Below are 57671 nucleotides of genomic sequence, written 5' to 3' on the forward strand. Positions count from 1 at the left end.
CTTTTGAGCCTCTTTTTTGGAGATGCGGCTGATCTTCTTGGACCGCGCCTCGATGAGCTCGAAGTCCACCTTGCGCTCTTCCAGGTTTACCGCGGCCACCTGCACCAGCAGCTCATCCCCGAGCCGGAACACCTGGCGACTGTGCTCGCCCACTAACCGGTGCTGGGCCTGCTCGTAATAGTAGTAATCGCGCGGCAGGGCCGTAATGTGGATAAGCCCCTCCACATAGAGGTCCTTCAACTCCACGAAGAGCCCGAAGCCGGTGACACTGGTCACCACACCCTCGAACTGATCCCCCACGTGGTCCTGCAGAAACTCGCATTTCAGCCAGCTCACCACATCCCGGGTGGCCTCGTCCGCGCGGCGCTCCGTCAGGGAGCAATGCTCCCCCAGGTACAGCATGGCATCCATGTCATAGGGGTAGACGTGCTTCTGGGCAATCACCTTCGCGCCACTCACCCGCTTCACATTGCGGGACGATTTTTTCGAGCGAATCACACTGCGGATGGCCCGGTGGACCAGCAGATCGGGGTAGCGGCGAATGGGAGACGTGAAATGGGTATAGGCCTCGTAATTCAGGCCGAAGTGGCCTTCGTTATCTGGCTGGTACATGGCCCGCTTCATACTGCGCAGCATCACCGTCTGGATCAGCTGGGCGTCCGGCCGGCCTTCAATCATGGCCATCACTTCCTGGTAGTGCTCGGGCTTGGGCTTTTTCCCGCCCGGAAGGTAGAGGCCAAGTTCGCCGAGAAACTCGCGCAGGTTGGCGAGCTTCTCCTCCTCTGGCCCCATATGCACCCGGTACAGACCCACCAGATCATGCTTCTCCAGAAAGCGGGCCGCCGAAATGTTGGCGGCCAGCATGCACTCTTCAATAAGCTTGTGTGCGTCGTTGCGCTCGACCGGGACGATTTCCTGGATTTTGCGATTCTGGTCAAAAACGATGCGCGTTTCCACGGTCTCGAAGTCGATAGCGCCGCGGCGGTCCCGCTCACTGCGCATGGCGAGGTACAGCGCATGCAACTGATCCACGTGGCGGACCACCTGCTTGTATTGGGTGCGCAAGTGCCCAGGCCCGTCCTCATGACGCTCCTGGACCATCTGCCAGACCTTGTTGTAGGTCAGGCGCGCATGGGAGTAGATCACCGCTTCGTAAAACTTGTACCCGGTCAGCCGGCCTGAGCGGCTGACCGTCATTTCGCAGACGAGAACGAGCCGGTCAACTTCCGGATTCAGGGAGCACAGCCCGTTGGACAGCGCCTCCGGCAGCATGGGCACCACATGGTCGGGGAAGTAGACCGAGGTGCCGCGCTTGCGGGCCTCTCGGTCCAGGGGCGAGTCGGGCTCCACATAACTGGACACATCGGCAATGGCCACCCACAGGCGCCATCCGCCCAGCCGCTTGGTTTCGCAGTACACCGCGTCGTCGAAGTCCCGCGCGTCCTCGCCGTCGATGGTGACAAACGGCAGGTGGCGAAGGTCCACCCGGTGCTGCTTGTGCTCCTCCGGCACCTCTTCGCCGATGGCGTCAGTCTGAACGTGGACATCGCTGGGCCACACGTGGGGGATGCCATGGCTGCGAACGGCCACGTCGATCTCCATGCCCGGCGCCATATGATCCCCGAGGATCTGGCTGATCCGCCCCACCGGCGGATGCTTGCGGTCCGGCTGCTGGACGATCTCCGCCACCACATACTGCCCGTCTTCGGCTTCCACGGGCTCTTCCGGTGGCAGCAGAACATCGAGAGTGAGCCGGGGGTTGTCCGGACGCACGAACTTGATGCCGTTTTCCTTGTAGTACCGGCCCACCACCTCCGAGGTGTTGCGCGCCAGTACTTCCACAATCACGGCCTCGCGCTTGCCCTTGAAGCCCACGCCGGCCGGGCGGACCAGCACCTCGTCGCCGTCGAACACCTTCTGCATCTGGCGAAAGGTCAGGTAGAGGTCGTCTCCGCCGGTCTGGGGGATAAAGAAGCCGAAGCCGTCCTTATGGCCCTGCACGGTGCCACGCAGCAGGTTCATCTTGTCCACGGGACCGTAGGCCCGGCGCCGGTCGCGGTGCAACTGGCCGTCCCGGTCCATCGCAATCAGGCGGCGGCGCAAGGCCTCGACGGATTCCGGGTCGCTCAACTTCAGGCGTTCGCAAAGATCTTCGTGGGTGAGAGGACTGCCAGCCTCCTTCAGTTGCTCGAGGATGTATTCACGGCTGGGGATGGGGTTTTCGTAACGCTCCGCCTCGCGCTCGGCGTGGGGATCATGGGGGGACTGTTTGTTTTTTTTCAATTGCTGTTTCCTTATAGACATGGCAGCCACTATACCCTTGCAACTGTTTGACATAAACCAGCGAGGACACTAATATTCGCGTCCTCGCTTCGACCACCCCCAAACGGTGGTGGTTGCCTTGAATTCCCAGGTGGTGACATCGGGTAGACGATGTGCAGGATGCACAAGTGTCGCGGGAGACAGGACGTCGCAAGCGACCACGCGTAGCGTGCCGGTGGTGTGGCACGAGATTCCGCGGAGCTGAAAATCGCTCGAAATTCAACCATATGCCCAGGTGGTGAAATTGGTAGACACGCTAGCTTCAGGTGCTAGTGGCTTCACGGCCGTGGAGGTTCAAGTCCTCTCCTGGGCACCATATCCGAAACCCTTCCGAGATCTCCGATCCGGAAGGGTTTTTTCGTTTTAGCCGCGCCAAAAATTGCTCCTGATCCGGTAATGCCAACTTTCCGGCAGCCCGGAGAACGCAAGGAGCAGACCATCCGCCCCTCGTGGCGTCTCGCGACTGTCATGGTTCCGCTTGGCCCCACACAGTCCCGTCCGCTCAACTCGCGCGCGGCGCAAACATAATAATGCCCATTCCTATCAGCACCACGGCCACGCCCGCTACATCCCACGGGTGGGGCCGGACCCCGTCCACCACCCACAGCCATGCCAGGGCGACCGACACGTAAACGCCGCCGTAAGCGGCATAGACGCGGCCTGCCGCCGTGGGATGCAGGGAAAGCAGCCAGGCGAACAGGGCCAGACTGACGGCGGCCGGTATCAGCAGCCAGGGAGGGGCAGACTTCTTGAGCCACAGATAAGGCAAATAACAGCCGATGATTTCGGCGAGGGCGGTAACGACAAACAAACCGATGGTCGTGAAAACATTCATTGAGCTGGTCTCGAGCTAAAGGGATGACGCCAAGGTGGCGCAGACGGCTCGCCTGGTAAACGGTGGCAGTGGTTGGAGATCAACCACTGCCACCTGCCTACGCCTTGATCGGTCGCTCATCCCGGCGATGGACCCAATGGTACAGCACGGGCAAAACGACCAGCGTCAACAGCGTTGATGACATAATCCCGCCAATCACAACAGTGGCCAGCGGCCGCTGTACTTCGGCGCCCGTGCCGGTATTCAGTGCCATCGGTACAAAACCCAGGCTTGCCACCAGCGCGGTCATCAGTACGGGCCGCAGGCGAATCAGTGCACCGTCAACCACAGCTTGAACCAGGTCACCGGTTTCCTGCCACAGCTCACGAATGAACGTCACCATGACGAGGCCATTCAGCACGGCAACCCCCGATAACGCGATAAAGCCAACTCCGGCCGAAATGGACAGCGGCAGGCCTCGAAGCCAAAGGGCAAGTACGCCACCAGTCAAGGCCAGCGGCACCCCGGTAAAGATGATTAACGAGTCCTTCAGCGATCCGAAGGCCATGACCAGCAAGCCAACGATAATCAGCAGCGTCACCGGTACCACGATGGCCAGGCGCTGGCTTGCGGATTCCAACTGCTCGAACGTTCCGCCGTAATCCAACCAGTAGCCACTGGGTATATCCACCTGCTCGTTAATCCGTCGTTGAGCCTCATCGACAAAGCCGCCCAGATCCCGGTTGCGCACATTGGCGGTGACCACGATCCGACGCTTGCCGTTTTCCCGGCTGATCTGTGCGGGCGCTGGTTTGAGCTCCATTTCCGCCACTTCACTCAGAGGCACAAACTCTCCGCCCGGAAGGGGTATCGGCAGAAATGCCAGGCCGTCGATATCGGTCCGCAAGGTCTCCGGCAAACGGACTACCAGCTTGAATCGCCGGTCGCCTTCGTAAATCAAACCCGCCTCTTCGCCCCCGATGCCGGCCGCCACCAGGTCCTGTAGGTCGTCCACGTTCAACCCGTAGCGGGCCAGCGCCATGCGCTTGGGGACAATGGAGAGCATGGGAAGCCCGGTGACCTGCTCGACACGGGCGTCCGCCGAGCCGTCGATGCCCTCGAGCCCCCCCAGGATGTCGTTGGCGATCAACACCAATTGATCCAGGTCGTCGCCAAAGACTTTGATACCCAGGTCGGCGCGTACCCCGGAGATCAATTCGTTGAAGCGCATCTGAATGGGCTGGGTGAACTCGTAATTGTTACCGGGAAGGTGGGTAACTGCCGCTTCCATCTCCGCCACCAGATCGGCTTTGGGGCGATCCGGATCCGGCCATTCGCTGCGTGGTTTCAGGATGACGAAGTTGTCCGCCACGCTGGGTGGCATGGGGTCGGTGGCCACTTCCGGGGTGCCGATCTTGGCGTAAACCTTGTCGACCTCGGGAAACTGTTGCAAACGCTGTTCAAGAATCTCCTGCATATCGATGGCCTGCTCCAGGCCCGTTCCGGGAATACGCAACGCATGCAAGGCGATGTCGCCTTCATCCAGTTGCGGAATGAATTCCGAACCCAGAGTCGTCAACAGCCAGACGCAGAGGATAACCAGCAAGGACGCGCCGGATACCACGACCCAACGGAAGCGAAGCGCCACCTCCAGCACCGGTCGGTACAGCGATTTACTGGCCACGATGATGCGGCTTTCTTTTTCACTGATATTGCCACCCATGAACAAGGCAACGGCGGCTGGCACAAAGGTGAGCGACAGCACCATGGCCGACAACAGTGCCATCACCACGGTGGCCGCCATTGGATGGAACATTTTCCCTTCCACACCCGTGAGGGTGAATATGGGGATATACACCACGGTGATAATCGCGACCCCGAACAGACTGGGGCGAATGACTTCACCGGTTGCCTGATAGACCAGTGCCAGTCGCTCGCGCAGCTCAAGCCGTTTGCCGGTGACTTGCTGGGACTCGGACAAACGCCGGATGCAGTTCTCCACAATAATCACCGCACCATCGACAATCAGGCCAAAGTCCAGTGCACCAAGGCTCATCAGGTTGGCCGAAACCCCGGTGCGCACCATGCCTGTTAACGTGGCCAGCATGGATAAGGGAATCACGGCGGCGGTAATGAGCGCCGCGCGGATATTGCCGAGCAACAGAAATAACACCGCGATCACCAGCAGAGCACCTTCGAGCAGGTTCTTCTGCACGGTGGCGATGGTTTTGTCCACCAGGGAGGTTCTGTCGTAGACCGTCTCGACCTCGATGCCTCCAGGCAAGGACGCCTTGACCGCCTCCAGTTTTTCCGCCAGATCCCGGGCCACGACTCGCGGGTTTTCTCCAACCAGCATCATTGCCGTGCCCATGACTGTTTCGCGGCCGTCGCGGGTGGCCGCACCGGTGCGCAATTCCTTGCCGATTGCCACATCTGCCACATCCTTGACGGTGACGGGCGCGCTGTCAAAATGCCCCACCACGACATTTTCAATCTCTGTAATGGTGGCCAGCTGGCCCGGCGAGCGCACCAATAACTGTTGCCCGTTTCTTTCAATGTACCCAGCGCCACGATTGTTATTATTGCTGCGCAGAGCATTGGCTACGCCTTCCAGGGTAATGCCCATCTCCAGCAGGCGCTGCGGATCGGGGCGCACGTGATACTGCTTGTCGAAACCTCCGATGGTGTTGATTTCCACCACGCCGGGCACCTGTGCCAACTGGGGTTTGATAATCCAGTCCTGCACTTCGCGCAGGGCCATGGCGTCCCAGGGCTTACCACCTTCCTGGGTTGCCCCCGGCGATGCTTCGACGGTGTAGACAAAAATTTCACCGAGACCTGTGGCGATCGGTCCCATTTCCGGTTCCAGTCCCGGCGGCAGTGCACCTTTGATGGCGGACAAACGCTCATCAATCAGGTTACGCGCGTGGTAAATATCCGTCCCCTCTTCGAACACCACGGTAACCTGAGACAATCCGTAGCGTGACAGAGAGCGGGTATAGTCCAGCGCCGGCAGGCCGTACAGGGCGGTTTCCACCGGAAACGTGATCCGTTGTTCGGCCTCCAGGGGTGAATAGCCGGGGGCCTCGGTATTGATCTGCACCTGAACATTGGTGATATCCGGCACCGCATCAATCGGCAGTTGTTGGTAACTCCAGACTCCGATGCCGATCAAGGCCAGCATCAGGCTCATAACCAGGTAGCGCCTCTCAATGGAGAGGCGCACAATCGCATCAATCATGATGGCCTCCCCTTAGTGATCGTGTGATGCGCCGGATTTTTCGATATCGGCCTTGATCAGGTAGCTGTTTTCCACCACATAACGATCACCGGCATTCAGACCTCCCAACACTTCGGTATAGCTTCCGTCGCTGCGCCCCAGATCAAGCGGGCGTATCTCATAGGTATCTCCCACCTGGATAAACACCACAGTCCAGTCGCGAAAAGGCTGCAAGGCGCGGTTATCGACCGCAACCGGCACCTCAATTTTTTCCACGTCGATCTGCCCACTCACCAGATCGCCCGGGGACATATCGCCGTCCTCGTTGCTTAAAACGGCTCGGGCAAGAACAAACGGCGAACCTGAGGCGCTGGCAGTGATGTGGGTGATTTTACTTTCATGGGCGTGATTGTTGTGCTGGACATGGACGCTCTGGCCAGGCCGGACTTCTCCGCGTTGACTGGGGAATACCTTGAGTTCCGCCCAGAGTGTTTCATTGCTGATCAATGTGAACAGGGGAGAATTTGTGGCCGTTTCACCCACATTGACCGAGCGCTCCTGGATGGTGCCTGCAATAGGCGCGCGCAGCTCGTAGCTTTGCAGACTTTCGTTCGATTCGATAACGGCCAGTACATCCCCCTTCCTGACCCGGTCACCGATGTTCACCCGAACCGCCTTCACCACGCCGGGAAAACGGGCGCTGAGGTGCGCCTGCTGGTCGGGTGGAGTAACCAGGCGTCCATAAACGTGCAGGTGGCGCTCGATGCGGACGGGTCCCGCTACCTGTGTGGCGATTCCCACCTTCTTTGCCATCCCAGCGGAAATCTCGACACGGCCTTCATGAGATTCCCACTGCCATTGGTGGCTTTTTCCGTTCAGGCGCAGATCTACCGCCACGTCGAATGAATGAGGTTCGGTAACAGTGCCATCGCCGAGCCAGTAATCCCGTTGCTTGCTGAAGTCGAAGACATCCTGCTGGCCACCGAGTCGCGTCAGGGTTACCGTCAGCTCTGCGTTCTCAACAGGTTCGCCGTCTTGCGTAATCCAGGCGTGGTATTCGGGTGGCACGCCGCTCTCAAAAATCGCCAGCTCCAGTTCAACGTCACCGTCATGCAGCAACTTGCCACCGTTCGGGCCTTTGGCTTCTTCATGGGTTTTTTCGTTGTGAGCGTCGGCGCCGTGAGCACCTTCACCGGCCCCGAAGGCGTTCGGAGTTGAGGCCATCAACGGGATCAGCAGCACCAGCGACCATCGCTTTAGAAATCGTATTTTTTTAAGATTCATCTCAGTATCCTGAATTCAGTTTGCGCCGGGGTGACTCATTGGTTGGCGTCCCCGGCTTGCCCGTTCTCACTAGAGGTCGCCTCCAGACCAAGCGGCTCGGCGGTCAATTGTTCGATCAATGCCTGGTTCAACAAAGCGGTGGTGGCGGAATCGATGGCCGCCATGCGCGCGTCAAGCAGTTCTTTCTGCGCGGTCACCCAATCAACGTAGCTATAACGGCCACCCTCATAGGCCTGCCGGGTTTGCTCGAGTGCGTCCTTCAAGGCGGGGAGCACCTCCGCACGCATCTGTGATGTGGCGTCGACACTTTGCTGATAGGTCTGCCAGGCTTCAAATAAACGGGCGCGAATGGCCAGCAGAGTAGCCTCGCGCTGATACTGAACCATCTCTCGTCTGGCCAGTGCTGATTGCACCTCGCCACGATTGCGGGGTCGCGAGAACAAGGGGACGGAAACCCCGGCCGTGAGAGCGGAATCTCCTGTATCCTCATAACGGCGCAGACCCAGGCTCCACCGCACATTGCTGGTGGATTGGCTCCGGGCCAACGCTATTTCGGCATTCCGTACCCGCTCGTCGCTGGCGAAAACCTGAATAGCCGGCGAGGCGGTAACCTGCTCATACAAAACCTCGAAGCTGGAGGGTTCTTCGAAGTTGAACAGGTCGCCGTCTACCGGCCCGAAATCAACCCGGTCCGCCTTCCAGAGGGACGCCAGAGCGAATTTTCGGCTTTCCAGTTCGGCAGAGAGGGCATCCTGTTGCATCTGTGCCTGCTTGAGCACAGCCTCCGCCCGCAGCCGCTCCGCCTTTGGTGCAGCGCCCCTTTGTACCCGCTCACTCACCAGGTGAAAGCTTTGCTCTGCCAGTTGTACCGCATCCTTTGCGACCGCAAGTTTTTCCTGAAGCGACAGGGTTGCAACAAAGGTTTGGGTGACCAGACCCAGCAAATCCAGCGCTTTCGCCTCTCTTTCGGCTTGCGCCAGCGCGTACCGGGAGTCCGCCACTGCGATGCGGGAACGACGTTTACCACCCAGCTCAATCACCGACGAAAGGGACAAAGTGAATTCCGCACTATCGACGCCGGAGAACTGACCGCTGCCCGTCAGGTTCTCGGCTTCCAGACCGAGTCGGTAGGCGGGCCTCAATGCTGCCGTTTCACGAGTTCCATGGATGGCCTCAAAACGCCACTGAAAAACCCGGAGCTCTGGGTTCTCCGCCAGTGCACGTTGTGTGGCTTCGGTGAGTGTCAGGGGTTCTTGCGCGGCCTCGGCAGCAGGCAGAGGGCCCGATAAAAGAAGGACTATAGAAAAACTCACGAGGTACTGAAGCTGATGGCTTTGCCATTGCTTCGCAAAAATGTGAAACATAAAAATATCCTGCGAACATTGAACCGTTTGAAGGTCGCTGAGACTGGCAGGATTAGGCTATGGGCGGGCGGTTTATGGAATTGATACGGAGGGATTGGAACTGCGGCGTGGATAAGGCTGAGTAAGCAGGCGCGGCGTCAATAGAGGGAACGCTTTGGTTGGATAACGGCGAAAAATGGGTGCCGTGCCCGTGACAGTGACAGCAGTGGTCACAAGTATCCAGGACTGGATCGGACGCTGAATCAAAATCAAGCTTGCCTGCATCCTCGAACCCGTCAGCCACGAATTGTTCATGATGCACGGTGTTTTCTTCCGGCCCGTGGACAACGCCCGCAATCTCGAACGATACGAACACCAATTGCAGAACGGCCAACACGAGCATGAGGCGCGCTGCGAATTGTGTGCTGAGTTTGGTCGGACGCGTATTCATCAGTTTTGAGTGAACCTGGGCACCGGAATGGCGCACGGCGAAGCGAAAAGGTAAGAATCGTAAAGCCAACCGTCACGCGCGTGAGATTCATCCTACAGAACAGCGCTGCAAAAGCAAGTCCGGCAGGACCGCCGACCAGTCGCTTTCGCTTCCGATCGGGCCCATAGTCACTGATCAGTGACTATGGGGCATGAATCACAACCTATACCATTCATCTCATTTTGCAAGCTCACAGGTGAAGCAGAAGCAGACGGTAAAGAACCGACTGAGAAGTTCTTCCGCTCCCTCGCACCTCGCAAACCCGGGCTACCGATCACCGAATAAAACCTATTGGGGCATTCACATGAACCGCATTTACCGCATCGTATATAACCGCACCCTCGGGCTCTGGCAGACCACTTCGGAAGCGGCCCGCGCCCGTGGCAAGTCTGCCGGCGGCGCCTCTTGCGGCGCGCTCCGGGGCCGGACGCTGGCCGGGACAATCGCCCTGACCCTGACAGCAGGACCCTGGGCGGATGAGGTCGTCGAAGACGATGTCGGAGCTGCGCGATGCGCAGTTCGGGGTCCCTTACCGGTGGTAGCATGTTTACCGGGAGTCGTTGTCGAGGCGGATACCTGACTTCCCCGGTGCAAGTATTCCGTTGGGATCGAGGGCCTGTTTCAGGGTTTGGTGCACCGAGCGCTGGACCGAGCCGTAGGTCGCCGCCACCTGGTCCATGAACGCAGGGCTGGTGCGGTAGATGCCGTAACCCTGTTTCGCGAAGGTCTCGACCAGTTCAGCGAAGCACTTGTGGGCGGCCTCCATCTGTTGCGGGTTGGTGCGGTCGTAAAGAACGTCCAGGATGTGGTGCATGTCGCGCATCCCCACGATGAACTCGCCGTTGTAATCCAATCCGTACTTCGCCAGGATGCGCTTGGCCATGGACATCTGGTTCAGGGTTTCACTTCCCCGGGCCTGGGCGACCGGCGCAAACCACATTGACCCGCCGCCCCCGCGCCAGTTGTACAGTCCGAATTCCCGCATATCCATACCACCGCGCATCAATACCGCGCGGTACCCGAACACCGGGTGATCGCCCGCGTTCTCCTCGGTAATGAATGTTGCCTTGCCGGATTTTCCGAAGGCGTCGCTGATGATTTTCCAGTTCACATCCACCTGTTCCCGCGTACCGTAGAGCGCTCCGTACACGTTCCAGATACCCAGCCCGTGATCCTCGGCGAGTTGCTTTACGGCTTCATCGCTGATGGAGCCGTCATCGTCCACATAATCCGCCCGGCTGGCGACCAGAGGCGCTTCGTACAATGCATGGGCAATTACCACGGCGTTCGGGATGGTGCCGCTGATCCGCAAAGGCCGGATGGTTTCAACAATCTCTACTACATCCTCCTCGTCCTGGTACTGGATCAGGAAGGGTTTGTACACCGGGGGCGCAGGCTGGAGCCAGAAGCCGAACTTGGTAACAACCCCATAGTTGGACTGCGTAAAGATGCCATCCAGATAGGGGCCGTAACCCCATTTGAATACCTGCCAGGTGTTGGAGTTGGGCAGCCCTCCCATGCCCGTACGCAACACATCACCGTTCGCCAGCACCACTTCCATACCGCAGGCATTCATGAAGTGTTCGCCGTAAGGTGTGTAACCGACGCCGCGATCAAGGGTGTTGCCCGTGGGTCCGGCAATCGCCGAGGGCGCGGGAACCGACAGCCAGAGTCCCAGGTCGTTGGCCTCGATATGGTCGTACAGTTGCTGGTAGGTGACCCCGGGTTCCACCAGCGCGTAGCAAAGCTCCCCGTCCACTTCGAGAATGCGGTTCATGCGCCCCAGGTCCAATACCACCTGCCCCAGCTCGCCCGGCGCGGCTGATCCATAACCGAGGTTTTTACCGGTGGAAATGGTCCACACTGGAATACGATATTGATTACAAACTCGCAGGATGCCCTGGACTTCTTCCACTTTGGTGGCGAGCAATGCCGCTGATGGCAGGTGTTCTTCCCGAGGCACCGGCATCATGACTTTCGAATAGGGTGCGAGCCGGGCTGCACTTGTGAGCACCGAGTCCGCGGGCAGTATTTTCCTGAATTCAGCGACAGCCTTGGTGAACTCCTCTTCGGAAACACCCTTGGGCAATGCGATGAACGGCTCGGCCATCCGGCTTCTCCCTGTCAGGTTTCAAAGATGATTGAGCTGATCTGCCGCACTGGTGGCGGCTCCCTCCCCGATGCCTCTATTACTCGTCTCAGAAAAAAACGCTCCTTTGCGGCAGAGGCCGGTGTCGTTCGGGCCGCAGCGCCCATTAGTGCGTAGCCCAGAATATTCAGGCTGTTGGAGAACACCGGGCGGATTGGCCGAGGCCCATGAGCGACGCGGTACGAACGAGTCCGGCTCCCTTTGATTCCGGGCAAGAGATTCAGGGCCGACGACAAGGTGATATCGGCTCCGTGGAGTTCGAGGTCTCCGGATTGCCAGCAGGTATAACCCGGCACCGGCACCGGCGAACCGGGTAAGTACTGGACAAAACGTTCGCTGACAAGCAGCTCGGCGGCGGGATCGGAGTGTTCGGCCAGAATACGCGCCGGACTGCAACGGGATGTGGCGGCAAGCCACTGGTGTCGGTCCGCAGCGGCCCCGAGAACGTGCTCCCCGCGAGCCAGCATTCTCCCGCCGATACTGCGCAGGCATGCCTGGAATACCTCGACATCCGCGGGGCTCGAAACCAGGGTCCAGCGTTCGCCGGAAGACGCGCTGTGGCGTTTGCAGAAGGCGGCAAGCTCACCCAGGGAAGGCAGAGGCTGTAGTCGCAGCTGCGGAACAGCCGCTCGCGCGCCTTCAATGATCCCCCTGCCGCCGCCGGTATCCGCCAGCCACTGGGGGAGTAGCAATCCGTACTCCCCAGAACGTTGGTACTCACCCTGGGACCGGGCCAACACAACGGGCATGTGAGCCGCCAGCCCCAGGACGGCACTGCTCGCAGTCATGCCTTTTAGAAAGTTGCGACGATCCATTCCATGGGTCCCTGTATTTCAGGCGGTGTCTGTCAGGCGGTCGCTGGCCGCATCAACTTACTATCAGTTCTCGGCAATGTATTCGGTCAGTTCGGACAGAACCTGGTCGTTGATTTCCGCCGCCCGAAACGCCGGCATGGCGCGGTTGCCGTTGCGTACAAAAAACTCGACGACGGAGGGCTCCAGTTCACGCCCCAGCAAAGCGGGAGCGACCGCGGTTTCGTGGCAGTAACGGCAAACTTTTTCGTAGGCTTCGCGACCTTCGGAAAATCGCGCCGTGTCCGACTCCGCGGCACTTGCAGCCTGCCCGAATACGGAAAAGCCCGGCAGCAACAGAGCCGCCCAGAGAGCCGCGCTCATCGCCGCGGTGCGAGGTCGCTTGCTGTGAACTTCAATAGTCATAGAACGTCCTTGTAATCGTGCGCCCCGTGCTACTGTTCAATGCGGATGACCGGCTTGATGGTTTCGCCCCTCGCGCTGTCCTCCGCTGCCTGATTGATTTGATCAAAGGGATAGATGCGGATCAGTTTGTCGAAGGGGAACCGGCCTTGCATATATAAGTCGATCAGGCGAGGAATGAACACATCCGCGACGCTGTCGCCTTCGACGATGCCCCGCAGTCGTTTGCATTTCTGCATGAAGTCCGTCACGTCCAGTTCAAGCAGCGTCCCCGGTGCGGAGGCGCCGACAATGCCGCAAAGGCCCCGCGGACGCAGTGCATCCACCGCCCCCCGAATGACCTGCACGATGCCGGTGGCGTCCAGCGCGTAGTCCAGCCCTTTGCCGGTTATCTTTCGAATCGCGGCCACCGGATCTTCGTCGCGACTATTGATCACGTGAGTCGCCCCCAGCTCCTCGGCCATCTCCAGACGCGAAGGCACCACGTCTACAGCGATGATGGTGGTTGCTCCCGCCACCTTCGCAGCCATCACTGCGCTGAGTCCGACGGCGCCGGCGCCGAAGGCGCCAAAGCTGGTTCCCGCTTGCACCCCCAGGGCATTCAGCACGGCTCCTGCGCCCGTTTGAATTCCGCAGCCCAATGGCCCCAACAGCTCCAGGGGTGCATCGGCACGTACGGGAACCGTGTTGCGCGCATCGGCAACGGCGTAGCGGGCAAAAGACGACTGGCCAAAAAATCGATCGTTAAGGTCCGCACCGCTTGCGTCGCACAGCGCGTGGCTACCATCTTCGCGGGCACCGGAAAAATTGCAATCGTTGAAGTTTTCGCAACTGGCTGGCGCCCCTTCCAGGCAGGACCGGCAGTGACCACAGGGCAGGAAGCTCAGCACCACGTGGTCGCCAACCTTCACCTTCCGGACCTGATCACCCACCGCCTCTACAACTCCGGCCCCTTCATGGCCCAACACGATCGGGTGGGGCACCGGGAACACCTGATCCCGGGCAACCATATCGGTGTGACACATGCCGGTGGCCACAACGCGCACCAGCACCTCACCGGGGCGGAGCTCCTTGTGGGTGATCTGTTCCAGCTCCATGGGTCCGCCCTTCTGGCGCACCACCGCCGCCTGAAAGGGTGTGCCGGGGGAAATCGCCATGCTGCCTCCTTGCTGTTTACTTCGGACGCTCTTTCTTCGGGCGCTCAAGGCTGGTTACTTCGCGCGCTAGGGGCTGCTTACTTCGTCCGCTCAGGGCTGTCTATTCCGTTCGCTCAGGGCTTCTATTCCGTTCGCTCAGGGCTGTCTATTCCGCGCGCTCAGGGCTGTCTATTCCGTTCGCTCAGGGCTGTTTATCCTCCCGCCCAGGGTCCGCTGATCTGATCGGCGTGGGTCGGGTAGGGACGGGGTCCGTGCTGCACCGTCACCCATTGGTCAGTGGTGAAGGCATCGATGGCCCACCTGCCGTTAAAGCGCCCCACTCCAGAGTTTTTCTCGCCGCCGAAGGGGCTGAACGGCAGATCGTTGACCGGCTGATCGTTCACGTGAGCCATACCGGCTTGCAGCTTTTGCGCGAACCGCACACCGCGTTCCACGTCCCTGGTAAAAACACAGCTCGACAGACCGTACTCGGTGTCATTGGCCAGCGCGAGAGCATCTTCCTCACTGCTCGCACGCATCAACAAGGCGATGGGGCCGAACAGCTCTTGCTGCGCCACCGGCATTTCGGCAGTGACTTCCGAGAACACCTGGGGCGGCAGCAACAGATCTTGCGCATCCCCTCCCGCAACTTCGCGGGCACCGCTTTGCTTCAGAGATTCGATGTGCTTTTGCAGAGTCTGCAACTGGGACTCATTGATGATCGGGCCGATCAGCGTGTCCGGTTCGTTCGGGTCACCGACCTTCAGATGGCGCACCCGCTCAGCAAGTCGCTCAACAAATTCGTCATAGACTTTGCTGTGTACAACAAAGCGGTTGGTGATCATGCAGATTTGCCCCTGGTGCAGATATTTGCCAAACACCGCCGCCTCTACAGCCAGGTCCAGATCCGCATCCTCCAGCACCACAAACGGACTGTTTCCACCGAGTTCCAGTTCGACTTTTTTGAGAATGGGAGAATCCGCAATCAGGCGAAAAAGATTGCGTCCCACCGGGGTGGAGCCGGTGAAGGAGATAACCCGGGGAACCGGATGCCCCACAAACGGATCGCCGATTTCGCTTCCGGCACCGATCACAACGTTGAGAACGCCAGCGGGCAGGCCGGCCTCTTCGTAGATTTTTGCCAGGAGCGTGCCGCCGGTGACCGGTGTGTCACTGGCCGGCTTGAGAACAACCGCATTGCCCACGGCCAGCGCCGAAGCAACCGAGCGATTGCTGAGCTGCATGGGCCAGTTCCACGGGCTGATAACACCTACCACGCCCACAGGTTTGCGGTAGACGCGGCTTTCCTTGCCCGGTACATCCGCGGGGATGATGTGACCTTCCACCAGATAGGGGAAGCTCGCGGCCTCAAGCATAACCGCATGAACGGTCTCCCACTCGAGTGTGGCTTTGAGACGAGTACTGCCTGACTCCCTGATGAGCCAGCCGATTATTTCCTCCCGCCGGGCCTCCATGATCAATGCCGCTCGCCGCATGACCTCCGCCCGCTCCCCCGGAAGCGCCGCCGCCCAGTCCGCCTGGGCTTCCCGCGCCGCCTGATAAGCCGCGTCCAGGTCGTCGCGGTTGGCGTTCGGAATTTCCACCAGAACCTCATTGGTGTAGGGGTTCCGGTTTTTGGTAAGGCGTTGGCTGTTTCCGGAGCGCCATTCGCCGCCAATGAATTGACAGGAGAAGTCTCCGTACTCGGCAAGTTTGGCAAGTTGCGCATAGGATATGTAAGTCATGGTGAGCTCCACCCCGCGCTCGCGGCTGCCCGTGTAAATTCCATGCCGAGACTGGCCGCGATACCACCCTTCTCGAGCTGCGGGCATTTCAGAACCCGTTGAGTACGAGAAGCCGATTACCGGCACAACCTCCCAGCATCAAGTTCCCGGCAGGAAATAAAGCCGTAGCATGGCCATAGCATGAAACAAGCCAAATGCCGTGTCCCGGGAGCTGGGCGGCCGTAAACTCCGCATGCACCTCTCCACGGCTGTGGCAGAGGTCGGAATGCACCAATCTCCAAGTATTCAAGTTGAAAATGCATTTCCGTGAAAAAGATCAAACCGCTGGGGTGGCAGCTTCACCTCCGGGAGAAAACCCACGTTCTCTGCCCTCCAATAACGCAAGTAATCGCCACCTCCAGTTGACACTGTTCAGGGACAGCTTATTCTCTGGGGCCGTTTAAGTTGTTGTGCGCGCCAGGGAAAGCCGTTTTACCCGGACTTGCCATGCCACTTCCCATAGCTCTTTCCGGAGTCTCACCGACTCAGCAGATCCATCGCCCGCTTTGTGACACGGACGACTCTGAGCGGCCGAATGGCGTCCCGCCTCGCGGGCAACTGAACCGTTTTGCGCCCAGCCATTCTCAATCAGTCGCGTCGTGCATTCTGCGCGGGCCCGAAGCTCCAGCGCTCAAGCTGAACCTCACCATCCGCACAGTGTCGGAAATGGACGCCGCGGACGTGTCGGAACTCAATCTGTCGCCTTATCCGGAATCTCATCGCGAGAAGCACCACTTTTGGGACGGCTGCCACCCATCCGAGCGCGGCGTTAACGGCAAACTGGTATGGACGCCCTGATGATGCAGTACTGGAAGTGGATACACCGCGCGCCGAACATCGCCTGCGGAAGGCACCTGATCGTCCGACTGTTGCTGGCTGCGCTGATTATCGTCAGTGGATCTGCCGCCGCAGCGGAAATGGAAGCATCAGAAGACCAGGTCAAAGCGGCAATGGTTTACAAAATCCTGAGTTATACCAGCTGGCCCCCGACCACACTGGGCGATGGTCAGTCCCCCTATCATATTTGGGTGCTTAACGCCGAAGAGGTCGCCGACGAGTTGCAAGCGATTGCTGAATCACCTCGATCGGGTGAACGTCCGATAAGGATTCATCGCGCCAGATCTCCGGCTCAGATCAACGACCCCCATGTGATTTACGTTGGACATGGCTCGGAAGAACACCTGCCGGCGGTGCGACAGTTGGTTCAACAGTATCCGTTGTTGATCATTACGGAAAGTCCGCGCGGTCTCGGGCGCGGGAGCATGATCAACTTGCGGGTGGTGGAAGGTCGTATCGGATTTGATGTTTCGCTTACACAGGCTCGGGAATCCAGCCTGGACATCAGTTCGCGCATTCTGCCTCTCGCCCTCACCGTGGACCAATAGATCGTCAAATGCTGAGTCGGATTAAACATTCCATCTCCAACAAGATCATGCTGGTGGTGATCGCCACCACGCTGACTGCCTTGTTGGTCTATGCCGCGGCCATGCTCGCGTTCGAGATCAGGGGCTTCCACGACGGAGTGGTTCGCGACCTCAACACCCAGGCATCTTTAATCGCGGAGGTGAGCGTACCCGCCCTGGAATTCGCAGACCCGATGGCCGCCCGGGAAAATCTCTACCTGCTGCGCAACCGCCCCGGCATCCTTCGTGCCGCCATTCTTGATGCCGACGGTCAGCGGTTTGCTCAGTACGTGGGGCAGGATGAGGACGGTTACTGGCCCGACGTACCCCTGCGACCCGCCCGGTATTTCGTCGAAGGCGGGCGCATTCACCTCTGGCGGCCCATCGGCAGGGACGGTAACGTTCTGGGCACCGTTTACATTGCCGCGCAGTACGACATCATCGATCGCATCGACGAGGCCATTCTGGTTTTGGCCGGGGTACTGGCGGCCAGTCTGGGGCTCGCCCTCATCATCGCCGGCTGGCTGCGCCAGGCGGTTACCAGACCTATTTATTCAGTGACCAGTGTCGCGCGGCAGGTTATGCGCAGCCGCGACTTCTCGCTGCGGGCACAGCGCTCCAGTGAAGACGAAATCGGTGTGTTGGTGGATGCCTTCAACGACATGCTGAGCGAGGTGGAACGGCGCGCTCGAGCCCTGGAGGAGTCCAATCGCAATCTGGAACGGGAAATGAGTGAGCGGCAAGCGGCGGAAAACGCCTTGCGCCAGGCGGACCGGCGCAAGGACGAATTCCTGGCCACTCTGGCTCACGAGCTGCGCAACCCCCTGGCTCCCATGATGAACGGCCTGCGCATTCTCGAAATGGACACTCAGGATCCGGCCAAGCAGGAGGAAGCCCGGGCCGTTCTCGACCGGCAACTGAAAAAAATGGTGCGCCTTGTGGACGACCTGCTCGATGTGTCCCGAATCAGTACCGGCAAACTGCAAATAGCCCCCGAGGTGGTGGAAGCGCAAAGTGTGGTGCGTGACGCAGTGGAAACCTCACGCGACGAGATTGACGGGGCCGGCCACGCCTTGACTGTGGAGCTGCCGGCCGAACCATTGTATGTGCGGGCTGATCCGCTGCGCCTGGCGCAGGTGTTTTCGAATCTGTTGAACAACGCGGCGAAGTACACCGAGCCCGGCGGCCACATTCACCTGATGGCGCAACAGGACGGTGAGCAGGTCTCATTCAGTGTGAGCGACACCGGAATCGGAATCGCGGCAGACCGCCTGGATGATGTATTTGACATGTTCACCCAGGTGGACCAATCACTGGAACGCAGTTACCAGGGCCTGGGTGTCGGTCTGGCACTCTCCCGGCGGTTGGTGGAACTACATGGGGGCGAGCTGCAAGTGGCCAGCGAAGGTCCGGGGCGAGGCAGCACTTTTACGGTGCGCCTGGATCGGGTCGAGGCCCCGGCGGCGCCATTGCAGTCCGAAGCGGCGCCGGCCCCCCAAAGCCGCGGGCGACGCATCCTGCTGGTGGACGACAATGTGGACTTCGTTGACACCATGGCCGCACTGCTCGCAGATCTGGGGCACGAGGTCCTGGTACTGCACGACGCCCGGGCGGCGCTCGAAAAGGCGCCCCGGTTTGCCCCAGAGTTCGCCTTTCTGGACATCGGAATGCCCGGCATGAGCGGCTACGATCTGGCACACCAGCTGCGGCGTTTGCCCGAAATGGAATCCTGCATTTTGATTGCGGCGACCGGCTGGGGACAGAGCAAGGATCTGGAGCGCTCCAGAAAAGCGGGCTTCGACCATCATCTGGTCAAGCCCGTGGAACTTGCCGACGTGCTTGCCATCATCGAAGGCGCCGCCTGCACCTTGTAGTGCGACCTTTGGAAACGGCCGTGGATCTTCCCTACTCCTCAGCGACGAAGCCCTCTCCCACATTCAAGTGGAAGTAGGGCCGCGGGCCGGGTTTGGTCAACAACAAAGGGAACTCCAATTCCCGAATGAGCTGCCGAAGCAATGCCCCATGTCCGTCCGTGAGCGTCCCGTGCCAGCCCGTAACCAATAGATCCGCGTTACTCTCTCTGGCCATTCGAAACAGCTCCTGTTTGATGTCGCCGTGGCACAAACGAACACCGGCGACCACGCTTCGAAAATCTTCAGGGCTGCACTGAGCCGCGCGACTGAGCATTTCTTCCAGGCGACCGGCGTACTCGTAGTATAGGGAGTCCGGGTACATGACTTCGGCCTCGAAGCCATGCTGACTGTTCGCGGACCTTTGCACATGGGCGACGCACAAGCGCATGTCCAGGAGCTTTGCGGCACGAATCGCCAGACACAACACCGCATCCGTCTCCGGCTCACCGCTTACGGGAACCAGCGCCGAGCGCATGGGCAGATGGGTTCGGAACCTGGGAGGTGCGAGCAGCACAGGTACCGTACTTTGCTCCAGCAGGTAGCGCGCCACGTGCCCCATTTCCCGGGGCGCAGTGCCGAGGGGACGGCCGCCGGTGCCTGCGCCGCAGGCGGAAATAACCAACAGATCCACCCGGAGGGCCGCTATGGCCTCAAGGATTGCCTCCTCCGCGAAGGAACTCTGCTGGTGCAATATAACGGCGTCCCGACACTCCGCGGGAACGCGCAAACGCTGCAACGCTTCGTCCGCCGGCAGGCTTTCGTCGCCGGCGCTCAGAATATGGAGTCGCGCTCCCGTTTTTTCCGCGAGCCACAACGCCGTTTGCAATGGCTTTACCGCACTCTCCGAGCCATCCAGCGGGAGAAGAATGGACGAAAAAAGCCCCGACATTGCACGTTCGCCGTTCATGGTTCCACCCCCACCGGATACAGCCGCCCCCGCCAGTTGATCTGCATCGAAACCGCCCGCCAGTGGTTCGGCAGGCGATTCTGATTGGGGGCCGTCGCCGGACCATCCCGCTCGAAACGCAGGCCGAGAAACCCGAATACCAGAGCCTGCCAGCAACCGCCCATGGCGGCCGGGTGCACTCCAAGCACGCTGTTGTGCATGACGTTGTGCAGATCCAGCCAGAGGCACTGGTGCCAGTAGTGCTCAGCGTCTTCACGCAAACCGAGTCGCGCGGCGATGGCGGCGTGGACCGCTGGAGAAAGACTGCTGCCGTGGTCGGTGATGGGTTCGTAGTAGCGGTAGTTGGCAGCCACCACAGAGCGCGGAAAAAGGTCGGGGAACAGATGAAGAAGCATCAGCACGTCCGCCTGCTTCACCAGTTTGAGACGGTTGATCCGCTCGGCCTCGAAGAGCCGGCTCACCGGCGCCTTGAAGCGCTCGTGAGCCGGCAAAGGATAATCCTCCAGTTCGAAAAACCCTTCGAATTGCTCAATGACGCCATCGGCATTCGGGCGTGGCAAAAACAGGTTGTCGGCAACCTCCCGCCATAGTTCAAACTCGTCGTCTGACACACCGATCCGCTCCCTCAGGGCGCCGCTGGCAGCCGGGTCCCTGCGCTCCAATTCCGCGAAGCCTTCGAGCGCGTTGCGCAGATTGAAATGGGCCATCCAGTTGGTATAGGCATTGTCGTTGACTGTGTGGTGGTACTCGTCCGGTCCGGTGACAGCGCGGATGTGAAAGGACTCTTCCCGGTCGACGCGGCTGCACCAGAAGCGCGCGCATTCCGCCAGAATCTCCAGGCCCTGTTCGAACATGAAGCTCTCGTCGACCGTCGCTTCCCAGTATTGCCAGACGGCATGGGCGACCGCCGCGGTTACATGGATCTGCTCCTTGCCGGTGTAGATGGGAATTTCCTTGCCCGTGGTCTTCAGCAGGATCAGTTTGGGCGTTTCATCGCTGCCATCCACCGTCGACTCCCAGGCGTAGCAGGCGCCCCGGAATCCAAACTCCCGCGCCCGGCGGCGGGCACCGTCGAGGGTCGTGTAGCGGTAGGACAAAAGACTGCGCGCCAGGGCCGGCCGCGTAAAGAGATAGAACGGGAACATGAATACTTCCAGATCCCAGAACACGTGACCTTCGTAAGCCCGCCCTGTCAGGGCGCGAGCCCCTACGGAAATGTGCGACGCCTCGGCGGCCGCGGAATTCAGGTGATACAGCTGGAAACGCAGGGCCTGCTCAGTGGCGGGGTTCCCTTTGATACGGATATCCGAAACATTCCAGACCTCGTCCCAGGCCCGCCGGTGGTCTTCAAGCGCGCGATCAAAGCTTGCCCAGCTCTCGCCCTTGATCCGGTCCAGTGCCGCTTCGCGCGGATGGTCGCAGTCACGGCTGGAGTAGACCGCGACCAATCGACGCAGCCTTACGGCCCGCCCGATTTCCATCTCCAGCCTCAAGTCGGTATCCATTGGGCACCCGCCTTCCTCCAGCATGAGCAACGCGATGCAAACCTCGAAATCGGAGCCCGTCACCCGGTAATGCTGGACTTCGATCCCGTCCTCTACGCTGTAGTGCAATTCGCTCAGATTGGAGTGGTCCTCCTGCCAGCGCGGGTCGCGGCTCGCCACCTGGACGCTGAGATCCGCCGAATTGTTGTCCGCGCAGACTTCGATCTCCTGCAGCAGCAGGTGGGGATCGGCCAGTGAAGCCACCCGCGCGGTGTCGAGCCGGCTCGATTCCCCCGCCGGGGTCGCAAACCCCACATGGTTGCTGACCACGGCTTCCCGGAGGGCCAGGGTGCGCCGGTAGCTTCGCCAGTTGCTTTCCCTGAGCTCCACGGGAACATCGTCGATCCGCAGGTGGAGCCGAAACGGCGAGGGAAAGTGAACAAGCTCGGCGTAGGGATTATCCCGCCCGTTGGTAACGAATTCGGTTTCCGAATAGGGGACGTGCTCCACTTTGCGACCGTAGATGCCGGCCACAAACAGATCGTCCTGGGAATTGGGCAAGGGGGTATCCGGCGCGCCGCGGACGCCAAGGCGGCCGTTGGCCACCGTGAATATGCTTTCCAGCTCCCGCTCCTGCACGGGATCGAAACCAGTCTGGCGAATGTGCCAGGAATGAGCGTCGAGCCGGCGCTCGACGTGGGCGTCCAGCTCTTCGGGGCTCAGCTCCTCCAGGTCACCCACCACCAGGTCGGCGCCATGCCGCACGAGCGCTTCGCGATTCCCGCCCCGATCCACGCCCAGAGTAAAGGCGAAGCGACCCGCCTCGCCGGCCGCAATCCCGGAGCTGGCATCTTCAACCACCACACTCCGTGCCGGGCTGCTGCCCACGCGGCGGGCACATTCCACAAACATGGCCGGGTCCGGCTTGCCCCGCAAGTCAAGGTCCGCAATATCGTTGCCGTCCAGCGCAGCGTCGAACAACTCTTCAATGGCGGCTTTTTTCAACAGTTCGCGCCCGTGTCGGCTCGAGGTTACCAAACCGGTTCGGATGCCGGCGCTACGCAATGCCCGGATGAAGTCGATGGTGCCCGGAAACAGCCCCACCCCGCGCTGCTCCACCTGTTCGCTGAACAACTCATCCTTGCGTTTCGCCATGGCCGCGACTGTCTCCGCCTCCGGCGGGTCCGCCGGGCTCCCTTCCGGGAGTTCGATGCCGCGGGACGCAAGGAAACTGCGCAGCCCCGCTTCGCGCGGCTTGCCGTCAACGTAGTTGCGATAGTCGGAGTCAATGTCGAACAGGCGCGGCGAATCGTTCTCGCCGGCGTGGTGCTGGAGGAAATCGTCGAACAAAGCCTTCCAGGCAGCTGCGTGCAGGTCAGCTGTTCGGGTGACGACACCGTCCATGTCGAAAAGAACGGCATCGTAAGTGGCGATGGCGCGGCTTGAGGTTTCCACAGAGACGTTAAGGCTTTTTGCAAATGAGTTGCAGAGCCTGCAAATCCGCAGCCAGAATGGTTCTATTCCACCTGTTGGGTTACGCTCCGCTAACCCAACCTACAGGCAAACATGGCACCGCATCTCCACCCCGTAGGTTGGGTTAGGCCAAAGGCCGTAACCCAACAACAACCGCAACACGGCACCGCACTCTCGACCCCGTAGGTTGGGTTAGGCCAACGGCCGTAACCCAACAACCCACCTGCACATCAAAAATGTTGCTGGGGCTCCTGAACCAACTCCGCCAGCAAGTCGTACTCATCGGCTTTCGTGACTTTGACCGTCACCAGCTCACCGGGATTCAAAGGCTCATTGGTGTCAATAAAAACCCGCCCATCGATTTCAGGCGCATCCGCCATGGAGCGGGCAATCGGCCCTTCTTCATCCACCTCGTCCACGAGCACCTGAATGGTCTTACCGATCTTCTGCTGCAGGCGCGCGGCGGATATTTCCTGCTGGTGCGCCATAAAGCGCTCCCAACGCTCTTCCTTCACCTCTTCCGGTACCGCACCGTCCAGTTCATTGGCGGCAGCACCTTCCACGTCGGAATACTTGAAGCAGCCCACGCGGTCCAATTGTGCTTCGCTGAGCCAGTCCAGCAGGTATTGAAAGTCCTCCTCGGTTTCACCGGGGAAGCCCACAATGAACGTGGAACGAATAGTCAGGTCCGGACAGATCTCCCGCCACTTCTTGATGCGCGCCAGGGTGCGATCCTCGAAGGCGGGACGCTTCATGGCTTTCAGCACTTTTGGGCTCGCGTGTTGAAAAGGGATGTCCAGGTAGGGAAGGATCTTGCCCTCCGCCATCAGCGGAATCAGTTCATCCACGTGGGGATAGGGATAGACGTAATGCAGGCGCACCCAGATGCCCAGTTCACTCAGGGCCTCACACATTTCCGTCATACGCGACTTTACCGGGCGGCCATTCCAGAATCCCGTGCGGTATTTGATGTCAACCCCGTAGGCGCTGGTGTCCTGGGAGATAACAAGCAGTTCCTTGACGCCGGCCCGGGCAAGGCGTTCCGCCTCCCCCAGCACATCGCCAACCGGGCGACTGACCAGCTTGCCGCGCATGCCGGGAATGATGCAGAAACTGCAGCTGTGATTGCAGCCTTCTGAGATCTTCAGATACGCGTAGTGTCGCGGGGTCAGCTTGATCCCCTGAGGTGGCACCAGGTCAATCAGGGGATCATGTTCCACCGACGGAGGCACCACCTCGTGAACCGCGTTGACCACCTGCTCGTACTGTTGCGGCCCCGTCACCGCCAGAACGCTTGGATGCACCTGGCGGATGTTGTCCTCCTCCACGCCCATGCAACCGGTAACAATCACCCGACCGTTTTCCGTAATGGCCTCCCCGATCGCCTCCAGGGATTCCGCCTTCGCGCTGTCGATGAAGCCGCAGGTATTCACCACCACCACATCCGCGTCGTCGTAGGTGGGCACCACCTGGTAGCCCTCGGTGCGGAGCTGAGTGAGGATGCGTTCGGAATCGACCAGGGCTTTGGGACAGCCGAGGCTGACAAAGCCGACTTTCGGGTTGGACATGGGGAACCTCTAGCGCTGCTGCTGAGCAGTGGGGGGAGAAAACCGCGTATTCTAGCGGGTGGCTCCCGGCCTGACCACTCGCTGTCCATATGCGACGCGTGGCTCCCGGGACCCGGGCTCAGCGTTCATGTCCTTCCGACAGCTGCGTCAGGAGCTCAACTGCCGCCCCAGCTCATCATCGAGCATTTGCGCGCGGCGGGCGGCTGGGCGATCGGTCACCCGCGCCACATACTCGGCAAAAGCCGGACGGGACTCCAGTTGCTTCTGCATCATCGCCCAGCCGAGATAACTGCCAACAATCAGATCGGCGGCGGTGAAGTAATCGCCGCAAACATAGGTGCGATCCTCCAGGAGCTTCTCAAGGGTGTCCTCCACATCCCCTTCATGGCCGCAGCCCAGGCCCCGCGCCATGTCCTCCCGGATTTCCCAATTGTTGGTCCGGACGGTCAAGGCCAGCTCGAAGGGGCCGGAGATGAAGAACAGCCACCGATAGTAGGGGCCGCGCTCGGGGCTGTTGATCGGTGGCGCCAGCTTTTTCTCGGGGAATTGATCCGCCAGATAGGCGCAGATGGCCATGGTTTCCGTCACCACCACCCCGTCATGGACAATGGCAGGCACTTTTCCCATGGGGTTGATGGCCAGGTACTCCGGCGATTTCATGCTGCCACCGAAGTCCACCACCTTGGTGTCGTAGGGGACTTCCAGCTCTTCCAGCATCCAGCGTACGGTACGGGCGCGCGAGAACGGGTGTGTATAGAAGGTCAGCTTGCTCATGGTTAACTCCTTTCCTGAAGGACCGGGTTTGATCCGTCGAAGAAGGAGATTACAGGCAAATGAGGACGTAATCGGTCCTATTTGGATAGAGCATCGCAGTTTTTGTTGGGTTACGGCAGGAGTCTAACCCAACCTGCCAGACTAGTCGGAACATTTGTTGAGTTACGGCCTGCGGCCTAACCCAACCTACGGAGCACGCGCCGGGAGTTGTGTAGATTGGGTTAGCGGAGCGTAACCCAACATTTTTACCGCCCAAAAAAAAGCCGGGCCGACCGCATTGCGGTGGCCCGGCAGACTCGCTAGCTGGACTTTGCGAGAGAGGTTAGAAGTTGTAGGTCAGCGCGGCACCCCACAGACGCGGATCCAGGAGGGTCACACCGCGAGTCAGGCCTACACCGTCAGAGGCTGTTCCGTAGTTCACAACGGTGTCGTCGTCGAAGACGTTCTTGACGAAGAGCTGAACGTCGAGGCCCATGTCGAAGTTGGCCATGTTCAGAGACAGGTTTGCGTTGTCCCAGGACTCCAACTCATAGTTCTCGCCATTGAAAACGGAGACGTAAGAGTCATCCTTCCAGCTGTAGTCGACGCGCAGAGCCGAATCCCAACCGCCTACGTTGAAGTTGTACTGCAGACCCAACGCTGCGGAGAGCTCAGGCGAATTCGGCAACTCATTACCGGTCAGGTCCTGAGCGATGCCCGCGGAACGCCCAGCACACATACCACTCACCAGATCACTGACGCTGACTGCGTCCGCTGCCCCCGTCTGGAAATCATTGACGATTGCTTCGACTTCCGAGGTTGGCGCAATACAGCCATTGTCGTAAGTTCTCAACACGGTGAAGTCCGGGTCGCCCGCGGTCCGATCCAGCGTATCAACCGATGCGCCGTTCTGAACTTCGGTTTTCAGCCAGCCCAGGTTGGCATTCAGGGCCAGGTTGTCCATAACATTGAAGATGGTTTCGAACTCCAGACCCCAGACTTCCGCGTCGATGTTCTCGTTGCGAACCGAGAGCTGTTCCAACTTGGAGATCTGGTAGTCCTGATAGTCGTAGAAGAACAGCGCTGCGTTAACCTGGGTGCGACCACCGGCGAAGGTGTTCTTGGTACCCAGTTCAAAGGCATTAACGAATTCCGGATCATAGGGCGTAAAGGTATCCCGACCCGCTTCCGGCGAGTTGAAACCACCAGCTTTGTAGCCACGGGAGAAGGAGCCGTAAACCAGAGTGCTGTCGCTGAAGGCCACGTTCGGCATCCAGTCCAGCACGATACGGCCGGTGTACTCTTCGAAGCCCACTTCGTCGATGCGTTTCGCAGACTCGGGGTAGCCACCGGTGCCCGGACCGTTGGCACCGATCGGCGAAAGAAGCTGGGGCGTCAGGCTCAAGCGCTCTTTTTCGTCCTCGGTATAGCGAAGCCCGGTGGTCAGTTTCAGTGTGTCGCTCAGGTCGAAATACAGCTCGGTGAAGAGTGCCTGTGAATCGAGCTGATAAGGCGTCCAGGTATCAAAGTACTGGTGGCCACTGTAGTCGGGCGTGGGATTTTCGTCGAAATAGACGCACCCGGAAGGCAAACCGAATCTCGCACAATAGGTGGCGCTGCTCGCGTTGATGTACAAGGTAGTGGTGTTGGTGCTCACCCATGTGTGAGTTTCCCGCTCCACGTCGTAGGAGAGCGCACCGATGTTGAAGTTGATTGGCCCGGCAAAATCCGACTGCAGACGCACTTCAAGGGAGGTTTGCTCCGCGTAGCCATCGTTGATGGAAAGCGTGCGCATGCCGGTGGATGCGCCGTGCTGATAATCCGTCCAGACACCGTCTGGAGTCAACGGGGTATCCAGGAACCGGACGTCCCCTTCGTAGCTACCCGACTTCGCGTAGCTTTCGTCCTCAGAGTGGTGCCCGAGAAAACTCAGAGTCAGCTCATCGGTGAGGTGAAAGTTCACTTCCAACTCAACAATGTCCTGCTCGATAGTGGTTTCCGGATCCATGAACTCGGAGGTTTTACGCAGATCCTTGGGCTGAGTCATACCTTCGTACAAGTTGCCGGCAGGGACCAGGCCGGCCAGACTCAGCGCGCTCGCAAAACGTCCGCCGAAGGTGCCCACACTGTGCGGGCGACCGAGAGCCTCGTCGCTGTAAATCGAACCCGGCAAACAACCCTGGCTCAGGAAATCCTGCAGCAGCGGATTGGTTACCGCGGTATCACCCACCTGGGTGGGACCGGGGTCAGTGATACACATGCTTCGCGCACCGGAACGACGGCTATCGTCTTCCTTAAAGGTTTCGAACAACAGCCAGCCATCCACAGCATCACTTGGTTCAAACGCAAGCGTGGCGCGCATGGAGTACAGGTCACGGTCGTCGATGTCGTTGCCGGTGGCCAGGTTATCGGTGTAGCCATCCCGGCTCAGGGACATGCCCGCGAGGCGCAGCGCAAACATTTCGCCCATGGGAACGTTGGCCATTGCTTTGAACTTGCGACTGTTGTAGTTGCCGACTTCCGCGCTAACCGAAAAATCGTTCTCGTCGAACTGGGGCTTTGCGGTGATGAAGTTGATGACGCCGCCGGTGGAGTTGCGGCCATACAAAGTGCCCTGAGGTCCGCGCAGAACTTCGATGCGCTCAACGTCGTAGGTCTCAGCGCTGACCACCCGGCTCACAACCTGGGGCGCGTTGTTGTGGTGAATGCCCACTCCCACATCGCCGGTTGTACCGCCCACGGAATCACCCACACCGCGGATCTGGAAGTTGTTGCCACCGGTAAAGTTGAGGTTGGGCACGGCCAACTGAAGATCCCGGCCATCGTCCATGCGACGCATTTGCATATCCTCAGCGCCGAAGGCACTGATCGCAACGGGAACGTCCTGAATGCTTTCGGCTTTGCGCTGCGCCGTAACAACGATCTCCTCCAGTATGGAGTTTTGTTGCGCAAGTGCGCCCGTACTCAGCAGGGCGCCGAGACTGCTGTACATGGCCAGTTTACCGAAGGCCAACTTACTGAATGTGCGCTTGGAGACTGATTGCTTCCTGAAGGGTGTCATGTCTACTCCTAACTATTATTACTATTGTCAAGGCTGCCGGAACGAGAACACGATCCGGCAGCCGGAACCTGTGCCCGAACCTCCCGACCCGGCAATACGGGTTCGAAGGTTCGCATCGAGCTTTATCTTTCTTTTAAACCTGTTCTTATCCGCCTGCCCCCCTGGAGAGACGGAAGTGGAGACCGGGCGATTATTTTTTCTCGCCCTCAGCTTCCTCCCTGCGAGCGCCGGCAAGAATGCCTTGCAGGCCAATATTGCCTTCATGGCAGGCGTATTCGTAGAAACCGGGGGATGCCCAGAATTCGTATTCACCGCCCCAAGGCTGGTCCCAGACCTGCGGATCTTCGATGGTGAATTGATACAGCAGACGGTCCTCGGACACCCGCGTAAAGCGCTCGATGACCTTCAACTGGTCGGAAGCTCCGAAGAAAGTCTGGTCGGGATGGTAGTCAATGGTTTCCACCACCAGGGTGTCACCTTCGTAACGACCAATGGAATCACCCATCCACTTGCGTACACCGTTGTTGCGATGCTCATCGCCCAGGCGAATGATGCGTGTGTCGTGGATCATCTCCACAGTTATCGCCACGTGATCACGCCCCTGGGTCAACACGTAGTTGTTGTTGTACAGAACCGGACGCATGACCGGCCCGGCACTGGTAGGCATGAACAAACAGCGTTCGGAGATTCCACGGCTCTCCGGGTTGTCACTGGGATCAACCGGATTGCCATCCTTGTCCTTGCTCAACAGAAAAGGACGCGGCGTGTAGGGCGGCGCGTCGGCTTTTCGCGGAGGCACTTTGCCATCAGGTGTTGTGGTGATCATGGAGCTGCGGGGCTCGCCGCCGACCCGCATGACCTGGGTACCGGGATCGGTCCAGAAGCGGTTGTAACCGGCGCTGGTATTACCGTCATCGGGCACACCCGCGTCGGGATCTGTGGGCTTGTTGCCCGCTTCCCGGTAGGCTTCCGCCGCACCCTGCACCTGTGCGGCCTGCTCTTCGGTCAACACCAACTGGTTGCCAAAACGGTCCGGCCGCTCGAAACGCGTGGTGGTGGCATTGCTCCAGATTCCGCCGAGGTCCGGCTGACCGAAGGAATTGCGCGGAGCCTCGTAGTCCGCGTCCGCAGTGGCAAATGGAACGGCCGCTGCGGCAATAACGCTTGCGAAGACAATTGAGAGAGTTCGCTTTTCCATGATTTTTCCTCGCGCGTTGCGCTTCTCGAAAATGGGCCCCGGACTCGGCCCGCGGGGGAGTCCGGGAGCGATTCGAACAGGTCAGTCCTCGCGCCCGGACAACTCCACCGCTACGTAACGCGCCACCGCATCCAACTGGTCCGCCGTCATCACTGCGGCCATGGCCGGCATCTCCGCGGAGCCGTTGCCAATAATGGCCTTGATGTCGGCGAAGTGGCCCAGGCCACGCAGGGCCGGCGCTCCGGACTGGGGCAAGCCTTCACCGGCGGACCCGTGACATACCGCGCAGTGCTGCCCAAACATTTGCCGTCCGGTTTTCAGTTGCTGCGGGCTTGCATCCACGGTTTCCGCCAGGTCCACCGTGGCCGTTGACCGGGGTTGTGCAGCAGGAACCGGCGCAGCCGTCTCGTCGCCCGGCCGCGGCAGAGAAAGAGTGATCAGTTCCGCCGGGTGCTCGCGCGAGGACAGGGCCACTGCAATGTACTGTCGCCCCTCGTGCATGTAGGTCATGGGCGCACCGGAAGTGAGCGCGGGCAGTTCGATTTCCGCCACCACTTCGCCGGTCTGTTTGTCGTAGGCACGGAACATCCGGTCGCCGGGATCGCCGCCGATGTTGGCGGATTCAGCCAGGAACATGAGTGACCGGGTAACCAGTGGACTGGGGCGCACGGAGATCTGCCCCATGTTGTCAAAGTCCAGGTCCAGCCCTTGCAGATCCGGGTGATTGCGTATCCGGTCGGGCGCGCCGCCGATGGAGCGGGACCAGATGTGCTCGCCCCGATTCATATCCGTGGCCGTTACCAGCGCCCAGGGCGGGCGGTTCACGGGAAGGCCGTTGGGCAGGCTCAGGGGCCGGGCGCCGCTGCCCACCGGCAGGTACTTCCAGTCGGTGAGGTTCGGGTCCGCCTTTTTCAGGCCGATGGTCATGTAGGTGTTGCGGGTGGGGACAAACAGGGTGTTGCTGTCCACATCAAAGGCCCCGCCATTCCAGTTGGAACCGCCACCGTAATTGGGATAAACCAGGGTTCCCTTGGTGGGAATACCTTCGCCCACCAGGGTCGGGGGGGTGTACATGGGCCCGGTGACGTAATCCTTCATGATCTCCAGAGCCTGGGCGCGCAGCTCGGGCGTGAAGTCGATCAGATCCTCTTCGTGGTAGCCCAGGTTTGAGTACGGGGCGGGCTTGGTGGGAAAGGGCTGGGTGGGCGAAAGCTTCTCGCCGGGCACAGCCATCTCGGTGGGAACCGGCCGCTCTTCGATCGGCCATACGGGCTCGCCGGTTACCCGGTCAAACACGAAGTTCATGCCCTGCTTGGTGAGCACCGTCACTGCCTTGATGGTTTTGCCGTCCTTCTCGATGTCGTGAAGAATCGGCGCGGCAGGCAGATCGTAGTCCCACACACCGTGGTGCAGAATCTGGAAGTGCCAGACACGCTCGCCGGTCTTGGCATCCAGGCAGACGATACTTTCCCCGAACAGGCCATCGCCGGGCCGTTGTCCGCCCCAGAAGTTATTGGTTGGGCTCTCTACCGGCAGGTAGACGTAGCCCAGCTCCGGGTCCGCGGACATCATGGTCCACACGCTGGCGGCTCCGGTATAGCTCCAGGAACCGTCCTCCCAGGTCTCGTGGCCGAATTCACCCGGACGCGGAATGGTGTGGAAGGTCCACAACAGCTCGCCGGTGCGTACATCAAAGCCGCGAATGTAACCGGGCGTGCCCACGGTGTTTTTCGGTGTATCGTTGCCGATCACCTGCACCACGATCACGTCGCCAACCACAATGCCCGGCGCCGTGGAGCCCACATCATCCTGGGACCGGCCATCTCCCTCCGCCAGCAGGTTCTCGTTCAGATCCACAAAGCCGTCGGTTCCAAAATTCCGATCCGGCTCGCCGGTTTGCGCATCGATCGAGAACAGACGCCCGTCGATGGAGTTGTGCAGGATGCGCTTGCGTTCCCCGTCCGTCCAGAAGGACACGGCGCGGCTGGAACCGGTAAACGGCCGCGAGCCCACCCGCAGGGGGTCGGGGGTAAACAGCCAAAGGGTTTCGCCGGTTGCGGGGTCGAGCGCGGCCACCTTGCTGCCGCCGGTGGGCAGGTACAGCACCCCATCCACGTAAAGCGGTGTGGCCTTCCAGTTGGAGTCGTGCCGCCCCGGCAACGGCTCCGCCTGCCAGCGCCAGTTGACCTGCAGATCCTGCGCGTTCTCCTTGTTGATCTGGTCGAGCGGTGAATAGCGTTTATTGCCCAGATCGCCCCCCCAGGTAATCCACTCCCCGGCCTTGGGTTGCAGGGAGTTCCAGGAAGGCGCGGATGAGCCGGTGGAATTCAGTTGGGAACAGCTCACCGTGAGGCAAGCCGTGGCGACAAAGGCCGCGGTGGACAATGCGAGATGCCGCATGGGTACATCCTTCTAAGTGCCTGGGACCGGGTGGCCCGTGTCGGGCAAAACCCGTGGCCCGATCGTGTTGCACGCACTCTGCGACCCTCGCCCAATGGAAAAGAAAATCGGAATTTTCTTTTCCATTGGGCGAGGATTCCTTAAACTGTGCGCTGTTTTTGTCTGCCGACTCTCAGCGTGCTGAAGGGCGGCTTCGTTGCATTTACCGCGGTCATGCAGCAACATCAAAGAGACAACTTGGAAAACGAGGGGTATTTCTTGTTTTCCCCTCAGGCGATTCTATTATGGCAAGGCCGGAAGTCAACAGCTCCCAGACCCCCACCCTGCGCTCCAAACTGGCGCCCGAAGACGCGGCCGGAACGGCCGGCCAAATCGTGGAGGCCTTTGCCCGCCGGGCTCAGACGGTGGGTATCCGCTCCATTTCCATGAGCGAATTGGCGCGGGAGCTGCGCGTAAGCACCAAGACCCTTTACAAATATTTTCGCAACAAGGAAGACGTGGTCTACGAATTGGTGGCTCGTTGGGAGAACCGCATCCACCGCCCACTCTCATCCTACGAAGGCGGGCTCCTGGAGATCCTCCGTTACTGGGTGAAGGTCTGGGTGGAGAACGACGCGCAGTTTTCCACCGCTTTCTGGCTGGACCTACAGACGGACTATCCGCACCTCTACAAGGTGTATGTGGACTCGCTGTATAGCCGCATGGCGGTAATGAAGGCGCGGGTCACACCCTTTCTTCGGCAGGAGATCAATCCGGACTTTGCCTGGTCCGCCTACTTCATTCTGATGACCGCTTCCGCCAAACCGAAGACCTTCGAGAAGATCGGCATGACTCGCGATCAGTGCGTGTATGCAGCCTTCGATTTCTGGGTGGAGGCAGCTCTGGACAAGGAACTGATTGTCCGCGAGCCGGCGTTTGCGAGTTCCGACCCCGGGACTGTGTGAGGAGACCAACATGCTAAAGCCCGGTCGCTATCGGCACTACAAGGGCAAGGATTACGAAGTAATCGATGTGGCCACGCACAGCGAAACCGAAGAAAAGCTCGTGGTGTACCGCTGTCTTTACGGTGACTACGATCTTTGGGTGCGGCCCCTGTCAATGTTTACAGAAACAGTGAACGCAGGTGGCACCGAACAACCGCGCTTCCGATTTATCGGCGAGGATGAGTAGGGGCGGTGGTCGCCGCCGGATGATGTTGGGTTACGGCCCGAAGGGCCTAACCCAACCTACGCAGAACAACGCAAGCCACCCTACCCGTAGGTTGGGTTAGCGAAGCGTAACCCAACAAAAGTGCCGGCACACGAAAGGTCGGATTACGCCCAAGGGCCCAACACAACGACGCAGAAACAACGCAAACCACCGTACCCGTAGGTTGGGTTAGCGAAGCGTAACCCAACAAAAGTACCGCACACGGGAATATTGGGTTACGGGGTAGCCGGGTGAGCACTATGGAATTTCGGGAAATTGCCTTCGGTACCAGAGAATATCAAGACGCTCGCCAACTTCGCGAACAGATCCTCCGTGCGCCGCTCGGCAAAACTCTGAGCGCAGAGGACCTGCAGGGAGAAAGCGAGCAACTCCATTTCGGCCTTTTTGATGGTCAGGAGCTCTTGGCCTGCGTGTTAATCAAGCCGCTTCCGGACGGCTGCGGGAAACTGCGGCAAATGGCCGTAACGCCTGCCCGTCAAGGCCAGGGGCTCGGTGCGATACTGGTCCGCGCAACCGAGGAGCAGGTGCGCAAGCGCGGCTACCATCGCATCACCCTGGCCGCCCGCGCGACGGCGGCAGGCTTCTACCAGAAGCTGGGTTATCGCATTGTGAGTGATGCCTATCTCGAGCTCGGCGTCGAACACCTCACCATGGAGAAAACTCTCGAACCCTAAGCTCCTTTTCAGCGGGTGGGCGTTACCTCCTCTGCTGCCATCCGCAATGTCACGCTACCTGCCCCGAGGGCCGACCACGGCAAAGACAGCACCCTCCGGGTCCGCCCCGATCACAATGTAATCCCCACCGGGCACTTCGTGGGGTTCGAGCAAGACCTTGCCGCCATGGGCCTGGGTTTTCTCCATAACGGCATCCACGTCTGACACATGAAAATAATAAGTCCAGCCTTGCCCCTGGCTCGGGTCCGCGCAGGGGGAAACAGCGCCGATCATCTCGCCATTCTGGTGGATAAACTTGTACTCTCCCATGTCACCCATGGGCATGCTTTCCTTACTCTCCCAGCCAAAGAGCTCCCCGTAAAAAGACAGGGCACCAGCCTGGTCAACGGTGGCCAGCTCATTCCAACTGCAGTGGCCCAGGGCCATGGGCTTGAAGGCGTTACTCTGACCGTCCTCCACCGCACCGCGCATCACGTAGAACGGAATGCCCTGGGGGTCCGCCACCATGGCAAACCGCCCCACCCCCGTTAAGTCCCGCGGGGGCATAAGGACCTTGCCATCCAGTGTCTGCAGTCTGGCCACGGTGGCATCCACATCGTCCACTCCCACGTAGCCCATCCAGCCCGGCCGTGCACCGCCGTCGCACATCTGCTCGGTCAGCCGGAGCACTCCGCCCACGAAGTCGCCACCGAATCCAATCAATTGATAATCCGCGTCCCCAGGTGGCTCGGCGGAAATGGTCCATCCCACTACGTCCTCGTAGAAACTTTTGGCCCTGGTCGGGTCCCGGGTCATTAATTCGTACCAGATAAAATCGCCGTGCTTGTTTGACATGATCCTGCTCCTTGCGGCCGGTTTGTGGTTATTGAGTACTACGATCCTTGTCGTCCGGGCAGCCAGATTTTCGACAGGGGTGGACATCGTCGACGCCGCCCTCAAGCCAGCATATTAAGGGAAGTCAGGACTCGTTAGGCGCGCGTTAGGCGCGAATGGGCGCCATTGATTCGACCCGACACTTGCGGGCCTGGCGCCAACGCCGTGCGCTGCACTCAGTTATGTTTGTCTTTGATTGCCGCAGTCCACTGAGCGGTTTCCCGTTCGGTCATCTTTCCGTGTGGCTCCACCCGCGCGTCACGATAGCCGGCGTAATTGATGTCGTTGAGGTACTGCTCGCGCGACAACAGCGTTCCGCTGCAGAGTCGATGGTCGGTCGCCGGGTCACACATCTCCTGCTGCAGGCGCCCAAGCAGTTCGTCCATGACCCAGCGGGGAACCACTTCCCGGTGAGCGGGATAGATGAATCCAAACAGGACCAGATGGCTCAGCAACAACCGCCAGTGATCTTCGAACCGACCGATCAGCCGCTGCCAATCCAATCCGTGGGCGCGGGCCAGAATGAGGTGGGCCACATCCGCTCCATCGTAACGCTCGCGCTCCATGATATACGCCTTGGACCAGATGGTTTCCTCCACCGGGCAAATGCGCGTGGGCAGTTCAAACAATTCAGCGGCTTCGGAATGGTCGAACCACGTTTGATCCACCTCAGCCACACCGTTGCCGGAGCTGAACACCAGGTCTATCGCGTCGCCGTTCAGGTGAATCTTGCCGAGCCAGTGGGGATAGGTCAGTTCCGTGCGGTAGCCCGCCTCGGCCAGGGCCTGGCTGATTCGCTCGAAATCTCCACGCGCGATAAAGATGTCGAAGTCATGAGTATTACGGCAGATACCCGCGTAGTGGTTGAGCGCCCAGGCACCGCCCACCAGATAGGGCAGGCCCCGTTTGTTCAACAGTTCGAGAACATCGCGATAAAAGCTCAGCGTATTCGCCGGAATGTTTTCGCCACCCGGCACGCTCATGGTCACTTGTTGCATAGTCAGCCCAATCTGAAGAGGTTCGTTTTGATGAGGCAACACCTGTGCCACCCGATGCCGCAAATCGCCCCGTGGTACAGCTCTTGCGTGGCAGCCAGCTCGTGCGTAACGGGCGCGGCTTCCATTGCCATTCAGAAGTAAGGGCCAGGAGGATGGAGATTTCAGAAGAATCAGTACGGGTGGCTGCAATCGGCGACCTTCATTGCACCATCGGGTCGGAGGGCAGCCTTCGCGACATCTTTGCGGAAGCGGGCCAGCAGGCGGACTTATTGCTGCTGGCCGGCGATCTGACGGACTACGGAACCGAGGAAGAAGCTCACATCCTGGGAGACGAACTGGCCACCACCTCCGTTCCCAAGGTCGCGGTGCTCGGCAATCATGATTATGAATCCGGTAACGAAAAGGCGGTCAAGCACATCCTCAGCGATGCCGGTGTGCACGTGCTCGACGGCGAAGCCTGGGAGTTTGGAAACATCGGCATTGCCGGCATCAAAGGTTTCGCCGGCGGTTTCGGCCGCGGCGCGCTGGGCCCCTGGGGCGAACAGGCCATCAAGCACTTCGTGGACGAAGCCCTGCACGAGGCGCTCAAGTTGGAAACCGCGCTGGCCAAACTGCGCACGCGGCACCGCATCGCCCTCCTCCATTACTCGCCCGTGACCGCGACCATTCAGGGCGAGCCGCCGGAGATATTTGCCTTCCTGGGTACCAGCCGCCTCGAAGACCCGCTGATCCACTCCCCGGTCGATTGCGTGTTTCACGGGCATGCGCATCGGGGTTTCCCGGAAGGGAAAACCGTCAACAATATTCCCGTCTACAACGTGGCCAAACCCCTTCTCCAGCGAACTTACCCGGATCGTCCGCCGTTTCGTATCATTGAGTTCCCGCCCCTTGACTGAAATGCAAGTTGTGCCATTACCAACGCGGCTCAAAGTTTGCGAGTCTACCGGCAGTGGTTGTTTACAGGAGGTGGGACATGATTACCGGTAGTGAGTGCATCAAACAGTGGCCCGAGGCTTCACGCGAAGCTGCGCAATTGGTTATTGATCAGCGTGGCGAACCCGATGAGGTCGTGGAGTCGCACCTGACATGGCACGGGCGCGAGCCCTGGAAACGTATTGTGGCCACCAAGGTGTATCATGACCACAACTTCCCCACCCGGCACATCGACTCGGTGGAAACGTTTGTTGATTACCGGGTGCCGGTGGACAAAGTGAGCGACGTGGCAGCGTTTGACGGCAGCGTAACTGTCGAAAGGACCACAGGTGAGGTATCCGCCCGCTGCCACGACGAGCAGGCGAACATGCTGGCTCTCAATCTGATGCATGACATTGTAACCGGTGCCAAAACCGTGGAGCAGGCGCGTTCTTACTATGCAGAGGAGTTTCTCAGATTCCGGCGCAAGGAACCCACGCCCTACATGGAAAAGCTGCGATTTACCCCACGAGACGAAAGCGCTGCCGACCCGGACCAGCGTCTCCTCTCAGATGAAGACCTCGAAGCTGCCGTGAAGGAAGGAGAACAAAAACACTAGCTTGGGCCATTTTCCTGGCGATCGCCGCATTGCCAACCTAAAGGCTCAGCTTCGATCGCGCCCGGGGAAATCCTTGACTGCGCCCAGCAGTTGCCGGCAGGTGATCTGCCCCACCAGCCGGCCATGGTCCAGGACCGGGCGGCGACGGTGCTTGTTCTTCAACATATCGCCAGCCACTTTCAGGATGTCATCGTTAACATTGGCGGTAACAACATCCCGCGTCATGTACTCTCCGACGGTCCCCACGGCCGTTCGCTCATCATAGGCCGCGCTCAGAATGGCTTCCAGACAGTCGAGCTCGGAGAGCACTCCTACCAACTGCCCTTCGGCGTCCACCACGCAGAGTCCGGAAATCCTGTGTTCGCGTATCAGTGAAATGGCTTCAAAAACATCGGCTCCGGCATCGATTTTCACCGGATCCGGATTCATATAATCCCTGACTTCGATCGATCCCAGCATGGCGACCTCCTCTGTTCGGCGCCCCTACGGTAATATCGCTGGCGCCCCGGTAACATCTGTCAAGCGATAATACTGAAACGCTCGACCCCGGGGAAGCAGGAACTATCGCCGTGGCTGACATACTGATTGCCAATTGACGCGCCACCGCGGCTTGCCAAACACGAGCTGCTGTATCGTGATTGCCTGCCACACGGACACGTCCTACCTGCTCAGTGGTTCCAGCCAGATGAATGACAAGCGGACGGATGTGGTGCCCGAGCGCTCGCCTTTTTAAACGGTGATGTTTGTCCAATCGGCGTGACGGGCACACCGGTATCTGGTGATATACTGAGTGTCAAACCAAAAAAACCGGAGTTCACCATGTTTCGCACCGTTCTCGCGCTTGTAGCCAGTTCTCTTTTGTGCCTGCCTCTGCCGACCCTTGCGGAAGACTTTTCTTCCACCCAGAAGCGCGTCGCCGACGCGCTGAAAATGGATTATCGCAGCGACGCAGAACGCGCCCGGGACGCTAACCGCGATCCGGTCAACGCCCTTGAGTTCATGAGGCTGAAAGAAGGCATGACCGTGGTGGAATTCTTTCCCGCAGGCCAGGCCTGGTACACCAAGATCCTGGCTCCAGTGCTGGGTGAAAAAGGCCAGCTTTACCTGATCGATTCGGAACGAACTTTTTCGAGCTGGGGCGATATGCTGGCGAATCCGGTCTTCGGCAACACCCATAAAGTTGTGGTGGACGCTGGGTACAATCGCCAGGAAGGCCGGTATGAAATCGGCGAGTTTGACCTTCCGGTTAAGAATGCCGATCTCTTCCTGAAGATTCGCGAGTACCATAACTTCAACGCAGAGGACAAAGCCCGGCTCAACAGGATAGCCTTCAACGCCCTCAAGGCCGGTGGACGCTATGTTGTTATCGACCATACTCGTCGCCACAACCACCCGGAAAGCCGTACTCTCGGCCGGCGGGAAGATCCGGTTCAGGTTATTCTGGAAGTACAGGAAGCAGGCTTCAAGCTGGAAAAAGTTTCCGATATGTTCTTCCGCGAAAACGATGCATTGAACCTGGAAGTGGGAAACGAAGCGGTCACCGGCCAGACGGACCGCTTCTTCCTGGTGTTCAGGAAGCCATAGAGACAGCGCAGGACTCTGTTGGGTTACGCTGGCGCTAACCCTGAAGCCAACGACTCGTGGCGTAGGTTGGGTTAGGCCAACGGCCGTAACCCAACACGTGTTGGCGAACTTGTTGGGTTACGCTGGCGCTAACCCAACCTACGGACTGTCGGCATCGTGAAAATCTACGCCAACACGCCCGAGGGGAACTTAATGGCGTTCTAACGGTGTTTTCACTTCGCCCATCTTGCCGCCGATCACGGCCGCAATAAGACCGAGCAAGTTGGCAAAGAAGAGCCCCCATGCGATTTTACCCACCTGGTCACCAACCGCTTTGGCAGTTTCGGCCGCTTGCTGCTGGGCGCCTTCGACCGTTTGCTTGATATTCTCGCCCGCTTCCTGAATACCCTGCTGAACCTGGTCCGTAATCTGCTGGACTTCCTGCTCGGACAGATTAAGCCGCTGGGCAAGCGTGCTCCGCAACTGATTCATATCCTGCTCGTTCAGAATGCCGCCCGGGCCGAACATCTCATCGACCGCCTGCCCAATCTGCTCACCGGCTTGGCCCGGGCTGCGCATCACCTCTTGCACGGTTTGCCTGAGCTCCTGCATCAGCTGCTGTTGCTCCTGCCTGCTCACCGCTTGCCGGAAGGCGCCGGTGACCTCCTGCTGCAAGTCCTCCGGCGTGATGTCGTTTTCCTCAAGTGTCTGGCGCAGTGGTTGAGGCAGATCCTGGTAATCAATCGAGCCGAGATTCAGATCCTCCGGCACTACCGTCTGAACAGCCTGCCCCGCCGCCGAAGCGATGCCCGAGACTGCGCTGCTCATCCCGCTGATCGCAAGCCCCACCGTTGTCGTACCCAGCCAGAGCATGACGATTGTGGCCAGGGCCCAGATGGACATACCGTGGAAGATGGCGCTCTGCTTCGTTAATGCGGGCGCGAGTCGCGATGCAATGTAGGCCCCGATGAACAGCGCGATGATATTGACCAGAATGATGTATATCGCCGAGCCTATACTCCAGGCGCCCACACTGCCGGGCGTGGGCTGCTGCGGGTCAACCGCAGTAAAACCCAAACCGAGGCCGAGCAGCCCCAGCATGATCTGAAATGCCACGGCGATGACAAGCCCCAGGAATATGGAACTCCAGGACACGTGGCGTAATCGTGCCGGCCCCCATCCCCCAGCGGGCGCGGTGCCGGTTGGCGCGGTCTGGTTGTAATTGGTGTCTGTCATGATCACTACTCCCTGTGTTTGGTCCCATTTTCATAACGACTATGGAACAACAGAAAGGACAGCAACCCATGTACCAATCGCCCACCATAAGCGCCGATTGAGCCGCGACCCTGCACGCCGGAGCTCAAGGCCATCACAAGAGGTTGGGAGGGAGCAATATCGGGAATTGATTCTGAGGAAGGGGGGAAAGCGCTCGCACGGGGGGCGATTTGCGAACCCGCTCATGTCACATACATCCGACGTGTAGAATCAATACTCAACCACGCCAGCCCGACAACCACGAAGCCGAGCACCAGGTCGTTCCAGAACGCCACCTGGTCGAACACCGAACCATCACCGTAGCGGAGAACGAACGGTGAGAGAATAAGCCAGGCACCAAGCACAAGGTTGATCCAGCTCAGGCTGACCATGCGGGCCGGTCTGATCATTCGAACACCCGCCAGCACCACGACCGCGGCCCCCACCAGCACATCATTCCAGAAGGCCGGCGCTACCTCCACATAGCCCAGCAGCCAGGGCGCAACAACCAGCCACAGGCCAGCGACCACATTGAGACCACTGAACGTCTGGACAACGCCTTTGAAGTCCTGATTCTCAGCCACAACCCTGCTCCCTCATGCTCGGTACGCCCGGGAGGGAGCAGGATTCGCGCCAGTGTCCTGGAGGGACGAATCAGTATAGATACACGGCGCCGCTCGATCGGGCTGAGTTGTCGTCCTGGTCGCCGTTGATGCCCGTTGCGCTGCTGCTTTCGGAAGCGCTTACGGCCAGAGTTTCGCCGTCAGCGGAGATCGCTACATCGCCTCCGAAATAGTCCTCCGTTTCAGTATTGGAGGCTTTGATATAGGCCTGCTGACTCCACACGCCCGCGTCGCGGGTGAACAGGTACGCCGCGCCGGCGTAACGCGCCGAATCCGAAATGGCGCCATTGATCCCTCGTGCACTGCCGTCTTCTTCAAGGGCTCCGGCCGCCAGCTTGTTGCCGTCAGCCGACAGCGCGACGCTGAGGCCGAAGAAGTCGAGTTCGCCGGGGTTGGACGCTTTGATGTAAGCCTGTTGACTCCATGTGCGCTCTTCGCGTGCGAACACATAAACCGCGCCGCTGTTATTAAGGAGGTTGTCGGTTGAGTCCCCGTCGACACCGGCCGCGCTGCTGGCTTCGCCAAATGACCCGACCGCCAGCGTGTTGCCATCGCCAGACAGGGAGAGGGCAAAGCTGAACCCATCGTATGCATCGGGGTTGGATGCTTTGAGGTAGGCCTGTTGGCTCCAGGTACCGGCCTCGTGGGTGAAGACGTACACCGCTCCACTTTCGTCGGCCGAGTTGTCGGTTTGATCGCCGTTTACACCCGTGGCGCTACTGTCTTCACTGTCCGCTCCCACGGCCAGGGTGCTTCCGTCGCCTGACAGAGCAACGGTTCTTCCGAAGAGATCAAAGCGCTCCGGGTTGGAGCTTTTGAGATAGGCCGACTGGCTCCAGTTGCTCCCGGATCGGGTAAATACGTAGGCCGCCCCGCTGTTCTCCGCCGCGTTGTCCGTGTGATCACCATCGACCCCGGCGTCGCTACTGTCTTCGAGGCTGGCCCCCACTGCCAGGGTGTTTCCGTCGGACGAGAGGGCAACACTCTCTCCAAAGACATCATTGGATTGGGCGTTAAAGGCTTTGATGTAAGCCTGCTGGCTCCAATTGCCAGCCTCGCGAACGAATACATAGACAGCACCACTATCAGTGGCGGAGTTATCCGCTGGATTGTTCCCGATTCCGTTGCTGTCTTCCCTGGGGGCACCGACCGCCAGGGTGTTGCCGTCGCCGGAAAGCGCGACCTCAGTTCCGAAGTGGTCCCACGCGCCGGTATTCGACGGCTTGATATACGCCTGCTGACTCCAGGCGCCATCGTCACGAGTAAAAACGTAAACAGCACCGCTGTTAATGGTCGCGTCGTCCGCCTGGTCGCCGTTCACTCCGGTTGCGCTGCTGTCCTCGGTGCGAGCGCCTACCGCCATCGTCGTGCCGTCCGCCGAAAGGGCAATGCTTGCACCAAAGTCGTCGTCCGCGCCTGTATTGGAAGCCTTGAAGTAGCCTATGGCCGGCAACAGATCAGCCACGTGAACATTTTGCGAGTCCGAGCACGTGGTGCTGCACGCTTGCAAAATGTAGCGAGCGTTAACCCGCCCAGGCAGAAACACAATGTGGTCATAGCTCTCACTATCCGCAGCAACGGTTGTCACCTGAGAGTAACCAGAGGTTCCGTCCGGGTCCTCCAGGAGCCGATACTCGGTCTCCCCGTCAACATCTTCCCAGCTGAACCGCAATGTCTTGATGCTGGTCGGTGTAATCGTGAGGGTCGGTTCCTGAGGAGATTCTGATTCGTCCCCGGGACCCGGTGACGGATTCGCAGCGACCGGTATCCCCCCGCCTCCACCGCCACCGCCGCCTCCACAGGCAGTCAGATTTATCCAAAGTAATGCTAAAGCGAACAGCCGAAAGTTACCTCTCATGGTCGGTCTCCGGAAATAAATGATTGGCTGCGCAACGGCTGGATACGCAAGGTTGGTCACCGCGTCCAGCGGCTTTTTAGATATCGAGGTTAAGGAGTGTGTGGTGCGGTAATGGCTGGGACTCCCTTGGCCACTACTGCACCATTCGGTCTATGGCCTAGTAGAGGTAAACTGCCCCACTGGCACTCGAGGAGTTATTCGTTGAGTCGCCGCCCACCCCGGTCGCGTTACTGGATTCGAGCCGCGCCCCCACAGCCAGCGTGTTCCCGTCATCCGCGAGAGCCACACTGGCGCCAAAGTAGTCTTGTTCATCTGCGTTAGGGGCCTTCAGGTAGGCCTTCTGAACCCAGGCGCCTCCGTCTTTGGTGAAAACATGGGCGGCACCGCTCTTCAGGGCTGTGCCACCCGACTCGCCGTTGATGCCGGTAGCAGCGCTGTTGTCGAAGGGCATACCGACCACCACGGTACCGGCGTCTGCCGAGATTGCCACGGCCGATCCGAAATTCGTGTTCAAAGCGGGCGCTTCCGCCTTCAGGTAGGCCTCCTGCTTCCAGAGTGTTCCGTCGCGCGTGTAAACGTACACTGCGCCGCTGGACTCGAGCGAGTTATCCGCCTCGTCACCATCGACCCCGCTTGCGCTACTGTCTTCCCCAACCGCGCCCACCACCAGCGTATCGCCATTGCCCGCGAGCGCGATGCTGACTCCGAAACGGTCATCCGCCGCAGAGTTGCTGGCCTTTGCATAGAGCTGCTCGCTCCAGGCGCCTTCTTCCCGGGCGAATACATACACCGCACCGCTGGCCGCTCCTTCCCTGGGAGCGCCCACTGCGAAAGTGTCACCATCCGCAGAAAGCGCGACGCTGTACCCGAATACGTCCCCGGCATAGGGGCTGGCAGCTTTTACATAGGCGTGCTGAATCCAACTGCCCTCCTCACGATTGAATACATACACCGCACCGCTCAAAGCCGCAGAATTGTCCGTTTGGTCGTTATTGATACCCGAGGCATTGCTCTCCTCAAATGGCGCGCCCACCACCAGGGTGTCACCCTCGCCGGAGAGGGCAACGCTGTGACCGAACAAGTCATCGGGGCCGCTGTTGGAGGCTTTCACATAGGCTTGCTGGGTCCAGGTGCCTGCATCGCGGGTAAACACGTACACCGCGCCGCTGCCAGCCGCCGAGGTATCCGACTGGTCGCCGTCGATGCCGCTCGCGGCACTGTATTCGTAAGGCCCGCCTACAGCCAGGGTGTTACCGTCGTCCGAAAGGTGAACGCTGTAGCCGAATCCAATGTCCCGACCTGCATCGGCGTTGGAAGCTTTCAGATAAGCTTGCTGCGTCCACTCGCCCGCGCTGCGGGTAAACACATACACGGCACCGCTATCGATCTGCGAGTTGTCCGCCTGATCGCCATCAATTCCCGCGGCTGCGCTGGCTTCCACGTATGCCCCCACGGCCATGGTGTTACCGTCAGCTGCCAGGGCAATGCTGTACCCAAACCGGTCATCGCTGTCGGTATTCGACGCTTTGAAGTAGCCGATCGACGCAGACAGATTTTCATCCACGTAGACAGGCTCGGAGTCCGTGCAGGTGGTGTTGCAGGCCTGAAGGATGTAGCTTGCATTTGGGCGTTCGGGCAAGAAGACTGTATGGCTGTAGCTGGTGGCGTCCGCAGCGACGGTGGCCACATGGTCGTAGCCTGATTGCCCGTCCGGATTTTCGAGCAGGCGATACTCGGTTTCCCCCTCGACGTCATCCCATTTGAACTGGAAGTTTTTGACCGGTTCAGGGCTCATTGTCAGGGTCGGAGCCCCCGGAGCTTTTTCGCTGGTTCCGTCGCCGCTGGGGACGGCGGGCAGGCCACCACCTCCGCCACCTCCGCCGCCACAGGCAACGAGTGTTGTCAGAAGAGTGGCCAGCGCAAACAGCCTGAAAAGTCGTTTCATTGTTGTTCTCCGTTCGTTTCAGTACCTGCGCAACGAAACCCGCTACGCAAAGAATTGCAGCGCATCCAAGCAGCTTGAAGAATCTCAATGGTTGCCAGCTCGCCGAGCTCTTTTGTGGAACAGTGCTGTGAGCGAGGAATGCTCTACTTGCAGCGCAACCACAACAGGCACTTCTGCCGAAAATGAGCAATGAACAGCATCACTCAGGATGTAAACCAACAGATTTGCGGACAGATGTCCGCACTGGGCTCGGCCTTGGGCTTTTACATGGAAATGCGTTTAACCGATGTAAACCGGAGAGCAGTAAACTGGAAGGAAAAGAAGATGTTCTTAATGCATCCTTACCATCTCTGTGAACAGTAATCCCTTACGCTCTGGCTGGCAGCCGATGACGCGAATGATTATAGCGGCGCGTGCCGAATAATAAAGCGTTTGTACGTCCACTCGGACGAGCGGCACCATTCCTCAGACCCTGGCTTCCAGCAAGTCAACGAGACCGTTGTGGGTGTAGGTTCGAGTACCGTTGTTATCGCCATCGAAACTGGTGCTGCAATCGTACTTCAACGCGTGGAAGATCCAGTCACGGGTGATCGGGTTGATGCGCCCAAATACAGTCGCGTTACCCACCAGCCGGCCGTTGTTCTGGCGGTCCCGGTAATTGTCCGGCTCGATGACCTGCTTACCGAAATCCCCTTGAGCACGAATCATGATCCGCTGGGTTTGTGCGTTCGCGCCCATGTTGGCGTGGGTGATGAGCCGCGCTCCGTTATTCGCCTTGTGTCCTACACCAAGGCTGCAACCATTCAAAGTAATCGTGAACATCATGTCCGCCTTGTTGCGAATAACCACACCGCCGGCGTTCCTCTCCCGGTAAGGGCACCAATAGGCCTTGAACGAATCCTTATCTCCCGGCTGCTTGCGCACCAGCTCGTACACCGGGCAGGGTGCCCCGTTACGCATCCCGCGCACCAATCGCCCGGAGCCGCGAACGCGTTCCAGTTTCTCCAGCCCCAAGTGGAACACACCGTCAACGCCATCCTTGTAGCTGAAGCTCCGGGTGGTATCTCCGAAAAGCGGCTGACTCTGCAACTCATCCGGGTTGGACACTTCACTGGGTGTTATGATGATGTTGCGCTCCAGAAAAACCAGTGGAGCATGCACGAACTTCTCTGTTGGCGTCATTGTTATTCTCCATAAAAAGGTAACCTCCATCTAAATCGGCGCGAGCACCGACAGACAACCAGAGATTGTGATGAGTGGGTCCTGTTCGCCGGAGAACCCGGCTACTGCTGGGGCGAAGAATATAACGCCGCGCGCCACATTTGAAGCGCGCGAGCAGGGGAGGAGAAGAACAGCTTTTATTTGTTTAATGATTTAGTATTAGGGCGCAACGCCCTTTTGCCTGTCGGAACCGATGTTGGGTTACGCTATCGCTAACCCAACCTACACAAACCACCACGCGCGGCGGAGCCCGTAGGTTGGGTTAGGCCAACGGCCGTAACCCAACACATCATTGGCCCGGAGCATCCAATGTTGGGTTACGCTATCGCTAACCCAACCTACACAAACACCACATCGGCAGCGGAGCCCGTAGGTTGGGTTAGGCCAACGGCCGTAACCCAACACACCTGAGCCTCGATGGAACTACGTCCCGCAAACACCGGCACGCGTCCGCCGATGTTGTTCGGCCTCCCATTCCGCCAGGTTCAACTTGTAGCTGGCCACAATCCGCAAGAAGCGCAGCAGATACTGGCACTGCCCCGATGGTGGCAGCCACTCCAGAATGCCCTTTGCACCCTTGCTGCGGTTCAGCGACGCCTCGACACTCAGCAGGTTCACCGGATCGTTGGCAAAGCGCTCGCGCTCTTCCCGGGACCAGGCGCTGGCCCCGTGATCCCAGGCCCACTTGAGCGGAACCACATGATCGATATCGATGGCGGAGGGATCGTGGATGGCCTTGCCGGTGAAGGGGGAAATCCACCGCCCGGCGATCACCCGGCAGCCTCGGCTGTCGAAGCGAACCGGCCCGGTGGATTGAGCGGCCAGCGCCTCCTGACGGGAGTCCCGGCAATCGCCATCTTCATCCGCCCAGCCGGAACCGAAGTACTCCCGTTTGTACTCGGTGCCCGGCCCCGGAGGCTGCTCGATAGCTGCGTCGAACCCTTTCGGTAATCGGCCTCCCGCCGCCAGGCAGGCCTCCAGGGATGGATAAGGCGTGAACGACTGCGTCCGCGAATACCACGAACTTCGGCTATCGTGACAAATGCCGGATTTGGACAACTTGACTGCGGGGCTTTGCGACCAGGAAAAACTGGAAACGGCCAGCAACACCACCAGCCCGATGTGGGTGTACTTCATACAACAACTTCACGACCCGTAACTTCGTAACCGGTCGTTTCACAACCGGCAGAACTGCAAGGCTAGCTTAATGTAAGGGTCAAACGCTACCGTTCAGAGGCACACCTGTGACTGGTGCGAACAATGCGAAAGCAAATCATTGAAATGGGTCAAGGAAGATGGCCGTATCCGGTGGGAAACGGTTCGTGAGAAGGGATGTCAAACTTGGAGCGTGGCCTGGCGAGGGCAGTGGCACTGCTCGTTTCTTCGTACGCCCCTACGGCCAGGCTCCTGCCATCGCCTGCAAGCGCAACGCTCGACCCGAAACCGTCGAAACCGTCGGTGTTGGTAGCCTTCACGTAAGCCACCAGGCTCCAGCTTTCTCCGTCACGAGCGTATACGTATACGGCCCCGCTCTCCTCGGCTAAGTTGTTCGCGTGGTCGCCATTGATGCCGACGGCGTTGCTGCTCTCTCCTCGCGCCCCCACGGCCAGGACGCTCCCACCGTTGCTCAGGGCAATACTGGTCCCGAACATGTCTCGCTCCTCTGTATTGAGGGTTTTCACATAGGCTTGCTGGGCCCATTCGCCTCCAGTGCGAGTAAATACGTAAACCGCTCCGCTTGATGGGGCCGAGTTGTCCGTTGGATCCCCATTGATACCGATCGCGTTGCTACTCTCCCCCCGTGCACCTACCGCCAGAGTGTTGCCGGCCGCCGACAGAGCGACGCTGTAACCGAAGCCGGTCGCTGTGGTGGACGCCTTGAAATATCCCGCTAGCGCGGCAATGTCATCACCTACATGCACCGGCTCGGAATCCGTGCAGGTACTATTGCAAGCCTGCAGGATGTAGCTTGCATTGGTGCGACCCGGCAGGAAGGCATTAAGGTTGTAGCTGGTGGCGTCCGCGGTGATGGTTGCGACCTGGTCGTAGCCCGAGTTCCCGTCCGCATTCTCAAGCAGGCGATATTCGGTTTCACCATCCACGTCATCCCAACTAAACTGAAAGTTTTTGATGGACTGAGGGCTCAGCGCCAGCGTCGGCGCGCCGGGGGGCTTTTCGCTTGTCCCGTCGCCGCTGGGGACGATGGGCCGACCACTACCTCCGCCTCCACCGCCACAGGCAAATAGCGTTATCAGAAGAGAGACCAGCGCAAACAGCCTGAAAAGTCGTTTCATTGGAGGTCTCCGATCGTTTCCGTACCTGCGCAACGACAACTCGCTACGCAAAGATTTGCACCGCATCCAAGCAGCTTGAAGATTCTCAATGGTTGCCAGTTCGCCCTGAAATTGTGCGACAACCCTGTTAACGAGGAATCCCTGACCTGCTGCTCACAGTGAAACCACAAAAGGTAAAATTGCCGAGAACGAGCAACAAACAGCATCAAACCGGGATATAAATCAATGTATTTGCGGATAGATATCCGCACTGAGCTCAGCGTCAAACGTTTACATGGAAATACGTGGAGCCGATGTAAAACCGAGGGGCGGTTTTCCAGGAAGGACAAGAAGGTATTCTTAATGCATCCTTACCATATCTGGGTGAACAGTAATCCCTTACACTCTGGCTGGCAGCCGATGATGCGATGGTTATAACCACGCGTACTGAATAATAAAGCACTAATAGGCCCACTCGGACAAGCGGCGCTCACCACTCGCTGCAAACTGCCGAATGGGTGTGAAAAACAAGGAGCGACCCCATCGAACTGCTACTGACTCTTTTCGGCCTTGCATTGGTGGACAGCACCAGCATCGGGACGCTGTTGATTCCCATCTGGTTGTTGCTGGGTGTGGGGAGCCTGCACACCGGGCGCTTTCTCGGCTATCTGCTGACCATTGCAGCCTTTTATTTCGGCGTCGGTCTGCTGATTGTTCTGGGGGCGGATACTGCGTTGGCCTCGCTGGGGGGTTCGCTTGATTCACGCCCCGTGCTCTGGCTGCAATTGGTGATTGGAGTGATGCTCTTTATTGTAAGCTTCCGCTTCGATTCCAAGCGCGCGGGCAGCCACGCTCGTGTGGAGCGCTGGAAGCTCCGCACCCAGGCGGCAAACGCCGCGACTGGAGTGCTGGTGCCGCTGGCACTGTTCGCCGGACTGGCAGAAGTCGCCACCATGCTGCCCTACCTGGGCGCCATCGCGATACTGGCCAGCTCCGACCTGAACAGCCCGGCGAATTTCGGATTGCTGGCCGCCTATTGCCTGATCATGATTGCCCCGGCACTGGTGCTGCTCGCCTGCCGGAAACTGGCGGAAATGCGCATCCAACCCATTCTGCTGCGAATCGACGGATGGATCACCCGCAATGCCGAAAGCGCGCTGGGCTGGGTCATCGGCATTGCCGGATTCCTGGTGGCGAGGGACGCAATCGGGCGCCTGTCGCTGCTGGAGATGCTCGGCTGAGTTTACGCAAACCCGGCCGCGCAATGAGCGCGGTTGCCAGCCCACGCGGGATCCCCTACCCTTTCCGGAAGCTCTGACTACGATAACGAAAACAATGACCACCAACTGGCTCGAACACCGAATTCCTCCACCGCTGATTGCCCTCGCCGTCGCGGCGCTGATGTGGCTTGTCGCCGACATCACGCCACCACTGCGCGAGGTTGGCAACCTGTCCGGCACACTGGCCGTGCTATTCCTGCTGCTCGGCCTGGCCGTCTGCGGCGCCGGTGTGCTCTGCTTTCGCCGTGCCCACACAACGGTCGACCCGCTGCATCCAGACAAAGCCTCCACCCTCGTGACCGAAGGCGTGTACCGCCTGACCCGCAACCCCATGTACCTGGGGTTTGTGCTGTTCCTGCTGGCCTGGGGCGCCTACCTCTGGTCGGGCTGGGCGATTCTTGTTTCTGGTGTGTTCATCCTCTACATGAACCGTTTTCAGATTGGTCCTGAAGAGCGCGCACTCATCAAAGTCTTCGGCGAGGAATATACAGCTTACCGGCAGCGGGTGGGGCGGTGGCTGTAGCCGCAAGTTACGCCCTCCACCCAACCCGCGATTCCACCACCCAGCCGCCCGCCCCTCTTCTCAAACCGGAACACCGCTGAGCACCTGCCGCGATCCCGTGAATTCACGCCCTGTCAGTGCCATTTATTGACAGACCAGAACCCCTCCCCGCCCTCACAGGCACCGTACTTGCTGACCTCTATGGCGTAGAGGTAGTAAGCATTCACCGCATCCACAAAATGCCTGCGCGCTGCCCGCCACTCCTGCGCACGGCTGAGGGCGGCCACCGCCTCCCAGGAGCGCTCCAGCCGGGCATCCAGATGGAGGCGGAGCGGCCGAAAGTTCTGTTCGAACTTGGTGATCACCACAGGCACCGGGGCGTTTTTCAGGCCGCAGAGAAAGGCGTATTCCGAGCTCCAGCGAAAGGCAGTGCGAGCCAGAGGCGCGTTGCCGCTATGGAGCAGGGTTTCGATGACTTGCCAGAGAGTTTCGGAGGGTGTGTCCATTGATCTTCCTTGTGGAACAAACGAGGCCTTTGAAACCTAAGGATTCCTTAGTATCAGCATGCCTCGGATACTAAGACACTCTTAGTTCATTGGCAAGGCCGAGGTACATTGTTGTGGCGAGCGAGTCCCCCATTGGGAAACGACTAAGAGAGGCAAGGACCCGAGCGGGCCTGTCGCAAAAGGAGTTGGGCATTCGGGCCGGGATTGATGAGTTTTCGGCAAGTCCGCGAATTAACCAGTATGAGACCGGGAAGCATGAGCCGAACTACTACAACGTGGCTCGACTGGCGAAAGTTCTCAATCTTCCGCCAGCATATTTTTATGCGGAGGATCAGCAGTTGGCCGAGCTGATTGAAGATTTTGTGAAGCTATCGAAAGCACATAAGAAGAAGCTACGTCTTTTATTGGAGCAGCTAAGCTGACTAGTTCAAGATCCTACCGAGATCGGCGGTCGCTGCAAAAGTCGGAACCGCTCCCTATTGGCCCCTGTTCAGATTAACCACAACGCTCTGAAAAACGGGGTCGCTGCGTTTCCCCCTGCTCTACGAAGAAGCTTGACTCAAGCCACCATCCCCACAAGTTCCCCCAACCTCCCCATAAACCAATTCCCCCCACACCCCGTCACCAACAACTGCCTTCTCGCGCGCGTCATCCCCACGTAAATCAGCCGCGTTTCCTGAGCCAGGTTGTCCTTGTCGTCCTTCAGCGCACCCAGCCCTGCCAGAATGACGGTGTCGAACTCCAGCCCCTTGCTGCTTTGGCGGGTGAGCAGGACGACTTGGGGTTGTTCGGCGTTGTAGGCCTGCTTTTGTTTGCGGTCCTTCAGCCAGGTGCTGGGGATGTTGGCGGCTTTGAGGGCGCCCTGGATTTGTTCGGCCTGCCAGTGGTAGGCGTAAACCACGGCGATGCTGTTGAGGGGGCGGCCCTGTTGCTGCCATTTGTGGATGCAGCGGGCGATGTAAGCGGCTTCTTCCGTGGGGGATTGGAACTGGCGGAAGACGGGCGGCGGGCCGTTGGCGCCGGCCATTTCCGGGGCGATGAGGGGGACGTGATCGTCGTCTGCGTCCTGAGCCTGCAGGAAGTCACTGGCAAATTCGTAGGCGAAGCTAAGGATCTCGCGGGTGTTGCGATAATTCAGCTTGAGGATGGTGGTACGGCCCCGGGCCTGTATGCCGGCGCTGGACAGGGGGAATTTGAGGTTGCGCTTGCTGTAGATGGATTGGGCATCATCGTAGAGCAGCAACAGGGAGTTGCTGTCCGGGTCGATCATATGCACCACGAGCTTCAACCATTCCTGCTCGAAGTCGTGGCCTTCGTCGATCATGAGGGCGCCGTATTGGGCGCGGGGGATCTGGCCCCGGTCCACGGCGTCGATCACGCTCTCCACCTGGCGCTCCCAGTAGGGTGCGTCGCCCGGGAGCAGGTCCACGTTGTAGGTGTGCAGTTGGCGGGCGCACCAGTCGTGAAAATGGTGGACCTGCACTTTATCGGCGATACCCTTCTCGGCAATGAAACTGCGCAGGCGCGCGGCCAGGGTGATGTTGAAGCACAGCACCAGGATGGGTTTGTGAACGGCATTGGCCAGGTGCAGGCAGCGGTAGCCCAGGATGAGGGTTTTGCCGGAGCCGGCCACGCCGTGGATGACCCGGTGGCCGTCGCCCATGCTTTTGGCGAGTTGTTCCTGCTGGATGTCCATGACCCGGACGATGTCGGGAATGGCGTCCGTCGCAGGCTGGTGTTGAGATTCTTCGGCACCCGCCTGACCGCCGAACAGGTCCCGCCCGGGCTGGTTGATGCGGATTTCCGGGAAGAGTTGCCAGCGAATGCGGTCAATTTGCGGCAGGCTCAGTTGTCCGCCGAAGGAATATTCGAACATGCCCCAGAGGCGGCTTTGAAATTCTTCCGGGTCCGCGGTGGAGGTCATTTCGTCCTTGCAGATCACCCGGTGCGCAGGGAGAAGGCGCTCCTGCTCTTGCTCAGGGACGGCCTGGTTCCATTGCTTGCGGGTGATGTTGGTGAGGACCACGCCGTAACCGTAGGGGAAGCGCAGTTTGCCCTGGTAGCGGCCTTCGTTGTGGATCAGTTGCGGGTCCCGGCGAAGCTGGTTAACGGCCGTGTAGGCATATTGGCGAGCTTGCTCCAGGGGGTTGCTGACGGTCTGGCGACCGCTGCTGGTTTCCAGTTCTACGCGATCGGGGCTGATACTTTTGAGGGTGTCGAGCTTCCAGTCCTTCACTTCCAGGAACAGCAGACCCCGGCCGGGATGAAGGACGATAAAGTCAGGGTAGCGGCGCTGCCTGCCGAGGGGGATGTCGAACCAGACGGTATAGTCATCCTCCAGCAGGCTTTCCAGGCGCTGGCCCAGGCGGCGCTCGCCTGTGGTCATGTTGCGGATGGTGCTGAGGCTGGGGATGATGGTTGCCATGGCCCAATTCCGCGGGATCGCGGGCATTCCTTGTTGTGCTGTGCTGTGTTCCGGCTAACCTGCGGGGGCGCCGCCCGCTGTTCACTTTAGACCGCTGTGCTGGAGTTCACAAGTCGCGCGGCACGAGAGCCAACCTATCGCTTTGGATTGGCGGCTGCGCGCGGCGTTATAGAGCCTGGATTGGAGGAGCCTCGCCATTCTGCGCTGGTACCTCAACTTTCGGGATGTCGACGCCAAGACATCCTTTGTGGTGACTGAAGACTATGCGCAATGTACATGCAGTGGGCACGATTCTGGCAATTTTGGCAATGAGGGGACCGTGGGACCAGGCGAGGCCACCAGCAAAAAAGTAACGACGGCAAAATCGATCACAAAAAAGGTTATTGATTTACTCTCATCCGGATGCACCAGTCACCCAGTGGACTTTTAGATCCCGTGGGGATAGCCTCCATTTCGATTATAAACTCTCTAGCGAGGTAGGCATGACGTCCAGGCAGAAAAAAAAGAAAACGCCGCAAACGGCGCGACGAAGCACAAATAAGCCAAAGCGGCGCTGGACGCTTGGCCACCTGCTGACGGCGTTCTTCCTGGGAGCTATTTTGGGCCTGCTCGTGGGGTACGAATCAGGCAGCGTCGGCTCGCAGAGCGACGGCACGGGAACCGACAGCTACGGTCGATCGCCTGGCGATCCGCACTACATGCACAATCATCCATGACCGTACGGTGGCGCTATTCCGTCGAGGTGACGCGCGCCGAGGAACCGGCCGTCGACGCTCCCCGGCATGGGCTTCGCGGGGGATCGTCGCTGGGCATTTGTGCATTCCTCGTCAGGCCGTTTTCACGCCCACGTACACCGAATCGCCGAACGCGATGTAGTTGAAGCCGTATCCCTGCAGCGCCTCTTTCCCCTGGCGAGACCAGGCGATGCAGCAGCTCCATTTGTGGCCAACAACGTTCAGCCTGCGCAATTTTTCCACATCGGCATCGACTGCATCACTCAAGGATACCCCGGCAAACTGGCCTGCGTGGTGAGCACTTTCAACTTTGAGCTCGACCATATGTACGGTGGAATCGTGGGTAAAAGCCAGGTCAGTCGCGCGGGCGCCGTCCCTCCGTATCTCGCGGCCGCCGCAGCCGAAGTTACGTATGAGAGCGCCGAATATTTCAACTTGTAGCCATACTTCCCATTGCGCTCCGGATTGGATCGCTGCAACGACCTTCTCTTCCATGTCCGTTATCAGATTGCAAAATTCTCCTACGTCCATACAACTCTCCTGTGTTGAGGTGGTGGTTATTCCTTTTAGTCCGTTTCAAGCCGCGCGATCAAACCCGCAAAAATCCGCGAAATCCGCGGGCTGCGTAGTAGGACTGGGCACCGTTGTGGTACACGAATACGTGGCCGTAGCGCCAGTCGCAGAACAAGGCTCCGCCCTGTTCGCGGATGTCCGGCGGAGTTTGTATCCAGCTGGAGGTTTTAGTGTCGAAGGTTCCGACTTGCTGTAGCTGCCGGTACTGCTCTTCGGTCAGGAGCTCGACACCCATCTGCGCTGCCATGTCCACAGCACTGTTTTTGGGTTTGTGTTCCTTCCTGGATTCCAGGGCCTCGCGGTCATAGCACACGCTGCGGCGGCCCTTCGGGCTCTCCTTTACGCAGTCCACAAAAAGGTATTCGCCGCTCTTTTTATCCTTCCCGATCACATCCGGCTCGCCGCCGGTGCTTTCCATTTCGTTGAGGGTGGCAAGTTTCCTGGGCCTGGGTTTGAGCCTGGCCTCGACGTCCGGCCATTCGATGCCTTTGTGGCGATCCTTGTTTTTCTCGAAGCGGGCTTTCAGAGTTGCGAGCAATTCGTCCCGTTGCTTGGCATCCATAGTTACGCTCCTTATTTATGCTTTCGATAACACCGGATTGTTATGCAGCGGCACTGGCTACGGTCCCATAGATCAGATAGACGGTGAGAATCACAATCACCAGAAACCCTGCGGTAAACACCTGGCGCCGGAGCGGCACGTAGTTGGAGCCCACATGAATGAAGGCGTGGACCATACGGGCCAGCACGAACAACCAGGCCAGGACATGTACGATCAGGTTGACGCTGCCGGTGAGCCACGCAACCACCACCAGCACATAGAACAGAACCGGAACCTGAAACTGGTTGCGGATGTTGTTGTTAATCTTGATGACCTCATTGGGCCAGGCATCGTCGTGCAGGGCGATTCTGTCCATTTGCACGGAGCCCTGTTTGACGGCACGGACCTTGGCCTTCACGAGAGCGAAGTAGAGGGACAGAGTGAGGCCGATTTGAATGAGTACGGGCAGGAATACGAGATTGCTATTCACCTTTGGTTATTCTCCTTTTTATTGTTGGCTGCGCCGGCGTTTGTTTGCAGGGGGATGTTACGCCGATTTCTTCTTGCGTTTGTTGCGGACCATGTAGGAGTTACCGGGCCCGCGCTTGATCTCGAACAGATCGATGGCCTTGATGAGGCTGCTGAGGTTCTTGTATCCGTAGTTCCTGGTATCGAACGAGGTCTTGTTGGAAATGTGCGAGCCGACGGCCCCGAGTGTTGCCCAGCCGTCATCGTCTTCCGTGGCTTCGATGGCTTGCCGGAGCAGGTTGATGAGTTTGGTGTCCGACTTGATGTTTTTTGTTTTTTCAGGCGTGGCGTCGGGTTTTGTTTCCCGGTCCAGATAGAGAAATTTGGAGCAGGCATTGACGAAGGGCGACGGTGTCTTGCTCTCACCGAAACCAAGCACGACCTTGCCTTCAGCCAGGGCGCGGGTGACCATGGGGGTAAAGTCGCAGTCTGATGACACGAAGCACATTACATCGATGTCCTTGGTGTACATCACGTCCATGGCGTCAATTACCAGCGCAATGTCAGAGGCGTTCTTCCCCTTGGTGAGGTCGTACTGCTGCACCGGCTGGATGGCGTATTCGTGCAGCAGATCCTCCCATGGTTTCAGGTTGGGGCTTTTCCAGTTCCCGTAAGCTTTGCGAATGGTGACCACGCCGTATTTCGCAACCTCGCTGAGCACATCCTCGAACTTGCTGGCGGGAGCGTTATCCGCGTCGATGAATAGCGCAATCTTCTGTTTCAATTCGCTCATGGGAATGTTCCACCTCGTCCAGGATGGCTACTTGGTTTGGAGGCTATGGTAGCGGATTGTTGTGGTCCGGTGCTACTTGGCTGGCGTGTAATGCTGATCGCGTTACGGCGGCGATATTTGCGGCTTTCGTTCAGGCGGTCGCCAGCGTCGTTTTCCCCGCTTCGAGCTCTGTTGGGTTACGCTTCGCTAACCCAACCTACAATTGCCCCACCTTCGTAGGTTGGGTTAGGCCGCAGGCCGTAACCCAACAACCTCGGGTGGGTTAGGTGTGGTTTGTCAGGCGAGGGATCTTGTCGAACGACTCGGAGGCGGGGCGGGTTTCCCCTGTGGTCCAGCCGTTGCGGTTGCAGATTGGGGGGCGCCGCTGCTTGTCCTCAATCGGCAGGCCGAGTCGGTGGAGGATTTCGCTCAGAGCGACTTCCGCCGCCTCCTTTGCGCCGGAGTCGATTTTAAGGGCGACGCCCAGCCGCCATTCGGGAATGGACGCAATGTATACGCCTTCGGCACCCACTTTAAGGAAGACGCGACCCTTCAGTTCTTCCATGACCTGGCTGCAATAGCGGCCGGTTCCCGCCACGTAGAAGGGCTCGTTCACGGCGGCCTGGTACAGTCGGCGGGCGGCCTCCTGATATTCGGCGGGCAACTGCTCCGGGTCCCCAAAGCGTGCAAAGCCGAGAGCCAACCGATGCAGGGGCATGGCCCAGATGGGCGCGGAACAGCCATCCGGCGACTCCGGCGCATGACTCAGGTCCACATCGCAGCATTGCTCAACACACGTGCGAATCGCCTGCTGCACCGGGTGGTCGGCCTGCACATAGCCTTTGTGGTCCCATTGCTTCTGGAGTGCGAAAGCCAGCATAGCCGCGTGCTTGCCGGAGCAGTTGTTGTGGAGGGCATCCGGGTTTTGTTGCTGCCAGGCGAGATCCACCGTGGCCTGCTCGCCCATGGGCCAGTGGTGGCCGCATTCCAGGTCCGCCACGCCGAGGCCGAGCTTGGAAAGAACAGCGGCGACTCTGGTTGCGTGCTGTGCTTCGCCATTGTGGGACGCACAGGCGAGAGCCAGGTCCACATCATCGAGGCCGAAGGTATCCGCCGCACCGGAGGCGACCATGGGCAGAGCCTGAAAGGCCTTCAGGGAAGAACGGGGGTAGGTCAACTCATCAATGTCGCCAACGGACCATAGAGTCTCGCCGTCGCTGCGCATGACCAGGGCGCGGCCCCGGTGAGTGGATTCCACGGCCCCGCCGCGGATGACTTCTACCAGAATGGGGTTGTTGGAGCTCATAATGTTTACTGCTTTGGAGGTCAAGGAAGGGGCAGCGATCAACTGCCTCAGTGCGGCCGATTCGTGTGTGCGAACAGCGGCTTCCCAAAAGGCGACACTATAGCAAATGACGAGACGAGATCGGATATCCAGATCGACGCTGAGGGCCTCGCCTATGGCATGCAGGTTGTGTTTTAGGCGGCGGTCCGGTGGTGCCTTCGGGGCGTTTTTCCGGTAGGCTTGTGGGCCCTTTGAATAACGCCGGACAGGTTGATGACTGCCCCTGAACCCAAGCTTCTGGATTTTCCCTTTACGGTCGAACTGGCCTCTCGCTTTTCTGATCTGGATACCCAGAAGCACATCAATAATGTGGCGATTGCCAATCTTTACCAGGAATCGCGCCTGCAGTTCCACCGGGAGATTTTCCGGGATCTTCGGCGGGACGGATCGCTGGTCGAGGGGCTCGGCAAAGTGCTGGCGGAGATTCGCATCACCTATCGGCGCGAGAGCCACTACCCCTACCCGGTGAGCATCGGCTGCGGTGTGAGCCGCCTGGGCAACACCTCCTACACCATTGCCTCGGCCATGTTTCAAAAGGATGTTTTTGTGGGCAGCTGTGACGCGGTGCTGGTGTATGTCAAGGACGG

At 59.4% G+C, this 57671-nt stretch carries 50 protein-coding genes and 1 tRNA gene (2 of these 51 running past the window's edge); 16 read left to right on the forward strand and 35 right to left on the reverse strand.

The annotated features are described in order from the left end of the window. Positions 1-2304, reverse strand: the 5' portion of a protein-coding gene (gene rnr, locus ACURWW_RS07790) for a ribonuclease R (RefSeq protein WP_445616239.1). 87 nt of this gene lie to the left of the window's left edge; the window shows 2304 of its 2391 coding nt (coding positions 1-2304); its start codon is at positions 2302-2304; its stop codon lies beyond the left edge, outside the window. Between the two features lie 247 nt (positions 2305-2551). Here rnr and ACURWW_RS07795 point away from each other — a divergent pair. Continuing rightward, positions 2552-2638: transfer RNA gene (locus ACURWW_RS07795), tRNA-Leu, on the forward strand. Between the two features lie 186 nt (positions 2639-2824). Here ACURWW_RS07795 and ACURWW_RS07800 read toward each other — a convergent pair. The 5 genes from ACURWW_RS07800 to ACURWW_RS07820 all read right to left on the reverse strand — a co-directional run bounded on the left by ACURWW_RS07800 (position 2825) and on the right by ACURWW_RS07820 (position 9434). Then, on the reverse strand, positions 2825-3157 hold the full coding sequence (locus ACURWW_RS07800) for a YnfA family protein (RefSeq protein ID WP_445616240.1): 333 nt from the start codon (positions 3155-3157) through the stop codon (positions 2825-2827). A 97-nt stretch (positions 3158-3254) separates the two neighbouring features. After that, positions 3255-6377, reverse strand: a complete 3123-nt coding sequence (locus ACURWW_RS07805; RefSeq protein ID WP_445616241.1) for an efflux RND transporter permease subunit — start codon at positions 6375-6377, stop codon at positions 3255-3257. Positions 6378-6389: 12 nt separating this feature from the next. Beyond that, positions 6390-7640, reverse strand: a complete 1251-nt coding sequence (locus tag ACURWW_RS07810) for an efflux RND transporter periplasmic adaptor subunit (RefSeq protein WP_445616242.1) — start codon at positions 7638-7640, stop codon at positions 6390-6392. Positions 7641-7675: 35 nt separating this feature from the next. Beyond that, positions 7676-9004 (reverse strand): TolC family protein, encoded by a 1329-nt coding sequence (locus ACURWW_RS07815; RefSeq protein ID WP_445616243.1) that lies wholly within the window; start codon positions 9002-9004, stop codon positions 7676-7678. A gap of 52 nt (positions 9005-9056) precedes the next feature. Next, positions 9057-9434 carry a hypothetical protein gene (locus tag ACURWW_RS07820; RefSeq protein ID WP_445616244.1) on the reverse strand — a complete coding sequence of 126 codons (378 nt, stop codon included), beginning with the start codon at positions 9432-9434 and terminating at the stop codon, positions 9057-9059. A gap of 343 nt (positions 9435-9777) precedes the next feature. Between ACURWW_RS07820 and ACURWW_RS07825 the strand changes: the two genes are divergently transcribed. Next, positions 9778-10053: an ESPR domain-containing protein gene (locus ACURWW_RS07825; RefSeq protein ID WP_445616245.1), complete on the forward strand. Its 276-nt coding sequence runs from the start codon at positions 9778-9780 to the stop codon at positions 10051-10053. Here the strand turns inward: ACURWW_RS07825 and ACURWW_RS07830 are convergent. From ACURWW_RS07830 to ACURWW_RS07850, 5 genes are all read right to left on the reverse strand, one after another. Next, on the reverse strand, positions 10021-11583 hold the full coding sequence (locus ACURWW_RS07830; protein ID WP_445616246.1) for an FAD-binding oxidoreductase: 1563 nt from the start codon (positions 11581-11583) through the stop codon (positions 10021-10023). The two genes, ACURWW_RS07825 and ACURWW_RS07830, sit on opposite strands and share 33 nt — an antisense overlap. 14 nt (positions 11584-11597) lie before the next feature. Further along, positions 11598-12437, reverse strand: coding sequence for a twin-arginine translocation signal domain-containing protein (locus tag ACURWW_RS07835; protein WP_445616247.1), 840 nt, complete (start codon positions 12435-12437; stop codon positions 11598-11600). Positions 12438-12500: 63 nt separating this feature from the next. Continuing rightward, on the reverse strand, positions 12501-12839 hold the full coding sequence (locus ACURWW_RS07840) for a c-type cytochrome (protein ID WP_445616248.1): 339 nt from the start codon (positions 12837-12839) through the stop codon (positions 12501-12503). A 29-nt stretch (positions 12840-12868) separates the two neighbouring features. Further along, positions 12869-13993: an NAD(P)-dependent alcohol dehydrogenase gene (locus ACURWW_RS07845; protein WP_445616249.1), complete on the reverse strand. Its 1125-nt coding sequence runs from the start codon at positions 13991-13993 to the stop codon at positions 12869-12871. 191 nt (positions 13994-14184) lie between these two features. After that, positions 14185-15717 (reverse strand): aldehyde dehydrogenase family protein, encoded by a 1533-nt coding sequence (locus ACURWW_RS07850; protein WP_445616250.1) that lies wholly within the window; start codon positions 15715-15717, stop codon positions 14185-14187. Positions 15718-16203: 486 nt separating this feature from the next. On the opposite strand from ACURWW_RS07850, the gene ACURWW_RS07855 reads away from it, so the two are divergent. From ACURWW_RS07855 to ACURWW_RS07865, 3 genes are read left to right on the forward strand one after another with little or no spacing between them, the layout of a single operon-like run. Further along, a complete protein-coding gene (locus ACURWW_RS07855) occupies positions 16204-16554 on the forward strand; it encodes a hypothetical protein (RefSeq protein ID WP_445616251.1) in 351 nt (116 codons plus the stop codon). Then, entirely contained in the window at positions 16554-17141 is a 588-nt protein-coding gene (locus ACURWW_RS07860) for a YfiR family protein (RefSeq protein WP_445616252.1), read from the forward strand. Before ACURWW_RS07855 ends, ACURWW_RS07860 begins: the two co-directional genes overlap by 1 nt. An 8-nt stretch (positions 17142-17149) precedes the next feature. Beyond that, complete coding sequence (locus ACURWW_RS07865) at positions 17150-19033, forward strand: ATP-binding protein (protein WP_445616253.1); 1884 nt, start codon at positions 17150-17152, stop codon at positions 19031-19033. A gap of 31 nt (positions 19034-19064) precedes the next feature. On the opposite strand, the gene ACURWW_RS07870 is transcribed toward ACURWW_RS07865, so the two are convergent. The 7 genes from ACURWW_RS07870 to ACURWW_RS07900 all read right to left on the reverse strand — a co-directional run bounded on the left by ACURWW_RS07870 (position 19065) and on the right by ACURWW_RS07900 (position 31916). Beyond that, positions 19065-19979: a universal stress protein gene (locus tag ACURWW_RS07870; protein ID WP_445616254.1), complete on the reverse strand. Its 915-nt coding sequence runs from the start codon at positions 19977-19979 to the stop codon at positions 19065-19067. Then, a complete protein-coding gene (locus ACURWW_RS07875; protein WP_445616255.1) occupies positions 19976-22918 on the reverse strand; it encodes an HAD-IA family hydrolase in 2943 nt (980 codons plus the stop codon). Before ACURWW_RS07875 ends, ACURWW_RS07870 begins: the two co-directional genes overlap by 4 nt. Before the next feature lie 248 nt (positions 22919-23166). Beyond that, positions 23167-24504, reverse strand: a complete 1338-nt coding sequence (gene rimO, locus ACURWW_RS07880) for a 30S ribosomal protein S12 methylthiotransferase RimO (RefSeq protein WP_445616256.1) — start codon at positions 24502-24504, stop codon at positions 23167-23169. 147 nt (positions 24505-24651) lie between these two features. After that, positions 24652-25278 carry a glutathione S-transferase family protein gene (locus ACURWW_RS07885; RefSeq protein WP_445616257.1) on the reverse strand — a complete coding sequence of 209 codons (627 nt, stop codon included), beginning with the start codon at positions 25276-25278 and terminating at the stop codon, positions 24652-24654. A gap of 322 nt (positions 25279-25600) precedes the next feature. After that, positions 25601-28318 carry a TonB-dependent receptor gene (locus ACURWW_RS07890; RefSeq protein ID WP_445616258.1) on the reverse strand — a complete coding sequence of 906 codons (2718 nt, stop codon included), beginning with the start codon at positions 28316-28318 and terminating at the stop codon, positions 25601-25603. A 190-nt stretch (positions 28319-28508) separates the two neighbouring features. Continuing rightward, positions 28509-29516 carry a hypothetical protein gene (locus ACURWW_RS07895; protein WP_445616259.1) on the reverse strand — a complete coding sequence of 336 codons (1008 nt, stop codon included), beginning with the start codon at positions 29514-29516 and terminating at the stop codon, positions 28509-28511. 81 nt (positions 29517-29597) lie between these two features. Next, entirely contained in the window at positions 29598-31916 is a 2319-nt protein-coding gene (locus tag ACURWW_RS07900; RefSeq protein ID WP_445616260.1) for an outer membrane protein assembly factor BamB family protein, read from the reverse strand. A 284-nt stretch (positions 31917-32200) separates the two neighbouring features. Here ACURWW_RS07900 and ACURWW_RS07905 point away from each other — a divergent pair, with 284 nt between their 5' ends. The 3 genes from ACURWW_RS07905 (at position 32201) to ACURWW_RS07915 (ending at position 33799) form a co-directional block, all read left to right on the forward strand. Then, complete coding sequence (locus ACURWW_RS07905) at positions 32201-32860, forward strand: TetR/AcrR family transcriptional regulator (RefSeq protein WP_445616261.1); 660 nt, start codon at positions 32201-32203, stop codon at positions 32858-32860. A gap of 10 nt (positions 32861-32870) precedes the next feature. Further along, positions 32871-33086, forward strand: coding sequence for a DUF1653 domain-containing protein (locus ACURWW_RS07910; protein WP_445616262.1), 216 nt, complete (start codon positions 32871-32873; stop codon positions 33084-33086). Between the two features lie 278 nt (positions 33087-33364). Next, positions 33365-33799, forward strand: coding sequence for a GNAT family N-acetyltransferase (locus ACURWW_RS07915; protein WP_445616263.1), 435 nt, complete (start codon positions 33365-33367; stop codon positions 33797-33799). A gap of 54 nt (positions 33800-33853) precedes the next feature. On the opposite strand, the gene ACURWW_RS07920 is transcribed toward ACURWW_RS07915, so the two are convergent. Both ACURWW_RS07920 and ACURWW_RS07925 read right to left on the reverse strand, forming a co-directional pair. Then, complete coding sequence (locus tag ACURWW_RS07920; RefSeq protein WP_445616264.1) at positions 33854-34633, reverse strand: VOC family protein; 780 nt, start codon at positions 34631-34633, stop codon at positions 33854-33856. 215 nt (positions 34634-34848) lie between these two features. Continuing rightward, positions 34849-35670, reverse strand: a complete 822-nt coding sequence (locus ACURWW_RS07925; RefSeq protein ID WP_445616265.1) for a nucleotidyltransferase domain-containing protein — start codon at positions 35668-35670, stop codon at positions 34849-34851. 152 nt (positions 35671-35822) lie between these two features. Between ACURWW_RS07925 and ACURWW_RS07930 the strand changes: the two genes are divergently transcribed. Continuing rightward, entirely contained in the window at positions 35823-36566 is a 744-nt protein-coding gene (locus ACURWW_RS07930) for a metallophosphoesterase family protein (protein WP_445616266.1), read from the forward strand. Positions 36567-36643: 77 nt separating this feature from the next. Continuing rightward, on the forward strand, positions 36644-37201 hold the full coding sequence (locus ACURWW_RS07935; RefSeq protein WP_445616267.1) for a hypothetical protein: 558 nt from the start codon (positions 36644-36646) through the stop codon (positions 37199-37201). Positions 37202-37246: 45 nt separating this feature from the next. Here ACURWW_RS07935 and ACURWW_RS07940 read toward each other — a convergent pair whose 3' ends face one another. Then, positions 37247-37660 carry a CBS domain-containing protein gene (locus tag ACURWW_RS07940; protein ID WP_445616268.1) on the reverse strand — a complete coding sequence of 138 codons (414 nt, stop codon included), beginning with the start codon at positions 37658-37660 and terminating at the stop codon, positions 37247-37249. 360 nt (positions 37661-38020) lie between these two features. Between ACURWW_RS07940 and ACURWW_RS07945 the strand changes: the two genes are divergently transcribed. Continuing rightward, a complete protein-coding gene (locus ACURWW_RS07945; RefSeq protein WP_445616269.1) occupies positions 38021-38785 on the forward strand; it encodes a class I SAM-dependent methyltransferase in 765 nt (254 codons plus the stop codon). A 189-nt stretch (positions 38786-38974) separates the two neighbouring features. On the opposite strand, the gene ACURWW_RS07950 is transcribed toward ACURWW_RS07945, so the two are convergent. The 7 genes from ACURWW_RS07950 to ACURWW_RS07980 form a co-directional block, all read right to left on the reverse strand. Further along, complete coding sequence (locus tag ACURWW_RS07950) at positions 38975-40000, reverse strand: hypothetical protein (RefSeq protein WP_445616270.1); 1026 nt, start codon at positions 39998-40000, stop codon at positions 38975-38977. A 221-nt stretch (positions 40001-40221) separates the two neighbouring features. After that, positions 40222-40602, reverse strand: coding sequence for an SPW repeat protein (locus ACURWW_RS07955; RefSeq protein ID WP_445616271.1), 381 nt, complete (start codon positions 40600-40602; stop codon positions 40222-40224). 70 nt (positions 40603-40672) lie between these two features. Continuing rightward, positions 40673-42313 (reverse strand): histidine kinase, encoded by a 1641-nt coding sequence (locus ACURWW_RS07960; RefSeq protein WP_458618462.1) that lies wholly within the window; start codon positions 42311-42313, stop codon positions 40673-40675. Between the two features lie 343 nt (positions 42314-42656). Further along, positions 42657-44444 carry a histidine kinase gene (locus ACURWW_RS07965; protein ID WP_445616273.1) on the reverse strand — a complete coding sequence of 596 codons (1788 nt, stop codon included), beginning with the start codon at positions 44442-44444 and terminating at the stop codon, positions 42657-42659. A 465-nt stretch (positions 44445-44909) separates the two neighbouring features. Further along, positions 44910-45626: a hypothetical protein gene (locus ACURWW_RS07970; RefSeq protein ID WP_445616274.1), complete on the reverse strand. Its 717-nt coding sequence runs from the start codon at positions 45624-45626 to the stop codon at positions 44910-44912. Between the two features lie 462 nt (positions 45627-46088). Further along, complete coding sequence (locus tag ACURWW_RS07975; protein ID WP_445616275.1) at positions 46089-46802, reverse strand: HNH endonuclease family protein; 714 nt, start codon at positions 46800-46802, stop codon at positions 46089-46091. Between the two features lie 149 nt (positions 46803-46951). Continuing rightward, complete coding sequence (locus tag ACURWW_RS07980; RefSeq protein ID WP_445616276.1) at positions 46952-47959, reverse strand: hypothetical protein; 1008 nt, start codon at positions 47957-47959, stop codon at positions 46952-46954. 554 nt (positions 47960-48513) lie between these two features. Here ACURWW_RS07980 and ACURWW_RS07985 point away from each other — a divergent pair. Then, on the forward strand, positions 48514-49179 hold the full coding sequence (locus tag ACURWW_RS07985; protein WP_445616277.1) for a GAP family protein: 666 nt from the start codon (positions 48514-48516) through the stop codon (positions 49177-49179). Between the two features lie 94 nt (positions 49180-49273). Beyond that, on the forward strand, positions 49274-49741 hold the full coding sequence (locus ACURWW_RS07990) for a methyltransferase family protein (RefSeq protein ID WP_445616278.1): 468 nt from the start codon (positions 49274-49276) through the stop codon (positions 49739-49741). A 113-nt stretch (positions 49742-49854) separates the two neighbouring features. Here ACURWW_RS07990 and ACURWW_RS07995 read toward each other — a convergent pair whose 3' ends face one another. Continuing rightward, entirely contained in the window at positions 49855-50226 is a 372-nt protein-coding gene (locus ACURWW_RS07995) for a hypothetical protein (protein WP_445616279.1), read from the reverse strand. Between the two features lie 113 nt (positions 50227-50339). On the opposite strand from ACURWW_RS07995, the gene ACURWW_RS08000 reads away from it, so the two are divergent. Then, on the forward strand, positions 50340-50648 hold the full coding sequence (locus tag ACURWW_RS08000; RefSeq protein ID WP_445616280.1) for a helix-turn-helix domain-containing protein: 309 nt from the start codon (positions 50340-50342) through the stop codon (positions 50646-50648). 137 nt (positions 50649-50785) lie between these two features. Here the strand turns inward: ACURWW_RS08000 and ACURWW_RS08005 are convergent, their stop codons facing one another. Further along, positions 50786-52651 carry a 3'-5' exonuclease gene (locus ACURWW_RS08005; protein ID WP_445616281.1) on the reverse strand — a complete coding sequence of 622 codons (1866 nt, stop codon included), beginning with the start codon at positions 52649-52651 and terminating at the stop codon, positions 50786-50788. A 482-nt stretch (positions 52652-53133) separates the two neighbouring features. On the opposite strand from ACURWW_RS08005, the gene ACURWW_RS08010 reads away from it, so the two are divergent. Next, positions 53134-53367 (forward strand): hypothetical protein, encoded by a 234-nt coding sequence (locus ACURWW_RS08010; RefSeq protein ID WP_445616282.1) that lies wholly within the window; start codon positions 53134-53136, stop codon positions 53365-53367. Positions 53368-53478: 111 nt separating this feature from the next. Here ACURWW_RS08010 and ACURWW_RS08015 read toward each other — a convergent pair whose 3' ends face one another. From ACURWW_RS08015 to ACURWW_RS08035, 5 genes are all read right to left on the reverse strand, one after another. Continuing rightward, on the reverse strand, positions 53479-53916 hold the full coding sequence (locus ACURWW_RS08015; RefSeq protein ID WP_445616283.1) for a hypothetical protein: 438 nt from the start codon (positions 53914-53916) through the stop codon (positions 53479-53481). A gap of 58 nt (positions 53917-53974) precedes the next feature. After that, the gene (locus ACURWW_RS08020) at positions 53975-54520 is read right to left on the reverse strand and encodes a DUF4256 domain-containing protein (protein WP_445616284.1); all 546 of its coding nucleotides are present in this window, start codon (positions 54518-54520) and stop codon (positions 53975-53977) included. A 40-nt stretch (positions 54521-54560) separates the two neighbouring features. Further along, the gene (locus tag ACURWW_RS08025) at positions 54561-54989 is read right to left on the reverse strand and encodes an MAPEG family protein (protein ID WP_445616285.1); all 429 of its coding nucleotides are present in this window, start codon (positions 54987-54989) and stop codon (positions 54561-54563) included. Positions 54990-55046: 57 nt separating this feature from the next. Then, positions 55047-55760, reverse strand: coding sequence for an NYN domain-containing protein (locus ACURWW_RS08030; protein ID WP_445616286.1), 714 nt, complete (start codon positions 55758-55760; stop codon positions 55047-55049). Positions 55761-56022: 262 nt separating this feature from the next. Next, complete coding sequence (locus ACURWW_RS08035) at positions 56023-57045, reverse strand: asparaginase (protein WP_445616287.1); 1023 nt, start codon at positions 57043-57045, stop codon at positions 56023-56025. A 252-nt stretch (positions 57046-57297) separates the two neighbouring features. Between ACURWW_RS08035 and ACURWW_RS08040 the strand changes: the two genes are divergently transcribed. Next, positions 57298-57671 carry the 5' portion of an acyl-CoA thioesterase gene (locus tag ACURWW_RS08040; RefSeq protein WP_445616288.1) on the forward strand. The gene runs 76 nt beyond the window's last position, so 374 of the gene's 450 nt are visible here — the first part of the coding sequence; it begins with the start codon at positions 57298-57300; the stop codon falls past the right edge of the window.

Source organism: Gilvimarinus sp. F26214L, from assembly GCF_054401055.1.

Excerpts from the sequence above, each read along its gene's own strand:
- ACURWW_RS07855 (WP_445616251.1), top strand. The coding sequence starts at position 16,204 with ATGCCACTTCCCATAGCTCTTTCCGGAGTCTCACCGACTCAGCAGATC.
- ACURWW_RS07835 (WP_445616247.1), bottom strand. The coding sequence starts at position 12,437 with ATGGATCGTCGCAACTTTCTAAAAGGCATGACTGCGAGCAGTGCCGTC.
- ACURWW_RS07945 (WP_445616269.1), top strand. The coding sequence starts at position 38,021 with ATGTTTCGCACCGTTCTCGCGCTTGTAGCCAGTTCTCTTTTGTGCCTG.
- ACURWW_RS07975 (WP_445616275.1), bottom strand. The coding sequence starts at position 46,802 with ATGAAGTACACCCACATCGGGCTGGTGGTGTTGCTGGCCGTTTCCAGT.
- ACURWW_RS07885 (WP_445616257.1), bottom strand. The coding sequence starts at position 25,278 with ATGAGCAAGCTGACCTTCTATACACACCCGTTCTCGCGCGCCCGTACC.
- ACURWW_RS07895 (WP_445616259.1), bottom strand. The coding sequence starts at position 29,516 with ATGGAAAAGCGAACTCTCTCAATTGTCTTCGCAAGCGTTATTGCCGCA.
- ACURWW_RS07810 (WP_445616242.1), bottom strand. The coding sequence starts at position 7,640 with ATGAATCTTAAAAAAATACGATTTCTAAAGCGATGGTCGCTGGTGCTG.
- ACURWW_RS07845 (WP_445616249.1), bottom strand. The coding sequence starts at position 13,993 with ATGGCGATTTCCCCCGGCACACCCTTTCAGGCGGCGGTGGTGCGCCAG.
- ACURWW_RS07820 (WP_445616244.1), bottom strand. The coding sequence starts at position 9,434 with ATGAATACGCGTCCGACCAAACTCAGCACACAATTCGCAGCGCGCCTC.
- ACURWW_RS07900 (WP_445616260.1), bottom strand. The coding sequence starts at position 31,916 with ATGCGGCATCTCGCATTGTCCACCGCGGCCTTTGTCGCCACGGCTTGC.
- ACURWW_RS08015 (WP_445616283.1), bottom strand. The coding sequence starts at position 53,916 with ATGGACGTAGGAGAATTTTGCAATCTGATAACGGACATGGAAGAGAAG.
- ACURWW_RS07860 (WP_445616252.1), top strand. The coding sequence starts at position 16,554 with ATGATGCAGTACTGGAAGTGGATACACCGCGCGCCGAACATCGCCTGC.
- ACURWW_RS08020 (WP_445616284.1), bottom strand. The coding sequence starts at position 54,520 with ATGGATGCCAAGCAACGGGACGAATTGCTCGCAACTCTGAAAGCCCGC.
- ACURWW_RS07870 (WP_445616254.1), bottom strand. The coding sequence starts at position 19,979 with ATGAACGGCGAACGTGCAATGTCGGGGCTTTTTTCGTCCATTCTTCTC.
- ACURWW_RS07910 (WP_445616262.1), top strand. The coding sequence starts at position 32,871 with ATGCTAAAGCCCGGTCGCTATCGGCACTACAAGGGCAAGGATTACGAA.
- ACURWW_RS07825 (WP_445616245.1), top strand. The coding sequence starts at position 9,778 with ATGAACCGCATTTACCGCATCGTATATAACCGCACCCTCGGGCTCTGG.
- ACURWW_RS07815 (WP_445616243.1), bottom strand. The coding sequence starts at position 9,004 with ATGTTTCACATTTTTGCGAAGCAATGGCAAAGCCATCAGCTTCAGTAC.
- ACURWW_RS07995 (WP_445616279.1), bottom strand. The coding sequence starts at position 50,226 with ATGGACACACCCTCCGAAACTCTCTGGCAAGTCATCGAAACCCTGCTC.
- ACURWW_RS07830 (WP_445616246.1), bottom strand. The coding sequence starts at position 11,583 with ATGGCCGAGCCGTTCATCGCATTGCCCAAGGGTGTTTCCGAAGAGGAG.
- ACURWW_RS07970 (WP_445616274.1), bottom strand. The coding sequence starts at position 45,626 with ATGACGCCAACAGAGAAGTTCGTGCATGCTCCACTGGTTTTTCTGGAG.
- ACURWW_RS07990 (WP_445616278.1), top strand. The coding sequence starts at position 49,274 with ATGACCACCAACTGGCTCGAACACCGAATTCCTCCACCGCTGATTGCC.
- ACURWW_RS07950 (WP_445616270.1), bottom strand. The coding sequence starts at position 40,000 with ATGACAGACACCAATTACAACCAGACCGCGCCAACCGGCACCGCGCCC.
- ACURWW_RS07930 (WP_445616266.1), top strand. The coding sequence starts at position 35,823 with ATGGAGATTTCAGAAGAATCAGTACGGGTGGCTGCAATCGGCGACCTT.
- ACURWW_RS07980 (WP_445616276.1), bottom strand. The coding sequence starts at position 47,959 with ATGAAACGACTTTTCAGGCTGTTTGCGCTGGTCTCTCTTCTGATAACG.
- ACURWW_RS08035 (WP_445616287.1), bottom strand. The coding sequence starts at position 57,045 with ATGAGCTCCAACAACCCCATTCTGGTAGAAGTCATCCGCGGCGGGGCC.
- ACURWW_RS07850 (WP_445616250.1), bottom strand. The coding sequence starts at position 15,717 with ATGACTTACATATCCTATGCGCAACTTGCCAAACTTGCCGAGTACGGA.
- ACURWW_RS08005 (WP_445616281.1), bottom strand. The coding sequence starts at position 52,651 with ATGGCAACCATCATCCCCAGCCTCAGCACCATCCGCAACATGACCACA.
- ACURWW_RS07925 (WP_445616265.1), bottom strand. The coding sequence starts at position 35,670 with ATGCAACAAGTGACCATGAGCGTGCCGGGTGGCGAAAACATTCCGGCG.
- ACURWW_RS07915 (WP_445616263.1), top strand. The coding sequence starts at position 33,365 with ATGGAATTTCGGGAAATTGCCTTCGGTACCAGAGAATATCAAGACGCT.
- ACURWW_RS08010 (WP_445616282.1), top strand. The coding sequence starts at position 53,134 with ATGACGTCCAGGCAGAAAAAAAAGAAAACGCCGCAAACGGCGCGACGA.
- ACURWW_RS07905 (WP_445616261.1), top strand. The coding sequence starts at position 32,201 with ATGGCAAGGCCGGAAGTCAACAGCTCCCAGACCCCCACCCTGCGCTCC.
- ACURWW_RS07935 (WP_445616267.1), top strand. The coding sequence starts at position 36,644 with ATGATTACCGGTAGTGAGTGCATCAAACAGTGGCCCGAGGCTTCACGC.
- ACURWW_RS07840 (WP_445616248.1), bottom strand. The coding sequence starts at position 12,839 with ATGACTATTGAAGTTCACAGCAAGCGACCTCGCACCGCGGCGATGAGC.
- ACURWW_RS07920 (WP_445616264.1), bottom strand. The coding sequence starts at position 34,633 with ATGTCAAACAAGCACGGCGATTTTATCTGGTACGAATTAATGACCCGG.
- ACURWW_RS07965 (WP_445616273.1), bottom strand. The coding sequence starts at position 44,444 with ATGAAACGACTTTTCAGGCTGTTTGCGCTGGCCACTCTTCTGACAACA.
- ACURWW_RS08030 (WP_445616286.1), bottom strand. The coding sequence starts at position 55,760 with ATGAGCGAATTGAAACAGAAGATTGCGCTATTCATCGACGCGGATAAC.
- ACURWW_RS07800 (WP_445616240.1), bottom strand. The coding sequence starts at position 3,157 with ATGAATGTTTTCACGACCATCGGTTTGTTTGTCGTTACCGCCCTCGCC.
- ACURWW_RS07865 (WP_445616253.1), top strand. The coding sequence starts at position 17,150 with ATGCTGAGTCGGATTAAACATTCCATCTCCAACAAGATCATGCTGGTG.
- rimO (WP_445616256.1), bottom strand. The coding sequence starts at position 24,504 with ATGTCCAACCCGAAAGTCGGCTTTGTCAGCCTCGGCTGTCCCAAAGCC.
- ACURWW_RS07805 (WP_445616241.1), bottom strand. The coding sequence starts at position 6,377 with ATGATTGATGCGATTGTGCGCCTCTCCATTGAGAGGCGCTACCTGGTT.
- ACURWW_RS07890 (WP_445616258.1), bottom strand. The coding sequence starts at position 28,318 with ATGACACCCTTCAGGAAGCAATCAGTCTCCAAGCGCACATTCAGTAAG.
- ACURWW_RS07940 (WP_445616268.1), bottom strand. The coding sequence starts at position 37,660 with ATGCTGGGATCGATCGAAGTCAGGGATTATATGAATCCGGATCCGGTG.